The sequence below is a fragment of the Burkholderia sp. 4M9327F10 genome (assembly GCF_005503145.1).
GTDB lineage: Bacteria > Pseudomonadota > Gammaproteobacteria > Burkholderiales > Burkholderiaceae > Paraburkholderia.
In genome coordinates this window covers 1-56,830 of record NZ_SCNV01000039.1, presented here as the reverse complement: position 1 = coordinate 56,830, position 56,830 = coordinate 1, and the positions used below count along the sequence as shown (strand labels likewise).

General features: G+C 59.8%; 57 protein-coding genes and 5 pseudogenes (1 of these 62 cut by a window edge). 38 read left to right on the top strand and 24 right to left on the bottom strand.

Features of this window, described 5'->3' with window-relative positions; genetic code table 11:
- A protein-coding gene (locus tag FFS45_RS28065; RefSeq protein ID WP_137957889.1) for a zinc-dependent alcohol dehydrogenase family protein crosses the window boundary here: on the bottom strand, positions 1-105 show its 5' portion. Its footprint begins 891 nt before the window's first position; 105 of the gene's 996 nt are visible here — the first part of the coding sequence; its start codon is at positions 103-105; its stop codon lies off the left edge, out of view.
- A 215-nt stretch (positions 106-320) separates the two neighbouring features.
- Between FFS45_RS28065 and FFS45_RS28060 the strand changes: the two genes are divergently transcribed.
- Positions 321-1,352 (top strand): nitroreductase family protein, encoded by a 1,032-nt coding sequence (locus FFS45_RS28060; RefSeq protein WP_137957888.1) that lies wholly within the window; start codon positions 321-323, stop codon positions 1,350-1,352.
- A 26-nt stretch (positions 1,353-1,378) separates the two neighbouring features.
- On the opposite strand, the gene FFS45_RS28055 is transcribed toward FFS45_RS28060, so the two are convergent.
- Complete coding sequence (locus FFS45_RS28055) at positions 1,379-1,654, bottom strand: DUF1488 domain-containing protein (protein ID WP_137957887.1); 276 nt, start codon at positions 1,652-1,654, stop codon at positions 1,379-1,381.
- Positions 1,655-1,988: 334 nt separating this feature from the next.
- Here FFS45_RS28055 and FFS45_RS28050 point away from each other — a divergent pair, with 334 nt between their 5' ends.
- The 4 genes from FFS45_RS28050 (at position 1,989) to FFS45_RS28035 (ending at position 4,038) form a co-directional block, all read left to right on the top strand.
- Positions 1,989-2,657 carry a nitroreductase family protein gene (locus FFS45_RS28050; RefSeq protein ID WP_137957886.1) on the top strand — a complete coding sequence of 223 codons (669 nt, stop codon included), beginning with the start codon at positions 1,989-1,991 and terminating at the stop codon, positions 2,655-2,657.
- A 153-nt stretch (positions 2,658-2,810) separates the two neighbouring features.
- Entirely contained in the window at positions 2,811-3,107 is a 297-nt protein-coding gene (locus tag FFS45_RS28045) for a cytochrome C (RefSeq protein WP_137957918.1), read from the top strand.
- 46 nt (positions 3,108-3,153) lie between these two features.
- Positions 3,154-3,528 carry a DUF3564 domain-containing protein gene (locus tag FFS45_RS28040; protein WP_137957885.1) on the top strand — a complete coding sequence of 125 codons (375 nt, stop codon included), beginning with the start codon at positions 3,154-3,156 and terminating at the stop codon, positions 3,526-3,528.
- A 36-nt stretch (positions 3,529-3,564) separates the two neighbouring features.
- Complete coding sequence (locus FFS45_RS28035) at positions 3,565-4,038, top strand: hypothetical protein (RefSeq protein ID WP_137957884.1); 474 nt, start codon at positions 3,565-3,567, stop codon at positions 4,036-4,038.
- Between the two features lie 65 nt (positions 4,039-4,103).
- Here the strand turns inward: FFS45_RS28035 and FFS45_RS28030 are convergent.
- Both FFS45_RS28030 and FFS45_RS28025 read right to left on the bottom strand, forming a co-directional pair.
- Positions 4,104-4,306 (bottom strand): annotated as a pseudogene (locus FFS45_RS28030) (ABC transporter permease); the annotation flags it as partial.
- Positions 4,307-4,354: 48 nt separating this feature from the next.
- Positions 4,355-4,546, bottom strand: a complete 192-nt coding sequence (locus tag FFS45_RS28025) for a DUF2964 family protein (RefSeq protein ID WP_137957883.1) — start codon at positions 4,544-4,546, stop codon at positions 4,355-4,357.
- Between the two features lie 437 nt (positions 4,547-4,983).
- Here FFS45_RS28025 and acs point away from each other — a divergent pair, with 437 nt between their 5' ends.
- The 4 genes and pseudogenes from acs (at position 4,984) to FFS45_RS28005 (ending at position 8,335) form a co-directional block, all read left to right on the top strand.
- Positions 4,984-6,960, top strand: coding sequence for an acetate--CoA ligase (gene acs, locus FFS45_RS28020; RefSeq protein WP_137957882.1), 1,977 nt, complete (start codon positions 4,984-4,986; stop codon positions 6,958-6,960).
- Between the two features lie 99 nt (positions 6,961-7,059).
- Positions 7,060-7,665, top strand: a complete 606-nt coding sequence (locus tag FFS45_RS28015; RefSeq protein ID WP_137957881.1) for an acetate uptake transporter family protein — start codon at positions 7,060-7,062, stop codon at positions 7,663-7,665.
- 50 nt (positions 7,666-7,715) lie between these two features.
- Positions 7,716-8,126, top strand: a pseudogene (locus tag FFS45_RS42500) (YoaK family protein); the annotation flags it as partial.
- A gap of 5 nt (positions 8,127-8,131) precedes the next feature.
- Positions 8,132-8,335, top strand: coding sequence for a hypothetical protein (locus FFS45_RS28005; protein ID WP_212745767.1), 204 nt, complete (start codon positions 8,132-8,134; stop codon positions 8,333-8,335).
- A 208-nt stretch (positions 8,336-8,543) separates the two neighbouring features.
- On the opposite strand, the gene FFS45_RS28000 is transcribed toward FFS45_RS28005, so the two are convergent.
- A complete protein-coding gene (locus FFS45_RS28000; RefSeq protein ID WP_137957880.1) occupies positions 8,544-9,128 on the bottom strand; it encodes a hemerythrin domain-containing protein in 585 nt (194 codons plus the stop codon).
- 622 nt (positions 9,129-9,750) lie between these two features.
- Here FFS45_RS28000 and FFS45_RS27995 point away from each other — a divergent pair.
- From FFS45_RS27995 to FFS45_RS27970, 6 genes and pseudogenes are all read left to right on the top strand, one after another.
- Positions 9,751-10,032, top strand: a pseudogene (locus FFS45_RS27995) (c-type cytochrome); the annotation flags it as partial.
- 217 nt (positions 10,033-10,249) lie between these two features.
- A complete protein-coding gene (locus FFS45_RS27990) occupies positions 10,250-10,831 on the top strand; it encodes a hemerythrin domain-containing protein (protein WP_137957879.1) in 582 nt (193 codons plus the stop codon).
- A gap of 122 nt (positions 10,832-10,953) precedes the next feature.
- Positions 10,954-11,301 (top strand): hypothetical protein, encoded by a 348-nt coding sequence (locus tag FFS45_RS27985; RefSeq protein WP_137957878.1) that lies wholly within the window; start codon positions 10,954-10,956, stop codon positions 11,299-11,301.
- 621 nt (positions 11,302-11,922) lie between these two features.
- Entirely contained in the window at positions 11,923-12,498 is a 576-nt protein-coding gene (locus FFS45_RS27980) for a hemerythrin domain-containing protein (RefSeq protein WP_137957877.1), read from the top strand.
- Between the two features lie 204 nt (positions 12,499-12,702).
- Positions 12,703-13,083 carry a hypothetical protein gene (locus FFS45_RS27975; RefSeq protein ID WP_249362963.1) on the top strand — a complete coding sequence of 127 codons (381 nt, stop codon included), beginning with the start codon at positions 12,703-12,705 and terminating at the stop codon, positions 13,081-13,083.
- Between the two features lie 4 nt (positions 13,084-13,087).
- Positions 13,088-13,528, top strand: coding sequence for an ester cyclase (locus tag FFS45_RS27970; RefSeq protein WP_137957876.1), 441 nt, complete (start codon positions 13,088-13,090; stop codon positions 13,526-13,528).
- A 105-nt stretch (positions 13,529-13,633) separates the two neighbouring features.
- Here FFS45_RS27970 and FFS45_RS42495 read toward each other — a convergent pair.
- A pseudogene (locus tag FFS45_RS42495) lies at positions 13,634-13,747 on the bottom strand (copper chaperone); the annotation flags it as partial.
- Between the two features lie 378 nt (positions 13,748-14,125).
- Between FFS45_RS42495 and FFS45_RS27960 the strand changes: the two are divergent.
- From FFS45_RS27960 to FFS45_RS27915, 10 genes are all read left to right on the top strand, one after another.
- Positions 14,126-15,319, top strand: a complete 1,194-nt coding sequence (locus FFS45_RS27960) for an NnrS family protein (protein WP_171029783.1) — start codon at positions 14,126-14,128, stop codon at positions 15,317-15,319.
- A gap of 329 nt (positions 15,320-15,648) precedes the next feature.
- Complete coding sequence (locus FFS45_RS27955; protein ID WP_137957874.1) at positions 15,649-19,473, top strand: nitrate reductase subunit alpha; 3,825 nt, start codon at positions 15,649-15,651, stop codon at positions 19,471-19,473.
- Positions 19,470-21,011, top strand: coding sequence for a nitrate reductase subunit beta (narH, locus tag FFS45_RS27950; protein WP_137957873.1), 1,542 nt, complete (start codon positions 19,470-19,472; stop codon positions 21,009-21,011). Before FFS45_RS27955 ends, narH begins: the two co-directional genes overlap by 4 nt.
- A complete protein-coding gene (narJ, locus tag FFS45_RS27945; protein ID WP_137957872.1) occupies positions 21,012-21,701 on the top strand; it encodes a nitrate reductase molybdenum cofactor assembly chaperone in 690 nt (229 codons plus the stop codon).
- A 69-nt stretch (positions 21,702-21,770) separates the two neighbouring features.
- Positions 21,771-22,457: a respiratory nitrate reductase subunit gamma gene (gene narI, locus FFS45_RS27940; RefSeq protein ID WP_137957871.1), complete on the top strand. Its 687-nt coding sequence runs from the start codon at positions 21,771-21,773 to the stop codon at positions 22,455-22,457.
- A 15-nt stretch (positions 22,458-22,472) separates the two neighbouring features.
- On the top strand, positions 22,473-23,270 hold the full coding sequence (locus tag FFS45_RS27935) for a peptidylprolyl isomerase (protein ID WP_137957870.1): 798 nt from the start codon (positions 22,473-22,475) through the stop codon (positions 23,268-23,270).
- A 125-nt stretch (positions 23,271-23,395) separates the two neighbouring features.
- Positions 23,396-24,631 (top strand): nitrate/nitrite transporter, encoded by a 1,236-nt coding sequence (locus FFS45_RS27930; protein ID WP_137957869.1) that lies wholly within the window; start codon positions 23,396-23,398, stop codon positions 24,629-24,631.
- 59 nt (positions 24,632-24,690) lie between these two features.
- Positions 24,691-25,101 carry a ribonucleotide reductase subunit alpha gene (locus tag FFS45_RS27925; protein ID WP_137957916.1) on the top strand — a complete coding sequence of 137 codons (411 nt, stop codon included), beginning with the start codon at positions 24,691-24,693 and terminating at the stop codon, positions 25,099-25,101.
- 128 nt (positions 25,102-25,229) lie between these two features.
- On the top strand, positions 25,230-26,315 hold the full coding sequence (locus tag FFS45_RS27920; RefSeq protein ID WP_137957868.1) for an IS630 family transposase: 1,086 nt from the start codon (positions 25,230-25,232) through the stop codon (positions 26,313-26,315).
- Between the two features lie 21 nt (positions 26,316-26,336).
- Positions 26,337-26,723, top strand: coding sequence for a PAS domain S-box protein (locus FFS45_RS27915; RefSeq protein ID WP_137957867.1), 387 nt, complete (start codon positions 26,337-26,339; stop codon positions 26,721-26,723).
- Between the two features lie 36 nt (positions 26,724-26,759).
- Here the strand turns inward: FFS45_RS27915 and FFS45_RS27910 are convergent, their stop codons facing one another.
- The 13 genes and pseudogenes from FFS45_RS27910 to FFS45_RS27855 form a co-directional block, all read right to left on the bottom strand.
- Entirely contained in the window at positions 26,760-26,906 is a 147-nt protein-coding gene (locus FFS45_RS27910) for a helix-turn-helix domain-containing protein (RefSeq protein ID WP_137957866.1), read from the bottom strand.
- Positions 26,907-27,096: 190 nt separating this feature from the next.
- Positions 27,097-27,294, bottom strand: a complete 198-nt coding sequence (locus FFS45_RS27905) for a hypothetical protein (RefSeq protein WP_137957865.1) — start codon at positions 27,292-27,294, stop codon at positions 27,097-27,099.
- 584 nt (positions 27,295-27,878) lie between these two features.
- Positions 27,879-28,013, bottom strand: a pseudogene (locus FFS45_RS42490) (HAD-IB family hydrolase); the annotation flags it as partial.
- A 38-nt stretch (positions 28,014-28,051) separates the two neighbouring features.
- Complete coding sequence (locus tag FFS45_RS27900; protein WP_137957864.1) at positions 28,052-29,224, bottom strand: YncE family protein; 1,173 nt, start codon at positions 29,222-29,224, stop codon at positions 28,052-28,054.
- A 62-nt stretch (positions 29,225-29,286) separates the two neighbouring features.
- Entirely contained in the window at positions 29,287-30,102 is an 816-nt protein-coding gene (locus FFS45_RS27895; RefSeq protein ID WP_137957863.1) for a creatininase family protein, read from the bottom strand.
- Between the two features lie 31 nt (positions 30,103-30,133).
- Entirely contained in the window at positions 30,134-30,925 is a 792-nt protein-coding gene (locus FFS45_RS27890) for a c-type cytochrome (protein ID WP_137957862.1), read from the bottom strand.
- On the bottom strand, positions 30,925-32,547 hold the full coding sequence (locus tag FFS45_RS27885; protein WP_137957861.1) for a b(o/a)3-type cytochrome-c oxidase subunit 1: 1,623 nt from the start codon (positions 32,545-32,547) through the stop codon (positions 30,925-30,927). The genes FFS45_RS27890 and FFS45_RS27885 overlap by 1 nt, the downstream gene beginning before the upstream one ends.
- The gene (locus tag FFS45_RS27880) at positions 32,537-33,091 is read right to left on the bottom strand and encodes a cytochrome C oxidase subunit II (RefSeq protein WP_249362965.1); all 555 of its coding nucleotides are present in this window, start codon (positions 33,089-33,091) and stop codon (positions 32,537-32,539) included. The genes FFS45_RS27885 and FFS45_RS27880 overlap by 11 nt, the downstream gene beginning before the upstream one ends.
- Before the next feature lie 23 nt (positions 33,092-33,114).
- On the bottom strand, positions 33,115-33,294 hold the full coding sequence (locus FFS45_RS27875) for a hypothetical protein (protein WP_137957859.1): 180 nt from the start codon (positions 33,292-33,294) through the stop codon (positions 33,115-33,117).
- Positions 33,295-33,302: 8 nt separating this feature from the next.
- Positions 33,303-34,586 (bottom strand): cytochrome c, encoded by a 1,284-nt coding sequence (locus FFS45_RS27870; protein ID WP_137957858.1) that lies wholly within the window; start codon positions 34,584-34,586, stop codon positions 33,303-33,305.
- Positions 34,583-35,290 carry a c-type cytochrome gene (locus FFS45_RS27865; protein WP_137957915.1) on the bottom strand — a complete coding sequence of 236 codons (708 nt, stop codon included), beginning with the start codon at positions 35,288-35,290 and terminating at the stop codon, positions 34,583-34,585. Before FFS45_RS27865 ends, FFS45_RS27870 begins: the two co-directional genes overlap by 4 nt.
- A 258-nt stretch (positions 35,291-35,548) precedes the next feature.
- On the bottom strand, positions 35,549-36,007 hold the full coding sequence (locus tag FFS45_RS27860; RefSeq protein ID WP_137957857.1) for a universal stress protein: 459 nt from the start codon (positions 36,005-36,007) through the stop codon (positions 35,549-35,551).
- Positions 36,008-36,067: 60 nt separating this feature from the next.
- Positions 36,068-36,394 (bottom strand): HPF/RaiA family ribosome-associated protein, encoded by a 327-nt coding sequence (locus FFS45_RS27855; protein WP_137957856.1) that lies wholly within the window; start codon positions 36,392-36,394, stop codon positions 36,068-36,070.
- Positions 36,395-36,837: 443 nt separating this feature from the next.
- Here FFS45_RS27855 and FFS45_RS27850 point away from each other — a divergent pair, with 443 nt between their 5' ends.
- The 6 genes from FFS45_RS27850 to pqqE all read left to right on the top strand — a co-directional run bounded on the left by FFS45_RS27850 (position 36,838) and on the right by pqqE (position 42,301).
- On the top strand, positions 36,838-38,811 hold the full coding sequence (locus FFS45_RS27850; protein ID WP_137957855.1) for a sigma-54-dependent Fis family transcriptional regulator: 1,974 nt from the start codon (positions 36,838-36,840) through the stop codon (positions 38,809-38,811).
- Between the two features lie 272 nt (positions 38,812-39,083).
- Positions 39,084-39,158 (top strand): pyrroloquinoline quinone precursor peptide PqqA, encoded by a 75-nt coding sequence (gene pqqA, locus FFS45_RS27845; RefSeq protein ID WP_006410019.1) that lies wholly within the window; start codon positions 39,084-39,086, stop codon positions 39,156-39,158.
- Between the two features lie 69 nt (positions 39,159-39,227).
- Positions 39,228-40,151 carry a pyrroloquinoline quinone biosynthesis protein PqqB gene (gene pqqB, locus FFS45_RS27840; RefSeq protein ID WP_137957854.1) on the top strand — a complete coding sequence of 308 codons (924 nt, stop codon included), beginning with the start codon at positions 39,228-39,230 and terminating at the stop codon, positions 40,149-40,151.
- A gap of 2 nt (positions 40,152-40,153) precedes the next feature.
- Positions 40,154-40,873: a pyrroloquinoline-quinone synthase PqqC gene (gene pqqC, locus FFS45_RS27835; RefSeq protein ID WP_054037492.1), complete on the top strand. Its 720-nt coding sequence runs from the start codon at positions 40,154-40,156 to the stop codon at positions 40,871-40,873.
- Positions 40,870-41,151, top strand: a complete 282-nt coding sequence (gene pqqD / locus FFS45_RS27830) for a pyrroloquinoline quinone biosynthesis peptide chaperone PqqD (protein ID WP_120294184.1) — start codon at positions 40,870-40,872, stop codon at positions 41,149-41,151. Before pqqC ends, pqqD begins: the two co-directional genes overlap by 4 nt.
- A gap of 1 nt (position 41,152) precedes the next feature.
- Positions 41,153-42,301, top strand: coding sequence for a pyrroloquinoline quinone biosynthesis protein PqqE (gene pqqE, locus FFS45_RS27825; RefSeq protein WP_137957853.1), 1,149 nt, complete (start codon positions 41,153-41,155; stop codon positions 42,299-42,301).
- A 110-nt stretch (positions 42,302-42,411) separates the two neighbouring features.
- Here the strand turns inward: pqqE and FFS45_RS27820 are convergent, their stop codons facing one another.
- Positions 42,412-43,650 carry a c-type cytochrome gene (locus FFS45_RS27820; protein ID WP_137957852.1) on the bottom strand — a complete coding sequence of 413 codons (1,239 nt, stop codon included), beginning with the start codon at positions 43,648-43,650 and terminating at the stop codon, positions 42,412-42,414.
- 89 nt (positions 43,651-43,739) lie between these two features.
- Positions 43,740-45,467 carry a methanol/ethanol family PQQ-dependent dehydrogenase gene (locus tag FFS45_RS27815; protein WP_137957851.1) on the bottom strand — a complete coding sequence of 576 codons (1,728 nt, stop codon included), beginning with the start codon at positions 45,465-45,467 and terminating at the stop codon, positions 43,740-43,742.
- Between the two features lie 467 nt (positions 45,468-45,934).
- Here FFS45_RS27815 and adh point away from each other — a divergent pair, with 467 nt between their 5' ends.
- A complete protein-coding gene (gene adh, locus FFS45_RS27810) occupies positions 45,935-47,455 on the top strand; it encodes an aldehyde dehydrogenase (protein WP_137957850.1) in 1,521 nt (506 codons plus the stop codon).
- Positions 47,456-47,530: 75 nt separating this feature from the next.
- On the opposite strand, the gene FFS45_RS27805 is transcribed toward adh, so the two are convergent.
- Positions 47,531-49,816: a TonB-dependent receptor gene (locus tag FFS45_RS27805; RefSeq protein ID WP_137957849.1), complete on the bottom strand. Its 2,286-nt coding sequence runs from the start codon at positions 49,814-49,816 to the stop codon at positions 47,531-47,533.
- Between the two features lie 313 nt (positions 49,817-50,129).
- On the opposite strand from FFS45_RS27805, the gene FFS45_RS42485 reads away from it, so the two are divergent.
- From FFS45_RS42485 to FFS45_RS27790, 3 genes are read left to right on the top strand one after another with little or no spacing between them, the layout of a single operon-like run.
- Entirely contained in the window at positions 50,130-51,017 is an 888-nt protein-coding gene (locus tag FFS45_RS42485; protein ID WP_249362962.1) for an energy transducer TonB, read from the top strand.
- A 3-nt stretch (positions 51,018-51,020) separates the two neighbouring features.
- Positions 51,021-51,731 (top strand): MotA/TolQ/ExbB proton channel family protein, encoded by a 711-nt coding sequence (locus FFS45_RS27795; protein ID WP_249362961.1) that lies wholly within the window; start codon positions 51,021-51,023, stop codon positions 51,729-51,731.
- Positions 51,728-52,150 (top strand): biopolymer transporter ExbD, encoded by a 423-nt coding sequence (locus tag FFS45_RS27790; RefSeq protein ID WP_137957848.1) that lies wholly within the window; start codon positions 51,728-51,730, stop codon positions 52,148-52,150. Before FFS45_RS27795 ends, FFS45_RS27790 begins: the two co-directional genes overlap by 4 nt.
- 160 nt (positions 52,151-52,310) lie before the next feature.
- On the opposite strand, the gene FFS45_RS27785 is transcribed toward FFS45_RS27790, so the two are convergent.
- Positions 52,311-53,696, bottom strand: a complete 1,386-nt coding sequence (locus FFS45_RS27785) for a hypothetical protein (protein ID WP_137957847.1) — start codon at positions 53,694-53,696, stop codon at positions 52,311-52,313.
- Positions 53,697-53,760: 64 nt separating this feature from the next.
- On the opposite strand from FFS45_RS27785, the gene FFS45_RS27780 reads away from it, so the two are divergent.
- The 3 genes from FFS45_RS27780 to FFS45_RS27770 all read left to right on the top strand — a co-directional run bounded on the left by FFS45_RS27780 (position 53,761) and on the right by FFS45_RS27770 (position 56,336).
- Entirely contained in the window at positions 53,761-54,252 is a 492-nt protein-coding gene (locus FFS45_RS27780) for a transposase (RefSeq protein WP_137957846.1), read from the top strand.
- Complete coding sequence (gene tnpB, locus FFS45_RS27775; RefSeq protein WP_171029781.1) at positions 54,252-54,605, top strand: IS66 family insertion sequence element accessory protein TnpB; 354 nt, start codon at positions 54,252-54,254, stop codon at positions 54,603-54,605. Before FFS45_RS27780 ends, tnpB begins: the two co-directional genes overlap by 1 nt.
- 90 nt (positions 54,606-54,695) lie before the next feature.
- Positions 54,696-56,336: an IS66 family transposase gene (locus FFS45_RS27770; protein ID WP_137957844.1), complete on the top strand. Its 1,641-nt coding sequence runs from the start codon at positions 54,696-54,698 to the stop codon at positions 56,334-56,336.
- A 91-nt stretch (positions 56,337-56,427) separates the two neighbouring features.
- Here the strand turns inward: FFS45_RS27770 and FFS45_RS41895 are convergent.
- Positions 56,428-56,830 (bottom strand): hypothetical protein (locus FFS45_RS41895; protein ID WP_171029780.1); only part of this gene is annotated, 403 nt, incomplete at its 5' end.

The following is a 56,830-nucleotide window of genomic DNA, read 5'->3' as shown; positions in this document are numbered from 1 at the left end:
GCACGCGTGAATGTCGATCAATAACTCGCCGGCGGCGGGCATCGGTTCCGGAACCTGCATCTCGTTCAGCCGCGATTCGCTACCGTCGAACACCATTGCGCGCATTACGTTCTCCTCGATCGCGCCGCGAAACCGCGGCAGCGGGCCTGACGGGCGCCGCGTTAGCTCCGTCATTCATTTCACTGCAATACGACCACCAGCGCTTGATCTGAGTCAAGCCACGCATAAGGCCATCTGACACGATGGCTTGACGACGTGATCCGACAACCGGCAGCGTATGCACGGTTCGGCCGATCCGGAAAACGCGCAGGAGGCTCCGAATGAACGCACTTCCCCAGAACACGGCTTGGTCTATCGACGAACATCAACTCGCCCCGAATGCCGGCATCGAAGAAAAACTGCGGTTTGCACTGCGATATGCGGTGCTGGCGCCATCCAACCATAACACGCAGCCTTGGTACTTCATCGTCGACGGTGACTGCGTCACGCTGTGCGCAGACCGTTTGCGGGCGCTGCCGGTGGTCGATCCCTTTGACCGCGAGCTGATGATCAGCTGTGGCGCGGCGCTTTTCAATCTCCGCGTTGCGCTGAGCCGCTTCGGTCTTGCTTACGCAATTACCCTGTTTCCCTCGCCTGCCGACCTGGACGTGCTGGCGCATCTGCGGATCTTGCGCGATGGCCGTTGCGACGTCAGCCTTGCACCGCTATTCGACGCAATGCCGCGGCGCGTCACGACCCGTGAAACCTTCGCTGACAAGCTCATCCCGGTCGAACTCCAGTTGCGGCTCGAGGAAGCGGGCGCCGCCGAGGGCGCGGATATCGTCTGCGCCGGGAACACAGCCATCCGCGAGCGCCTGGCCACGCTGATCGCCGAAGCCGATAAGGTGCAACTCAAGGATCCGCGCTTCCGGCGCGAACTCGCGAGCTGGATCCATCCGAAACGCAGTCAGGACGGCATGCCTGCTTTGTCGCCGGGCATGCGCGCCCTGCTCGATCTCGCGGCACCCCTGGTAGGTTCGGTGATTCGCACGTTCGACCTGGGTGGCGGCATGGCGGCCGCCCATCACACGCTGGTCACCGGCTCGCCGTTACTGCTGTGTATCGCCACGGGAGCGGACGATGCCGAAGCGTGGCTGGCGGCAGGTCAAGCACTTGAGCGGGTGCTGCTTACCGCCGCGGACGAGGGCATCACGGCGTCCTATCTGAATCAGCCGATCGAAGTGGCTTCACTGCGCGACACATTGCGTGCCGCCCTGAACCTGGACGGCGTGCCGCAACTGCTGGTGCGTATCGGCCGCGGTCGGCAAGCTCCTCATTCGCCGCGGCGTCCGCTTGCCGAAGTCGTGTCGTAGGAACGAAACGGAACACCGAGGACGCTTCAGTCGCAAAAGCGGAAGTAGCCGCTGTGCAGCATGAGCGGCCTGGCGCCCACTTCGTCCAATAAACGCCGCGCGGCCTGTTCGATCGGATAACGGTGAGTATCGAACGCGGCGAGCAGGTCGTCTTCGCGTAACGACGCTGCGCCAAAGTGATCTTCGAGCGCCTCCGCGGTAATCGCGCACTGAACCCGCACGCCGTCGATCTCTGCCGGAAAGGTAATGACCAGATCGCGAGCGCAGTATTCCGGATGTTCCTGGGGAAAATGAATATTCATGACCGCAGCCTGAAGATGAGCGTGGCTCCTAAGGCGTCATCATGCGAGCGACCGCAACGCCCGCGCGGCAAAGCGAAGAGAGTGCCGCCACGCGTGGCACTCATCTGTGAACAGGACAGGCGCCATTTGCGCGTCGCGATGTTTTCGCCGGCGATCAGGCTTGACTCCGGTCAAGTGACCTCTTCGGCTGGGCGCCGGAAAGCGAACGTCTGCGCGCACGAGAAAGGCGATTGATTTGAGTCAATCACCGAATATGGCAGTAGCGCACGATGATTCTGTGCATTCGCCGTCCTGCTCGCATTACCTGATTTCGCCTGGCTCGTATGAGGCTGCCATGAAACATCTGTTCAGATTGGGCACCACGCCGTGCGGTTCAGCGCGCCCACGCCCGGTAACCGGTGTAGCGTCGCAGCGAATCGCACTGCCCGCCCCCCAACGCACCGGCGGCATGCCGATCATGGAAGCATTCGCGAGACGCCGAACGACGCGCCGGTTCGCTTCAACTGCGCTTGGCGACACGAAACTCAGTAATTTGCTGTGGGCAGCCGACGGCAATAACCGCGAGCCGGAAGACGGACGGACTGCACCTTCAGCGTTGGGCCTGCATGAAGTCGATATTTACACCGCGCTCGCATGCGGGCTCTATCGCTACGATCCGCACCAGCATTGCCTCGATCTGGTTGTCGCCAGCGATCTGCGGAGCCTGACTGGCTATCAGGACTTTGTGGGCGATGCACCGCTGGATCTCGTATACGTGGCCAATCTCGCGCGAATGCACGAAATCGCCGCATCGCAGCGCGAACCGTTTGCATCCGCCAGCGCTGGGGCGATCGTGCAAAACGTCTACCTTTTCTGCGCGGGCGTAGGGCTGGCGGTCGCGGGCCGCGGCTGGCTGAACCGCAGCGCGCTAGCCGTCGAAATGCGCTTGCCGCGTGACAGCGTCGCCATGCTCGCTCAGACGGTGGGTCATTTCGATGTCGCGAACCCCGAGGAAGGTAACTGACCGTGGTGGACGGTCGAACGCAACGCGCAAGGTTGGCTTGATATGAGTCAATCGCGCGGGCGGCACCGCCCCTACACTGAACTCCGAACCTGTCCTGGAGTGTGTCTCGTGAATGCCCCTCACCTGCACTATCTCACTGCAAGCACACTTGCGCTGTTGCTGGCAGCAAGCGGCGCAGCGCTTGCCCAGTCCGAACCGACGGCACTCGTCGATCAACAGCATTGCATGTTCTGCCATACGCGGGACGCGCCTTTTCTCGCACCGTCGTTTCAGCAGATTGCGGATCGTTATCGCGACGTGCCAAACGCCGGCGTGATGCTTGAGCACAAGTTGCGACTCGGCGGCAATACCCACTGGGGCGACATGGCAATGCCGCTTCCGGCGGATCGCGGCGGCCCGTTGACACCCGAAGACGCCCACACGTTGATCCAGTGGGTTTTGAGTCAATAGCCACCCAGTTCGTTTGCATATGTTCCTGAAATGTACGGAGAACCTCATGCGCCTCACTATCCATCTCGACACGTTCGATCGTGTCAATCCGATGGCATTCGCCATCCTGTGGCTCGACAATGAAACACGTCAATGGTCACGCGAGGGTCATATGGGGCTCGAACTGCCCGAATGGGGCGCCTTGCACGTCGATTGCGGCAACACGCTCATCTGCGGACCGCACGATTCGACGCCCTGCTGCGTACTCGAAGGGCTCGATCTGAACGCCACGTCCGGGCCATTCGAGGGCGAAACCGGACGCGCACAATGGTGCGCCGATGCGGGCAGATCGTTGATGGCAGGCCATTGGCACGTGCAATGTGTCGACAACGAGAACATGGAGCCGGAAGACGGCATCTTCGCCGCCGACGACAACCCGTGAGGCTTGTCGACACCGCCACCAGGATGAGGTGCTACTGTGGGAATGACTGTCAATCTTGACGGCGTGCGTCACGCATACGGACTCTGCTTCGTGCGCGCGCCCTGGGCCTATTTCACGCGTATGACGCTCGACCAGCAATGGGGCGATGGCTGGGAACGCGTGCCCTATGAACAGCACGCGGGCCCCCCTTATACCGACAGTCCCGAGCAGATCCTGACCGTCGCCTTCGATGGTCCGCTATCTACACCCGATCTCGGCTACGACGGCAAGGAGCGCAGCGTCAACGAAATCAATCGCGGCGAGATGCCCTGGCTGCGTACACAAAGTTTTGTCGGCAATGCACCGATTCACATCATGGCGGGCATCACGCTCGAGTCATTTGTGGAGCAGGTCGAACTCGCGGGCGGCCACGTGTTTGCGCCGCTCGGCTGGGGCGCTTTGCGGCTCGAACCGAGTGAGCGCGTGGCGTCATCAGATACGCCACCGGCGTGCGGCACGGTCAAATCCTGAAGCGCGAAACACGTACTAGCCGCGATCAATCGCGTCACCCCGACTCACTGCGCGGTATCCCATCTGGTTTGCCCCGCGGAGTCCATCACCCACACCTTCGCCCCCCGACACTGATGACCGTCGACGACGATTTGTTGAGAATGCCCGCAAACAGCGAAGTCATTTCGACCATCAGAAACACTGTGAAGGTAATGCCAACGAGCAGCGCCATGAATTTGGCGCTTTCGTTGACAAGCAGTTTGAAGGCTAGTCTGAGAGTGCCTTTCATGATTGGCAGGAGTTGGGACCGCGAAACCCGGCGCGCCTTTCGGCAGCGCTAGGAGTCGTCGACCGCTATAGGGTTCAACAGCAGAACGAAGCCGGCAACGCCGGCAACGAGCGCGGCCGCACCGTAGCGGACGAAGTCCGTGGTATCGAACAGCAGACCGCCGATCAGTCCCGCCAGACCTGCTAACGCGACAAAGACGGCAACCGTTGCACAGATGATTTTGGGTTCTGCCCGCACCATGATTTCCTCCCTGGCTCAAGGTGTCTCGTTTGAATCGACGCGGCAGTTCGCGAGCTGTCAATGAGGCATTTATCATCGACCCAGCCAGGGTATTGCGATTGATCTGCATCAAGGCCTGGTCGCTTCGCTTCACGCTCAAGCGGCCCTTGCAACGTTGACGGGTAATCCATAAGAAGAAAAGTGAACAGTTCGCCGCGCAGTCCATCTCTTGATGTAAATCAAGTGCATTGTCAGCCTGACCGTCATAGTCGCCATACACACCCACGCTGAATCATCGCAGGCACCCTTTCCGTTGTGTCTGTCTTGCAGCCGTCGCCGTTCTCGCGTCAGAGTCCCAGACGCATCGGCGTACGCACCATGGCCACCAAGAGCCACCCCACAAGCGACCACGCGCTCGACGCGTGCTCGCCGCCATGACCCATATGAGGAGACTATGCATGTCTACCGTCGAACTTAATCATCTCAGCTCCGCGGCGCCGCAGATCCCCGCACTCAAGCACGCAACCATCGACGGCATGGACGCTTACCATGCGCTCGTGGCCGAGGCCGAACGCGATCACGAAGTGTTCTGGGCGCGCCTTGCCAGAGAACATCTCGAGTGGCGTCGACCGTTCACGAAAGTGCTGAACGATACCAACGCGCCGTTCTATCAATGGTTCGAGGACGGCGAACTCAACGCTTCATACAACTGCCTGGATCGCAACCTCGCCAACGGACTCGCCGACAAGACAGCCATCGTGTTCGAAGCGGACGACGGCAAGGTCACTCGCGTCACATACCAGGAGCTCTATCACCGCGTGTGCAGACTCGCCAACGCGCTGCGCGCGCGCGGCGTGACGAAAGGCGACCGGGTGGTGATTTACATGCCGATGTCAGTAGAAGGTGTCGCCGCCATGCTGGCGTGTGCACGCATCGGCGCGCCGCACTCCGTCGTGTTCGGCGGCTTTTCAGCCAAATCTCTACATGAACGGATGGTCGATGTCGGTGCGGTGGCGGTGATGACGGCCGACGAACAGGTGCGCGGCGGCAAGACGCTGCCGCTCAAGACGATTGTCGACGAAGCCCTTGCGATGGGCGGCGCCGAAGCCGTCAAAACGGTCGTCATCTATCGGCGTACCGGCGGCCGGATCCCCTGGATCGCGGGACGCGACGCGTGGTTGCACGAGCTCGAACGAAACCAGCCTGATACCTGCGAGCCGGAATGGGTCGGCGCCGAACATCCGCTATTCGTGCTGTACACATCAGGGTCGACCGGCGCACCCAAGGGCGTTCAGCATAGCACCGGCGGTTATCTGCTGTGGGCCGCCTTGACGATGAAATGGACCTTCGACATCAAGCCGGCCGATGTCTTCTGGTGTACCGCAGACATCGGCTGGATCACAGGTCACACGTATATCTGCTACGGCCCTACCGCCGTCGGCGCAACCCAGGTAATCTTTGAAGGCGTGCCCACCTATCCGAATGCAGGCCGCTTCTGGGACATGATCCAGCGCCATCAGGTCAGCATCTTCTACACCGCACCGACCGCCATCCGGTCTCTCATCAAGAGCGCCGACGCTGACACCGCTGTGCATCCTCGCAGCTTCGACCTGAGCAGCTTGCGCATTCTCGGCACGGTCGGCGAACCGATCAATCCAAGCGCATGGAACTGGTACGCCGAACATGTCGGCGGCGGTCGCTGTCCGGTGCTGGACACGTTCTGGCAAACCGAGACAGGCGGCCACATGATCTCACCGCTGCCGGGCGCCACCCCACTCGTGCCGGGATCGTGCACGCTGCCGATGCCTGGCATCGATGCGGCGATCGTCGACGAAACCGGCCACGAAGTGGCCAACGGACAAGGCGGCGTGCTCGTTGTGCGCAAGCCGTGGCCGTCGATGATCCGCACGATCTGGGGCAATCCTGAGCGCTTTCGCAACGGCTATTACCCCGACGAACTCGGCGGCAAGCTGTACCTCGCCGGCGACGGCGCGATTCGCGACCGGGACACAGGCTACTTCACGATCACCGGTCGCATCGACGACGTGCTGAACGTGTCCGGCCACCGCATGGGCACGATGGAAATCGAGTCGGCGCTGGCGGCCAATCCGCTCGTCGCCGAGGCCGCAGTCGTCGGGCGTCCGGATGAAACGTTCGGAGAAGCCATCGTCGCCTTCATCGTTCTGAAGACAGCACGGCCCACCGGTGCGGAGGCCAAACGCGTAGCGGACGAGTTGCGCGCATGGGTCGGCAAGGAAATCGGTCCGATCGCCAAACCGAAAGACATCCGTTTCGGCGACGCCATGCCCAAGACGCGCTCCGGCAAGGTCGTGCGCCGGTTGTTGCGGTCAGTCGCGAAGGGCGAAGCGATTTCGCAGGACACGTCGACCGTCGAGAATCCCGCCGTGATTTCCCAGTTCGCCGATTCGATCTGAGTGGTCCGACTTTCGATTGCAATATGACCATTGCGCGGCGCCGGTCTTCACGACAGCCACGCAATCGACATCTATTTTCGTTTGCTTGAGGAATTCATCGTGAATATCAAAGCCCCTAATCCCGCTGCACTCGGCCTCGCCGGTTTTGCCTTGACGACCTGGCTGCTCAGCATGATCAACGCCGGTTGGTTCAGCGGCAATTCGATGGGCATGGTGCTCGCCGTCGCATTCGCTTATGGCGGCACCGCGCAGGCGCTCGCCGGACTCATGGAAATACCGCGTGGTAACACGTTCGGCGCAACGGCCTTTCTGAGCTACGGTTCGTTCTGGTGGTCGCTCGCCCTCTTCGTGCTGTTCCTGCACGGTACCGTGCCTGCGGCGTTCATCGGGTGGTATCTGTTCCTGTGGGGCGTGTTCACACTTTATATGTGGGTCGCGACATGGCGTGCGCCGCGCGCGCTGCAACTGGTGTTTCTGTCTTTGTGGATCACTTTCTTCGTGCTTGCAGCGAGCGAATGGACCGGCCTCGGGTGGTTGCACCACGCGGGGGGTTACCTCGGCCTGGTGACGGCGCTGCTGGCTTTCTACCTGTCGGCGGCGGAGATCATCAACGAAACACATGGGCGCACGGTGCTACCGGTGGGAATCATCATGCAGGAGGTCGACGTGACCGTGACGGTCGCCGATAGACTCCGCGGCGCTTGAAAGCAAGCGGCGGCCATCGCGCGGCGCGCGCAAACGGATAAAATGTCGGCATGCCGGTCAACTATTTCCGAGGATTCACGAAACCCGAGCGCAGCGACGCGGCGAATCTGCGCCTCGACGATCGCCAGCTTTCATCGCCGGTGCGGCCAACGCCGACGGATTTCTCGCTGTGGGGCAGTACACATCCCACATGTCCGGCATTGTGTCGTCGCTCGCCGACAACCGCGCGCTCGGCGAAATCAATACGATTGTTGCAGGATTGCGTTCCTTGCCTTTTCGGGGCCGCCACGTCCGCAATCCTGATTAACTGGGGGCGTCGTCGGCAGTTGCACAGCCTGTACGCAATGCCGTTGATGCTCGAGGATACGCTGCTCCTCTGCTTTGGCCTGCTTGGCTCAAATCTCGAGACCCGTCGCGTCCTTTTCGTGCCGACGACCGTCTGTCCTCGGTGTTATGTGATGGACTGTTGCGCCTGCGCAGCATCGGCCGCACGCTCGTCAACGGCGCCGGGCTGACGGTTGGCGCACGGGACGAGCCGTTCGTCGATCAGATCCCGGACGTAAACGATCATATTGAGCAAAACGTTGCCGATTTGCCGGCGATTCCCGATGTACTGCAACCGTTGGAGGCACTTCGTCCTGATGACACGGATTGCCTCGACGGCCACTGAGTTGCTCGCCAACGGGCACATCGCGGTCAGCTCTGGTCGTTCACCCAAACCCGTTTGCGGACATTCGAGCGCCGGTTACGTCCTGACAGCGGAACTGGCACTCTCCAAGTGAGTCGACGGCCTGCGGCAGAACATTATTCCAGGGACGGGTGAGCCTGTGTTGTTGCATCGCTGATGCGCGTGAACAGCACCCTGTAACCGGCGTCAATCAATGAGTGTCCGGTGGCAGACCCAAGTCCTTTGACACCTGCGCGTCTAGAGCGATCTGCCTGCGAAGTGCCTCGAAGCGCTCCAGTACATTGTCTCCGAAAAGCGGATCGGGGCTAGCCGGTATGGCCGCATCGACTGCAACCCAGTCCATTTCTGTCAGCACCTGCGCAGCGCGAGGCATCACGTCTCGCTCCTCAGTGGAGAGGTGGTGACGATAATACACAAGATAGGTCGCCGTAGCCGTCTCCAGAGCCGTGCGCGGAATTACAACATCTCCCGCGGCTTCATTGATGCGAATCAGGAGCTCATCGCCGGCCGTGGCGATCACGCGATGCTCCTGCAGAAGGCGGTTCACCACTATCTGCGTCCCGGGATCCCGTTCAGCAAGCCGCGCGTACGCAACATCCTCCCGCGGATGATGAACACGATCGGAAAAATTCCGCATGTAGTAAAGGATATCGCCCATGAGAGCGTAATTCGGGCTCTCGCCCCGGCGGAGCTCAGCAACCTGTTCTTCCAGAATGTTGAGTAGCCGGGCAAAATTAATATGCTCGGTATGCCATACGGCAAGTGGGTCGGCCATGGCGTGCTCCATTGAAATGGATCAAGTGCACGATAGACCGTCTGGACGAAAGGCAAAATGCATTCCTTGTAGCGCGGTCGACAGCGCCCAGCGCGATCAGTGCAATTGAAATACTACTGGTTGCAACCCGAAAAGGACTGACACAGGTCAATCCACTGCGGCATCAGTGCGCTGAGATCCTGCTGGACCAGACGGCTGGGGCGTGACTTGCGTGCCATATGCACTTCGACCGAGTACATGACAGACGGATGGCGGCTGTCCCATGGCAGCGGTCGGCGTGCTGGCGCGGTCGGGTATGGCCGGAGAGGGTCGTGTTCTGTCCGACGGAACCTATCCTACGCTGCAACATTCCGCCGCGGTTGCATCAGGCCGTGTTCGGCCACGAAGTCGTAGTCGGCGCCGCCGCTTCGAATTACCGTACCTCCGCCCATTTCGGTCATTCGGTTACCAGCCCGGCGGCAACCATCGGATGGCATCTTATCTGCTCAATCGTTGCAAGGTAGTTTGATCGTCAATGATCCCCTGTCCCACCGCTGCATATTCCTGACTCTCTGGCTCGCACACGCCGAGCCAAAGTAAAAGATCTATCCGTCGACGGTTCAGGCCCGACCCTGTTTATACAGGCGCAGCCGGCGATGCCGCCGTGTTGGCGAGTGGACAGGAAATCTTCGAACATGGCGTGCCGGACAAGCGGGTGCCGGCCCGCGCTTCATGCCACGGAGCGCAGGCCCAGGGGGCCGGCACCTTCCCGCGCCTCGCGGGGCAGCATCAGGAGTATCTGCTGCGTCAGATCGAGGTTTTCGAAAACGGTACCGGCAGCAACGCACCCGTGATGACCACCGTCGCGCATACGTTGAGCGCCTGCCAGGCCAAGGCGGTTGCGGCCTTTCTGCAATCCAGATAAGCGGTTGCCAATTTATGCGGTCGACGGGCGCTGACCCCATGGGCCACCATGTCCGCACAGTCGTTGATCTCCATCAAAGCTGTGGCGTTAGTGCGCTTTGATGTCAACCGGAGGATGACTAGCATTAAAGTATCGGCGCAGCTTCCTGCTCATGCCGCAGGTGTGAAGCAGCAAATCGATTCGCCAATGCCTTTCATGTACTGCTGCGGAGTTTGATATGCAGTCTCCGAGACCGCGTTCTGCCATAACCGTCATCCTTCATGAACACGAGCAGATGTCGACCGTGGTAGAGGGCATGCGGCGCTTTGTGGGCCTGCTGGCAGCAGGTACGCCGGCTCCGGGCCTCATGGTGCTTCGGGCGATGCTTTACTACATCCGCGAGTACCCTCAGCAGGTGCACCATCCTAAAGAGGATCGTTACCTGTTCACGCCGCTGCGGGATCGGACGGATGAATTTGACCACGTCCTTATGGAACTGGAGTCCCAGCACGCTCGAGGTGACGTGAGGTTGAGGGATATCGAGCACGCGCTGACCCGGTATGAATTGAAGGGCGCTCCCGCACTTCGGGAGTTGCGAGCCCTGGTGGATGCGTATGCCGAGTTCTATGCAGACCACCGGTGTATGGAAGAAACGTTGATTTTGCCGGCGGCCAGACGTCTGCTGACAAACGAAGACTGGGTAGAGATCGACGCCGCTTTTGGAGCAAATCGCGATCCGTTCGACGGGGTAAAACTTGAAGACGATCTTGGCAGACTATTCTCGATGATCGTCAAAACGATCCCCGAGGCGGAAAGTTAGCAGTTCGGTTGCGCGTTGCGACGGGCGGCCGGTCACGTGGTGCAAATGCGGATTAGCGGGAGCCGTGCCGCGTCATTGAACAAAGAGTTTTTTGAGCGCCAGAAGCCGACGCGGGAGGGGATATGCAAGCTGCTCGCCACTTTCACCTGGAACTTCGGCACGCAAGCGTGCCGACCTATGTTGTCAGTTACGTCTTTCCGATTCTGCTGCTGATGTATGAGATGCATCGGGTGGGCAGGTGGATTTTCGATTACGGGATGAACTTCGCGAACTTCAGGTTCATGGGTTACGAATTTCTGCTGATGCTTGTGTTCCTTGCGCTCCAGGTCGTCTTTGAAGGCATTTTCCTGATTGTGGCGTGGATGAGCCGGGATCACGATTTCGAACATCGGGTCGCGAATCTCCTCGCAGGACTCGGCTGTTCACTGGTCGTCATCGGTTTCGACCTGGCTTTGCAGTACGCGCTGTAGCGCAAGTTCTGCGGGGCTAGCTAGCCGCCGGGCGAAATCGCGAGCGTCACCATCCGGATATTACGAGGTGAGAGCGCCTCTCTCTTGCGTAACCTCTTCAAGAGCGCGCTTCGGCAACCATGCTCCGTCGACAGGGCGCGCAGGCTGTTCGACGTCATGGCTACTGTAGGCATCTTTTTTGGCTGTCACCCGGCGAGGAACGCTTCCCGATTCGATCCGATCGCGGCATTGCGCTATGAGTAGGCCGCCGATAGCTTTCGTTCGCGCCGGCCGAATGCGAAGGTACGCGGTCTTGCCGATCGTGCTGGCGAACCTGACGAGTTGCGTAGCCGGGCCGGATTTTTCGCGCCCCGCGCCGTCGCCCAATGCGGGTTACACGCACTCGCCGGTTATGCTGTCTGTCTGCCCAAGGAGACTCAACGGCATTTTTTAGCCGGCGCGGTCATGCGGGGCAACATCTGCTATTGCCAGAAGCATCCTCACACCGCTTTGAGGCCGAGAGTTGACCTGAATCCTTGATGCAGGTCATAGGGTTACCCGTTGTGCCCTCCATACTTTTGATACACGGGACTCAGGCGATCGCAGGCTGAACACGCCGTGTCGACGGGTAAGGGGTTCGATATGCAAACGCCGGTAGCGAGAAAAGCCGTACGGGTCATCATTAGGGAACACCAGCAGCTATCGATGGTCGTCACCGGCATGCAACGTTTTGTCAAACTGCTCGGTGCCGGCGCAGACGTGCCCAGACCGATGATGTTTCGGTCCATGCTGTTTTACATTAGCGAATATCCGGAGCAGCTACATCATCCCAAAGAAGAGCGCTATCTGTTCGCGCGCTTGCGCCACCATGCCGACGACCTCGACAAAACCATCGACGAGTTAGAGGAACAGCACGCTCAGGGCAAGGCTCGAATACGAAACATCGAACATGCGTTGACCCGATACCAGCTGGTTGGCGAGTCCGCGCTCCCGGTGTTGCGTGAGATGGTCGAAGAATACGCCGCGTTCTCCGCAAATCACAGACGCCAGGAAGAAGAGGTCATTCTGCCTGCCGCGCGTCAGTGGCTGACGGAGGAAGACTGGAACGAGCTGGACGAGGCGTTTGGCACAAACCGCGATCCGTTCGCCGGCGTCATGGTCGAGGCAGATCTCGGCCGCCTCTTTGCAATGATCGTCAAGGCCATCCGGGAACCTTAGGAAATGCAAATGTTGATCTGCGTCAATGCGGCAGCGTTGTTGCGTGCTCATGCTAGACGGTAAGTGCCCTTCATCCGGTGATCGTCAGTTCAGCCCGGCACGAGCGCATTCTGCGAGCGACATTCAGGGAATGTTTGACCGCCCGTCAGATCGTTCCGGGTGTGACAGGTTGTGAGGACGCCTGCCGCCGAGAAGGGAGGCGATATGCAAACCATGCACCACTTTCGTCTGGAACTGCGGCACGCAACGATACCGACGTATGTTGCCAGTTATCTGTTCCCGTTTCTTTTATTCGCCTATGAAACCCATCGTGTCGGCAGGTGGGTTTTCGACTATGGGATGAATTTCTCAAACTACAAGTTTATGGGCTATGAGTATCTGCTCATGCTCGTGTTCGTCGCACTCCAGATCATTGTCGAAGTGGCTTTCCTCCTGGGAGCCTGGTTGGGGCGGCATCACGATCTCGATCATCGAATTACAAATGTCCTGGCTGGGGTGGGCGTTCCCTTGGCATCCTCGTCTTCGATTTTGCCTTGCCGCACGCCCTCTAGACCGGGCGTGTCGTCTCCTGTCGGTGAGAGGTGATGCCATGGTCCAAGCGAACGAAGTAACCCGCGATCTTGCGCAGCGGATCATTGGCCGCTTTTACCACGCGCACGCTCAAAAAGACGTCGCGCTTCTGCGGACGGTTGTTACGCCCGACTGGCAATACGTGCCCGCGTCTTTCGGGCCGGCGGGGGGGCCAGACCAGATGATTCCAGTATTTGTTGACTTAGCTTCTGCGCTGCCGGACATGGACATTCAGATCCTGGATGTATTGATCCACGGGAACATGGTTGGCGTGCGGGCAAAAGTCAGGGGAACGCAGTCTGGGTCTCTGATGGGCATCGCAGCGACATCCAAGCCAATCGAGTTTGCGATTCACTCCTTTCACGAGTTCCGCGACGAACGTATAGCGAAAACCTGGCATCTCGAGGACTGGCTAAGTGTCTTCCATCAACTCGGAACGCTGCCGCCCAGCCTCCATTGAACAAGCATTCTCTATTTGCGAACGGTTGCAATCGACTAAATCGAAGGTCCGTTGTCTGGGCGGAGAAGTCGCTCGAATGTCCGACCAACGATGCTTAACGTCGTTTCCGGCGCAAACGAACGCCACCAGAAACTCTTCGGCAAACAGCCATGAGTCAACTTTTACGGCTCTCGCATCGACGTCGACGTCGATCTTTGCATCCGGTTCGACCGTGCGCATCGCCCGGGTAAGGACAGCCGCATCGTCGCCAGCCTTCCGACAGAGAACACCCGTACCCAGAGCGAATGCAAATGCCAAGGAAATCTCTCCTGCGCTCGCAGACTTCCAATGATCTGTTGCTATTTGTTGTATATCATAACGTGATCTATCATTAAATGCGCGTATATTTCAGATGGATTTCGTTGCAATCCAGATCGAGCGGGCGCGTTAACTGAGTCATTGATCTGCGTCAATTGGACCATGCCATTTATGGCTTCTCATACTACGATGGGTTGGGAGGATGGCGCAGGTTGCACGATTCAACCTCGGAACTGTCTGCCACTTGTGAAGGCACGTTGCGGTTCCTCAGAGGTGCATATTTTGGAGACCATGTTGAGGATTACAGAACCTGTCGCGGAACCGCGACCAACAGCAGAACGGGGTCTTCCCGTTCTGCGCTTGGGCTTCCGGCCGTTCTATCTGGGGGGTGCACTTTTTGGCGTTATTGCAATAGCGCTCTGGCTGATCGTGCTGCGTGGCCACCCGGTCGCAGGCTCCTCGCCTGCCATGAATGGTGTGCTCTGGCACGCCCACGAAATGATCTTCGGCTTCGTCGCCGCGATCGTGGTGGGGTTTCTGCTCACTGCCGTGCGCGCCTGGACGACGCTCGAAACGCCACGAGGCGCACCGCTCGCGGGACTATGGCTTCTGTGGCTGGCGGGACGCGTGCTGGTCTGGTCCGGCCCAGAACCCATCGCAGCTATTGTCGATTGCGCCTTCCTTCCGGTTGTCGCCATTGTGCTCTTGCGGGTGCTGATCGCGGCACGCAATCGCCACAACATTTTCCTTCCCGTCGCACTCGGAATATTTGGTGCGTTGAATATCTGTTTTCATTGGTGGGCATGGCAGGAGCGTCCCGACCTTTCAATACGGACGTCTTACGCAGCGATCGGGCTTGTGGTGATGTTCGTCACCGTCATTTCGGGCCGCGTGGTGCCGATGTTTACCACAAACGCTATTCCCGGATTTCGGATGACACGCTGGAAAGTAATCGAGAGGCTCGCGGTGCCGACCGTCATATTGGCATTTTTTGCGGATGCAACCGATGCCGCGCCGTGGTTCATCGTGGCATGCGCCTGCGCCGCCGCGACCGTCCATGGGATCAGAATCGCTGGATGGCATTCGTGGCGAGTAGGGCCCCGGCCGATTCTCTGGATTCTGCATGTCGCCTATGCGTGGATTCCGATCGGCTTTGCGTTGCTTGCCCTGGCGGCCGCAGGCGCCGTCCCGCATTCGCTCGCGATTCACGCCCTGACGATCGGAGCGATAGGGTGCGCCATTATCGCGATGATTACCCGCACCGCGCTTGGACACACCGGGCGCCCGCTCGTTGCAGGACGATCCGAGATAGCGAGTTACTGCCTGATGATCGTCGCGGCAATCGTACGCGTTTTCGGCCCCTGGTTTGCCAGCGGCACCACAGTAGTCTGGGTCGACATAGCAGGCATGTGTTGGTCTGCCGCATTGATTGCTTACCTCATCAAATACGCGCCCTATCTGACGATGTCCCGTATCGATGGTAAAGCGGGCTGACGGGTTCATGACGTTCGACCACGAGGCAGATATGGTACCTACGGAATTGCCAACCAACAGTTTCATAGCGGGGACTCAGCGCTAGCGTTGAGCTTGCTCCGGCATCGTGGCTCCGCGAATACGGCTGTCTATGTTTATGCGAAGCGCGTGAAGATCGCGCCTGCGAGCGTCCGCAAGAACTGTAATTACCCGCGCCAGAAACCATCAGGCTCTGGTCGCCGGTTTTCCGGAATGGAATTTACCGGCAGCGTCATGGAGAAACTCAAAATGCCCACAATATTGGACGACACGCGTAGACTTCGAGCACCGAGTGCCATGGAGTCGATCAGATGAGCCACTTTATCGATCGCCTGAAATACTTCTCCACATCGAGGCCAACGTTCTCCGAAGGCCATGGGATGACAACCCATGAAGACCGTGGATGGGAGGACGCCTACCGGCAACGGTGGCAGCATGACAAGATCGCGCGCTCGACCCACGGCGTCAACTGCACAGGTTCCTGTTCGTGGAAGATCTATGTCAAAAGCGGCATCGTCACCTGGGAAACCCAGCAGACCGATTACCCTCGCACCCGTCCGGATATGCCGAATCACGAACCGCGTGGCTGTGCTCGCGGAGCGTCCTATTCCTGGTATCTCTACAGCGCAAATCGCCTTAAATATCCGCTGATTCGCAGTGCACTGCTCAGACAGTGGCGCGAAAAGCGCCTGACGCTCGCGCCGGTGGAAGCGTGGAGCGCGATCGTAAATGATCAGGAAGCCCGCGCCTCGTATACGCGTCGCCGCGGACTAGGTGGCTTCGTTCGCTCAAGCTGGAATGAGGTAAACGAGATGATTGCGGCCGCAAACATTCATACCATCAAACGACATGGCCCGGACCGGATCATCGGGTTCTCACCCATACCCGCCATGTCGATGGTGTCCTATGCGGCAGGCAGTCGCTATCTGTCATTGATCGGGGGCGTCAGTCTGAGCTTTTATGACTGGTACTGCGATCTGCCGCCAGCCTCGCCGCAGACGTGGGGCGAACAGACCGACGTTCCGGAATCGGCCGACTGGTACAACTCCACTTTCATTATGTTGTGGGGGTCCAACGTGCCGCAAACGCGCACCCCGGATGCGCACTTCATGACCGAGGTACGTTATCGCGGCGCCAAGGTCGTATCAATCTTTCCCGATTATGCCGAGGGGGCGAAGTTCGGCGACATCTGGCTGCACCCCAAGCAGGGCACGGATGCGGCGCTCGGTCTCGCGATGGGTCACGTCGTGCTGAAGGAGTTTCACGTCGCCGGCAAGAGCGCGTATTTCTCCGACTACTGCCGGCGTTATACCGACATGCCGCTGCTCGTGCGTATCGTCAAACAGGGCGAACACTATGTGCCCGAACGACTCCTGAGAGCGGACGAGCTCGATGATGTGTCCGGCCAGGGGAACAACGCCGCCTGGAAAACGGTGGCGTTCGACGAATTGAGCGGCAAGCTTGTCACGCCAATCGGATCGATCGGCTTTCGCTGGGGACAAAAGCAAGGTGGCGACGCCGGCAAATGGAATCTGAAAGAAGAGGATGTCCACGGCAATCCGATCCGACCGGCCATGTCGTTCGTGGAGAAGCACGACGAGACGATCGACGTCGCCTTCCCCTATTTCGGCAACGTCGAACATACTCACTTCACGCATACCGGTCATGCCAGCGTATTGCCGCGGCGCATCGGCGTACGCAAGATCGCCACCCGCTCCGGTGAAATTCTGGTTGCCACAGTCTACGATCTGTTCGTTGCCAACTATGGCGTGGATCAGGGACTCGGCGGCCCGAACGTCGCGGCCAGTTTCGACGATGACGTACCGTACACGCCCGCGTGGCAGGAGAAGATTACCGGCGTCAAACGGCATGAAGTCATCGCTGTTGCACGCGAATTCGCCGATAACGCCCAGAAGACCGAAGGCAAGTCGATGGTGATCGTCGGCGCGGGCTTGAACCATTGGTTCAATATGGACATGAGCTATCGCTCAATCATCAATCTGCTCGTCATGTGCGGTTGCGTCGGCAAATCAGGCGGCGGCTGGTCTCACTATGTCGGCCAGGAAAAGCTCCGGCCGCAAACTGGCTGGCTGCCGCTGGCATTCGCGACTGATTGGTACAGGCCGGCGCGCGTCATGAACGGCACGTCGTTTTTCTATGCGCATACCGATCAATGGCGCTACGAAACGATGAAAGTCACCGAACTGCTATCGCCGCTCGTCGATGGCAGCGGGTTCGCCGACAGCCCGATCGACTACAACGTCCGTGCCGAACGGATGGGCTGGTTGCCGTCCGCGCCACAGTTCAGGACCAATCCGCTCGAACTCGGCCGGGCATCAGTCGGCGCCGACCCGGCCGCGTATGTTGCGAAGGGTCTGAAGGATGGCTCGCTTGAGATGTCGTGCGGAGATCCCGACGCAGCGGAAAATTTTCCGAGAAACCTGTTTGTCTGGCGCTCGAACCTGCTCGGGTCGTCGGGCAAGGGACATGAATACTTCCTCAAACATCTGCTCGGCGCCGAGCATGGCGTGCAGGGAAAAGATCTGGGTGCGAGCGCCGGCATCCTGCCCAAAGAGGTGAAGTGGCACGAGAAAGCGCCCGACGGTAAGCTCGATCTCGTCGTCACGCTCGACTTCAGAATGTCCACCACCTGCCTGTATTCGGACATCGTGCTGCCGACCGCCACCTGGTATGAGAAGGACGATATGAACACGTCCGACATGCACCCGTTCATCCACCCGCTGTCGGCGGCCGTCGACCCAGCGTGGCAATCCAGAAGCGACTGGGAAATCTATAAAGGCATCGCGCAAAAGTTCTCTGAACTGGCCGAAGGCCATCTCGGCGTGGAGCGCGACATCGTGATGTCACCGCTCCAACACGACAGCGCCGGCGAAATCGCCCAGACCGACGGCATTGCCGACTGGGGCCACGACGAATGCGATCCGGCTCCCGGAAAAACGATGGGAAGCATTGCGGTCGTCGAACGGGACTATCCCAATACCTGGCGCAAGTTTACCTCGCTCGGACCGCTGCTCGACTCGCTCGGCAACGGCGGCAAAGGCATTACCTGGCAAACCGGCGAGGAAATCGAACAGCTTCGAGAATTGAATTATCCGGTTGCTGACGCGGGCGTTTCGCACGGGCGACCACAGATTCTTTCGGCGATCAACGCAGCCGAAGTGATCCTGTCGCTGGCCCCGGAAACCAACGGTACCGTCGCGCTTAAAGCATGGCAAGCGTTGTCGGCGCTCACGGGTACCGATCATACGCATCTCTCGCGCGCTCGCGAGGACGAAAAAATCCGGTTCCGGGATATTCAGGCGCAGCCGCGCAAGATCATTTCGTCGCCGACCTGGAGCGGGATCGAATCCGAACATGTGTCCTATAGCGCAAGCTACACGAATGTTCATGAGCTGATTCCCTGGCGCACCCTGTCCGGGCGCCAACAGCTGTATCAGGATCACGCGTGGATGCGCGACTTTGGCGAGTCGCTCTGTGTCTATAAGCCGCCGATCGACACGCGCAGCACCACCGGCATGGCCGGCAGCCACTCAAACGGAAACGCGGAGATCGCGCTGAATTTCCTGACCCCTCATCAGAAGTGGGGCATTCATAGCACCTACACCGACAACCTGTTGATGCTGACGCTGTCGCGCGGCGGGCCGATCGTCTGGATCTCCGAGATCGATGCCAGGAAGATTGGCGTGGTCGATAACGACTGGATCGAGGCGTTCAATCTGAACGGTGCGCTGACCGCGCGCGCCGTGGTCAGCCAGCGCATTCCGGTAGGTGCCGTGATGATGTATCACGCGCAGGAAAAGATCATCAATACACCGGGCTCAGAAGTCTCCGGGGTCCGTGGGATTCACAATTCGGTCACGCGCGTCATGCCGAAACCAACCCACATGATCGGTGGCTATGCGCAGCTCTCCTACGGTTTTAACTATTACGGCACCGTCGGCTCCAATCGCGACGAATTTGTGATCGTCCGCAAAATGAAAACAATCGACTGGAAGGATGAGTCGACGCCGGCGTCAGTGCTGTCGGCGGCTGAAGCCGCGCGTCATCAGCACACACTGGCCCATGGCGCGCCGACACTTGCGATGGCCGATGATGAGACTGGAGAGAAACCATGAAAATCCGCGCGCAGATCGGTATGGTGATGAATCTGGACAAATGCATCGGTTGCCATACCTGCTCCGTCACCTGCAAGAACGTCTGGACCTCGCGCGAGGGAATGGAGTACGCGTGGTTCAACAATGTCGAAACGAAACCAGGCGTCGGGTATCCGAAGGACTGGGAAAACCAGGATCGCTGGAACGGCGGCTGGAAACGCAAGTCGAATGGGAAGATCGAGCTTCGTGCGGGTAGCAAGTGGCGGGTGCTCGCCAATATTTTCGGCAACCCGAACCTGCCGGAGATCGACGACTACTACGAGCCGTTCACGTTTGATTATGCGCATCTGCACGATGCACCCGACGTCAAGGTCGGGCCGGTCGCTCGACCGCGTTCGCTGATTACCGGCGAACGTCTGGAGAAAATCCAGTGGGGCCCGAACTGGGAAGAAATTCTCGGCGGAGAGTTCGAAAAGCGTAAGCTGGACTACAACTTCGATCAGGTGCAGACCGACATCTATGGGGAATTCGAGAACACCTTCATGATGTACCTGCCGCGACTCTGCGAGCACTGCCTGAATCCCGCGTGCGTGGCCTCCTGCCCCTCCGGCGCGATCTACAAACGGGAGGAAGACGGCATCGTTCTGATCGACCAGGACAAGTGCCGCGGCTGGCGGATGTGCGTGTCCGGGTGTCCTTACAAGAAGATCTATTACAACTGGCAAAGTGGCAAGTCGGAGAAGTGCATTTTCTGCTATCCGCGTATTGAGGCGGGCCAGCCGACGGTGTGCTCGGAAACCTGCGTCGGCCGGATACGCTATCTCGGCGTTCTACTGTACGACGCCGACCGGATCGAGGAAGCCGCATCGGTCAAGGACCCACAGGATCTGTACGAAGCGCAACTGTCGATCTTCCTGGATCCGAAGGACCCGGCCGTGCGTGAACAGGCGGCTCGCGACGGCGTACCGGAGAACTGGCTCGAAGCGGCGCGCCATTCACCGGTGTACAAGATGGCGATGGAGTGGAAGATCGCTTTCCCGCTTCACCCCGAATACCGCACCTTGCCGATGGTCTGGTACGTCCCGCCGCTGTCGCCCATCAACTCGGCCACCAACGACGGTCGGCTTGGCATGAAGGGCTTGCTGCCCGACGTCGATTCGCTGCGCATCCCGCTGCGCTATCTGGCCAATCTGCTCACAGCCGGCCGCGAAGCGCCGGTTCGGCTTGCCCTCATGCGAATGCTGGCGATGCGGGCGTTCATGCGCGAGCGTCATGTCGAACGTCGCGAGAGCCCCGAATTGCTCAGCGAAGTCGATCTCACCAGCGCGCAAGTCGACGAGATGTATCGGTATCTGGCGATTGCCAATTACGAAGATCGATTCGTGATCCCGACCGCTCACCGCGAATATGCCGAAGATGCCTTCGACCTGCGCGCATCGTGCGGCTTCTCGTTCGGCAACGGCTGTTCCGACGGCACCACGGAAACCAGCCTGTTCGGTGGACGCAAGGGCATCAACAAGGCACGCAAAACAATCCCCATTCGCGCGGCGGGTGAATAAATGGAAGACAACCGTCTGATTTTCAGCATGTTGGGCGAGCTGCTGGACTATCCCGATCAAACTCTTATCGCAGCACTCGATGAGATCCGCGCCGCGCTGGCCGGGCATGCAGGCTTACCACCGGACACACGCGCAGCCTTGCTCGATCTGGTCGACCGACTGTCGGCGCGGCCGCTGCTGGATCTGCAGGAACACTACGTCGAAATCTTCGACCGCGGCCGGGCCACTTCGCTCTATCTGTTTGAACATGTTCACGGCGAGTCGCGCGAACGTGGGCAGGCAATGGTGGATTTGCTCGCCATGTACGAAGCGAAGGGCCTGTTTCTCGGCGCCGGCGAATTACCCGACTACCTGCCGGTTTTCCTCGAGTTTCTGTCCCACGAAACGCCCGCTCAAGCGCACGCGCTGCTTGGCGAAATTGCCGATATCAGCCGGCAGATTGCGACCAGACTGGCCGAGCGCGGAACACTGTACTTCGCAGCCGTTGCTGCATTGTTGCCACTCGCCGGTGAGGCCCCGCTGGCGAACGCGAATGCGACCGTGTGCGGCGCCGCCACGACGCGCGAGGTCGATGGCGAAGCGCTCGATCGCGAGTGGCAGGAGGAGCCGGTGAGCTTCCTGGGTGCGCAAGCGCCTTTATCCACGGCGCCTCAGCCAATCCAGTTTTACGACAAAAGACCGTCACGTTAACCAGAAACGGCGGACTTCCATGCTCACATTTCGCGCATTAGAGAACCGGATCCTGGCTGGAGAAACCTCATGAGTCAGCACTTCGTCAACGCACTGCTGTTTGGCATCTATCCGTACGTGTGTCTCGCGATCTGGTTGCTCGGCAGCCTGATCCGTTTCGATCGCGAGCAGTACACCTGGAAGAGCGATTCGTCGCAACTGCTCAGACGCCGTCAACTGCGCCTTGGAAGCAATCTGTTCCACGTCGGCGTATTGATCGTGATCGGCGGCCACTTCGCAGGGTTCCTCGCGCCTCACTGGATGGTGTCGCCATTCCTGAACGCCTCCCAGCATCAATGGCTCGCGGTGATGGCGGGCGGCATCGCGGGCATTGTCGCGATCGCCGGACTGTCGATCCTGCTATACCGACGCCTGTCCGATCCGCGCATTCGCATCAATAGCGCTCATGCGGACATCCTGGTGCTGGCGATACTCTGGTTACAACTGGCACTCGGGCTCGCCACCATCCCACTGTCGTTGGCGCATATGGACGGCGCGATGTTCGAGACCCTGAGTGACTATGTAAAGGGCGTCGTCACGTTTCAACCGGGCACTGCGGATCTCATCATCCAGGCACCGCTCGTCTACAAAATCCATATCGCGCTCGGCTTCACGATTTTTCTCATTTCCCCGTTCACCCGCCTCGTCCACATCTGGAGCGGCATGGCCACATTGGGTTTCCTGGTTCGGCCCCACCAGATCGTGCGTAAGCGCTAACTCGAGACATCTTTCATGTCCACAAACCACGATATCTCATCGGCGCCCGCCACCATTGACATACTTAGCGTCAACGGCGCCGTAATCGAAGCCGCCGCCATTGCAGCGGAATCCGCGTTGCACGCAGACGAGCCCGATCCCGACCACGCTGCACGCCTGACGCTGGTCGTGCGTGAACTACTGGCCCAGCGCGCCGTTGCAACAGGTCTGTTGGCTAACGGCGCCGATCTCGACGATGAGACCATTGACCGTTTGCTGGAATTGGAATGTACGACGCCGGTCGCATCCGCCGAAGAATGCGGGCGCTACTACGCAGCGAACATGCAGAAATTCCGCAGTCCGGACCTGGTTTTTGCGCGCCACATCCTCTTTGCGTTGACCGAAAAGGCAGCGATGACACGGATCCGCGCCCGCGCTGAAGAAGCGCACCGCGAGCTCGCGCAGCATCACGACCGGTTCGATGCGCTCGCCCGAACGTTATCCAATTGTCCGTCCGGGCAGGTCGGCGGGAATCTGGGGCAGTTGACCCGTGGCGAGAGCGTGCCGGAATTCGAGGCGGCAATTTTCGGCAGCCAGCACATCGGCCTGTTACCGGGGCTCGTCAATACGCGTTATGGCTTTCATATTGTCTGGGTGGAGCGTCGCATCGCGGGTGAATCCCTCCCGTTTGAAGCGGTGCAAGCGACCATCGAACGCTATCTCTCTGAACATGTCCGGCACAAGTCGATCCAGCAATATTTGAACCTGCTGGCATCCAGCGCCGAACTGCGCGGCATCGCTCTGGATGTGCGCCCGGGCCTGTTGGTGCAATAGTGATTTGCCGTGTCGATTGCAGCGTGTCTACGCTGGGCACCTGCATCCGGCACGTGCCCATCACCCCCACATTGATCGATGACGTCCGCGTGTAACCGTCAGCCTTGTCCTGCCATGGAGCTGTTATGAGTTCACAAAGAAGTCCCATATTGGTTCTATGTGTCACGACTTTGGCATTTCTGGTCTGCTTCGTCGTCTGGATGATGTTCGGCGTACTCGGCATCGAGCTACGAACGGAGCTTGCGCTGAACGGCACAGAGTTCGGGCTGCTGACGGCCACGCCGGTTCTGAGCGGCGCACTATTGCGGGTGCCTCTGGGGATCTGGACGGATCGTTTTGGGGGTCGCGTGGTGATGACGCTATTGCTGGTCCTCTGCGCCATCCCCGTGTTCCTGATCGCATACGCGACGGCGTTCTGGCAGTTCCTCGTTATCGGCCTGTGTCTCGGCGCGGTAGGCGCATCGTTCGCAGTGGGGACGCCATATGTCGCACGGTTCTTCCCGCCCGAAAAACGTGGCTTTGCGATGGGGTTCTTTGGGGCCGGCACCGTCGGCGCTGCGGTGAATCTGTTCATCACGCCTTCGTTGCAGGCGGCATGGGGCTGGCGCGCCGTCCCGAAGATCTATGCGCTCGCGCTCCTCGTCACTGCGTTGATCTTCTGGTTGGGCTCCGCTACCGACTCGGGCGCGGGTAAAACGTCTGGGCCATGGTACAGGCAGTTCCTGGTTCTGAAAAACCCCAAGATATGGAAGTACTGCCAGTACTACTCGATCTGCTTCGGTGGCTTCACCGCGTTATCACTGTGGATCCCACAATATCTTAAGGGTGAATTCGGCTTTTCGGTCGTCACCGCCGCGGCGTTAGCCGCCGGCTTTTCGCTGCCCGGATCGGTATTGCGCGCGCTGGGTGGCACCCTGTCCGACCGCTTCGGTGCGCATAAGGTAACGTGGTGGGGGTTGTGGGTCGCGTGGGTATGTCTGTTCCTGCTTTCGTACCCGGATACCTCTTTCGTGATAAGCACGATCGGCGGTCCGCGCAGCTTTCATGTCCATCTGGGTGTCCCGGTCTTCATCGGACTTCTATTCATTCTTGGCGTGGTGTTCGCGCTCGGTATGGCGTCGACATTCAAGTACGTCGCCGACGACTTTCCGGAGCAAATGGGCGTCGTCACCGGCATCGTTGGACTGGCTGGCGGACTGGGTGGCTTCCTCCTACCGATCCTTTTCGGTGTGATTCTTGACTGGCTTGGCGTTCGTTCGAGTTGCTTCATGTTTCTGTATGGCATCGTCTGGGTGTCGCTGATTCTGCTGTATCAATCCAGCGTGCGGCGGGTCCGGATCGACGGCACAGCTCCGCAGTGACTGAATGAACAGCCGACGTACTATGCCCTCCCGACACAACATCACATGGACGATCAATGATGAGTATTTCGAGCTTTGATGAGCTGATTCGGGTCGCGCGGCAACAACCCGAGCCTCAGCGTCTGTTATTCGTATTTACCACGGTAGCGTTGCCCGATGACTGTACGCCCGAACAGCGGGCCCGCTTCCAGGCTGGTCAGGGTGGCGCGTTGACGCCACTCATGTGCGTGGACAAAACGCCAGAAGAGATCGGTACGTTTGGCGATCTGCTCGAAGAATCGCGACAGGTTCTCCTGGAATGGGCAATCGTCTTCGTCGCAGCACTCTCGGGCAAAAACGGGTGTGTGCCGCGAACTGAAGACGCTGAAGCGCCGTTGAACAGGATGGTGGAATCGATCAAGGCTGGGTCCATCGGTATGTTCATTCCATTCGATGCACACGGTCGGCCCGTGCTATTCGGTCCGTCCTGAGTATCATTACACCTCTTGACGCCTTCAGGAGTGGCATCGTGGAAGAAACACCCCCGCTAGTGTTGTGCGTCATAAATAATGCAACTTAATTGCGATTTGCGAGTCTCCTTTACTTGGAGGGAGAACTCATGAGAATCGCGGCGAAAGTTGAGCTGAGTGAAGCACAGCGCGAACAGTTAGAGACATGGGCTAAAGGTCGGAGGGTCCCGGTTCGACTGGCCGAGCGTGCCAAGATGATTTTGCTCGCGGCGCAGGGCAAGACGGACAAAGAGATCGGTGCGGACCTTGCTATCTGGCGAGGCACGGTGGCACGCTGGCGCGCTCGCTTTATAGCTGACGGTGTGACCGGAATCGAGGGGGATGAGACGCGACCCGGGCGCAAGCCGAAGATCTCCGCCCGCAAGGTCAAGAGCATCGTGACGCTGACGACGCAGCAGCGTCCGGATAACGCGACGCATTGGAGTACGCGCAGCATGGCGGCGGTGGCCGGCGTCAGTGCCGCGAGCGTGCGGCGCATCTGGCAAGCGCACGGCCTCAAGCCGCATCGGGTAGAGAGCTTCAAGGTATCGAACGACAAGCACTTCGTCGAGAAACTCGAGGACATCGTTGGGCTGTATCTCGATCCCCCGGAGCACGCATTGGTCTTGTGCTGCGATGAGAAGAGCCAGATCCAGGCGCTTGACCGGACCCAGCCGGGATTGCCGCTCAAGCGTGGTCGCTGTCAAACGATGACACACGATTACAAGCGCCATGGTGTGACGACGCTGTTTGCCGCGATGAACACGCTCGACGGGAGTGTCATTGGCCAGTGCCAGACAAAACATCGTCACCAGGAGTGGCTGAGCTTCTTGCGCAAGATCGATCGCAACACGCCCAAGGGCAAGGAACTGCATTTGATCGCTGACAACTATGCAACTCATAAGCATCCCGAGGTAAAGGCGTGGCTTGCCAAGCATCCGCGATTCCACATGCATTTCACGCCCACCAGTGCCTCCTGGCTCAACATGGTCGAGCGCTTCTTTCGTGACTTGTCAGAGAACCAGTTGCGACGTGCGGTCTTCCGCTCGGTACCTGAATTGATCTCCACCATCGAACAGTACGTGGAGAAGCACAATCATCATCCGAAACCGTTCATCTGGACGGCAAAGGCTTCCGACATCCTGGCCAAAGTCACGCGTGCCAGGTCCAAGCTGAATAAGATGCAATCCGTTTGACGCAGACCACTAGCGGAATGGATCATCGAACAAACGGCTGACGCCGTCATCTATGCCGACCGGTCCGGCGCAATCGTGCGCTGGAACCGTGCTGCCGCGGTGCTGTTCGGCTACAGTCCCGAAGAGGCCTTGGGCCGTAACCTCGATATGGTCATCCCGGAACATCTGCGCGCCGCACACTGGCGCGGCTTCGAAGCGGCGATGACAAGTGGTCACACAAGGCTGCACGGCCGCGCGACCTTGACCCGTGCGATCAACAAGACAGGCGACAAGCTGTATGTCGAAATGACGTTCGCGATGGTGAACAATCAGCAAGGTGAAGTGGTTGGATCGGTTGCAATAGCCCGCGACGTCACTGCGCGGGTCGAACATGAGAGATCGGTCGCTCGCCATGGCGGCGAGACGTAGTGGTACACCCTTCATCGCACGTCGGCTCTGAAAGGTTCAGATGCGTTCGAGTCGGCTGCGCTCGACAATGCGTATCTGCTTACCGCGCACTTCGATGAATCCGGCCTTCTGGAACTTTGAGAGCGCGCGTCTGACTGACCGGACGTGCCAGATATTCTTCTGGGGCAGCCACGTGTTCGTCATGGCATCGTGTTCGTTAAGGTCCCACATCCCTCGCCAGATTTTGACGGCAGACCTCCATTTGACTGGAGATGGACATCAGAACACTTCCGCCAGGAGTTTTCAATTTTCGTTGTGAATCACAATGCTACGTTCGATTCACGAAAACCCCATGCGAAAGAACGTCGCCCCGTCGATCAAGCCAAGGATAAATTCAGTTCTGACCGGTCGCCGCTCTAAGGAAGAAATTTCCCTGATCCGTGAGGTTGAGGCACCTACATCCAGACGTCGGCTTCTCGAACGCAACGAGCCGATACTCCAACAGCGCATCCAGGTCGGCGGGGTTCAGGTCGTCTCGATCCGGGGTTTCCTTCACAAGCATCAAGGTTGCGAACTCATGCGGACTGAGCATTTTCGTCTCCTCAGCGATTGAGCGTTCTCGCTCATGCGGTAAGTAGTCAACGGCCCAATCGTCGCAATTAGGTTCGAAAGCAATCGGGCACCCAGTGACGAGGGAACGCCAAAGCGTGTTCCGTTTGCCTCACTGATGTATAGAGCATAGATGGTTCCAATGCGCCGTCGACGCGCATTTTGTCGCAGGTGCCGGTTCCACGTGCTCTTCAACGGACAGGCGTTGAGCGAGACGCTCGCAATGTCATCAAACGACGTAGTGAACCGGTTATCCCGCCCCTTCGACCCGTGACACAGATAAGGAGAACGCGACCGTTTCGTTACGCCATTCGATCCAAGTTCTCACAAGTCACGGATCAGGCCATCATGCCATAACGATAAGGAGAGTTGAACGAAGCCACTGACGCGATATGATGGCTGGTCGACGTCCCTGCCCTGGCCGGCGCCGCAGGCAAGCTCCGGCAATCTTTGAGATGCGTATCGCAGTGCCGTGCCCTCCAGTTCACACCGGGGCACGGCACCGATCGTCGCCGCCAAAAAACGCTTTCGCAGTGCCCGTGTCGCACGTGCCGATCAGCGTGCCACCCATGGTGCCGCACACATCGCACCATAGATCAACCTTGGACTACCGACTGCATAACGCACAAAATCAGGCAGGCTGTCCGAGGCGGTGATGGTACCGTCGAAATCGAAGGCGGCAACAACCCGATCGCGCCACATCGTTCGATAGGTGGCGCAGCCCGGTTGCCAGTCACCGGTCAACGCATATTCCCGGTGTGGCCAAGTGAATAACGCCCGGGCTGCGGCCAGACAGTGAGCCCGTGCGGTTCCGCGCCCACCGGAATGGATTTGACGGAGCCGGTCGTCGTATCGATCGCGTAGACAACGTCATCGAAGCGGCCGGACAGCCACAGCATCTTGCCGTCAGCGCTGACATTACCCATGTCGGGACTGCCGCCGCCCGGAATCGGCCAGTTCGCGACGACCGTGCGCGTGGCGAAGTCGAGCACCGACACGCTGCCCTTGCCATGTTTCAGTCCGTGCACGAGATTGGAGCCGCGATTGGACACATAGAGCCGGGTGCCGTCGCGGCTCGGGTACAGGCCGTGCGTACCGACGCCGGTCTTGATGAAGCCGATCTTCGTGAAGCTGTCGCCGTCGACCACGTGGACGCCGTCGGCCATCATGTCGGCGACATAGAACACCTTGCCGTCCGGCGAGATGCGGATGTCCTGTGGCATGCCCTTCCTGTCGAGTTCGAGGTAGCCCACGACCTTGCGGTTGACGAGATCGATCTTGGCCAGCTTGCCACCGAACTCGCAGGTGAAGAGCGCGTACTTGCCGTCGATCGAGAAATCGGCGTGATTGATGCCTTTGCACTGCGGCGCGTCGAGACTCGATTTCAGCGCCATCGTGTGCGCATCGCGAAAGTCCAGTCGCGCGTGCGCTTCGGCCACCACGATCGCCTCTTTGCCGTCGGGCGCGAAGTACATGTTGTAGGGATCGTCGACCATGATCTGCTTGCCGGGCTTGCCCGTCTTCGGATCGATCGGGGTCAGGCTGCCGTCAGGGCGGCCTTCGGCGTTGTTGGCCACCCACAGCGTCTGCAGATCCCACGCAGGGACGACGTGCTGTGGACTGAAGCCGACGTGAAACCTGTCAACCACCTTCAGCGTGACCGGATCGATCACGTAGACGTCGTTCGAACGCAGGTTCGGCACATAGACGCGCGGCAACGCGCTGGCGACCGCAGCGTTCATATGGCCGGCACCCGCTTCGCTGTACAGGTTATCGGGGTTCACCACGGGCGGCATGCCCGCCACCGTGGTGACAGCCAAGGCAGCCGATGCAGCGGCCGCGGCGCAGAAACCGGCCAGCGCGATGGCGACGCCCGTTGCAACGCGCGAAAAGCAGGGAGAACACAATTGCATGGTGAATTCCGTTATCGAGTGAATGGGGGATCAAGAACGGAAGCAGAAGTCTGCCGAATGCTTCAACGGCTTGCGGTCTCTTTCTTGATGGCATCGATCGTCCGCGACACAATCGCGTCAATGCCCAGTTGACCGAGTTCGACGCTCGAGTGCCGCGGGTCGCCGCCATACACGCCGTCGGCCGGCCCCAGTTTCGGACCGCTTCGCAGATGCCCGAGCCGCACCATCTGCGGTGCGACCGCCAGCAGCAGCGAGGTATCCGCGAGTCCCGCATGCGTGCCGATCTCGGCATCGCTGACCCCGTGCTGCCGCAGGATCTGCGCGTAGCCGTCCGAGCTGGTGCCGTAGTACTCCGGCGGCACGAATGCGCGGGCGCCCGACCCGGCCCAGCTCCTGTTGAGCTGGGCTACAACGTGCCTGACATCGTTCTGGTAGCCGCCATGGTCACCGAGAAAAACAACGTTGGTGAAGCCGTGAACCTTGAAGCTGTTCGCGGCGGATTCCAGCGTCTTTTCGAACACGTCGTCCGGCACGGTGATCGTGCCGGGAAAGCGCATGTGCGAGGTCGGCGGAGCGTAGCCGCCCTCCGGCACATAGGCGATGACCGGCGCGACGATCGCGCTCCCGAGGCCCTCGGCGATCCGCTGCGACAGTACCTTGACGCGTGCATTGTGTTTGCCGAGTGCGACGTCGGGGCCGCTTTGCTCGGTTCCGCCGATCGGGATGATGATGGTGGTCTTGCCCGCCTGAATCTGGTCACGCAGTTCGGTCCAGGTCAGGTCCTCAAGGAAGACGGTCTTCGGGGTTTGGGCAAAAACAGTCTGCGTGGCGATGAGCAAAATGACGGATGCGAAAGCTCGTCTTGGTGGAAAGCGCATGGAGGGGTCCTCGTGGGAAGTGCGTACCTCGTTAACGACTATCCGAATAGTACCGAGCTGCCGCTTCGATCTCGGACGGCGTCATCCCGCGCGCAACATTGCGCATCTGCTCGCTGATGTCGTTGCGACGAGTCCCCGACGCGAAGGCCTGCAGTTGCGTCCGGATGTAGACGGCAGACTGCCCCTCCAGCCATGGACTGCCGACCTTGCTGGCAACACCACCGTGACAGGACGCACAGGGGGCGATATTGCGCATGGGTGCACCACTAACGACGATCGTCGGAGGCGGTTCGTCGTTGCCAGCATGAGATGCAGGTAAACGCGGCAGATACGAATAATATGCTGCGAGATCCTTCATATCCTGATCACTCAGATCAACGACCATCGGCGCCATGATCGCGTTGCTCCTCGCACCGCTCCTGAAGTCCTGCAGCTGCTTATAGACGACTGCTGCGGACTGCCCAGCGAGATTGGGTGAGTTCGCCTCGCTCAGCCCGCGCATGCCGTGACACATGGTACAGCGCATTGCTAGCGTTGCACCACGCCCGATGGAAGTTGTGCTCGGGTGCTCAAGCATTTGGGGCGTCACCACGACCGTGCTTGTGCCCACTACGGATTCATTGCGTGCCCCGCTGTACCAGGTGCGGGGTACGCCGGCAGCACTGCAGATCGCATTCCACAATCCGTGAAATTGCGCATCCTGTTGCGCCGAGGGTAGCCACACGAAGCCGACGAGCACCGAGAACAGGAATAGTACAAGGGTTGCCCCGATGCTCGCTACGAACCACGGGTTGCGCATCGAAACCAGCCGTTCGTTGCTCATCACTGTGCTCCCACGTGTACCGCTGGAACAGACGTTTCCGGTAGCGTCATGAGTTGGGCAATCGGGTAACCGTAATTCACCACGGTCAACCCGATCATCAGGCCGACCCACAGACCAAAACTGTTCAGAGCTATCGGCAGGGATTTAACTTCGTGAATCGGCGAACTGAACCGGTATTCGGCCGGCGAGACCTCTGCGCTCAGGTGGCCGCGGATCAGGACAATAAAAAACAGCGCGGCAGACAGTACCAGCATCGCACCGCCGATCACGGAAAGGATGACGGACAGAGCCTCAGGCGCAATCGCGGGATTGGTGTAGTCGTAAAAGGCCATCCGACGAGGCATGCCCAGTATCCCGACATAATGCCAGGGGAATGTTGTTACAATCATTCCAACGAACCAAAGCCACAATTGCACCCTCATCAGGCGTACGCTGGTGAGCACCCGCCCGGTCAAGTGAGGCCAGAGATCATAGGCAATCGCAAAATACATGATGACGATTGCCCCAGCAAAGATAAGATGGAAATGCCCCGTGATCCACTGCGTGTTGTGAATTGTCGAATCCAGCTGATAACTCATGTTGATGATGCCGCCTGCGCCTCCGAACCCTAGCATTACGAACGAAAACGCCAGCGCCAGCATCATCGGATTGTCCCAAGGCAGCGCCTTGACCCATCCAAAGGCCCCCTTCCCGCCTCGCAAACGTCCGGCGATTTCAGCCGACGCGCAGATCGTGAAGACCGTCAGCAAGGTAGGAACGGAGACCAAAGCCGTGAACACGGAATGGACGAACTTGAAGCCGGACCCGACCTGCGGATCGGCAAACAGGTGGTGAATGCCGATCGGCATCGCTGCCACCAGGAACAGGATGAACGAGATGCGCGCCATCGAATCGCTGTAGAGTCGACCACCGATCGCGCGCGGAATGATCGTGTAGTAGGCAATATACGCGGGCATCAGCCAGAAGTAGACAATCGCGTGCAGCGTCCACGAGAAGAACACTCGGGCGAGACCGGCGTCAATGGTCGATCTGAAGCCGAGCGCCACAGGCAAAATCTGGAACAGCAACTCGATCGCGGCGCCAACGGCCGTCCAGCCCCACAAGTACGAGCCGGCTACGTTTGCGAACATCGCAAGCGGCACGGGACGACCTGGATTTTCACGCTTCCAGACGTGCAGATTGACGGACATCAACGCAACCCAGATCCACGAGCCAACAACCACCAGCACCACACCAATGTAGTAGAACGGATTGCCGATCATGGGGGGGTAAAAAGTATACAGAACGGATGCCAGCCCCATCGATACCGGCACCATTGCAGTGACCGCGCCTACCGCCACGAGCCAGAACCCCGCCCACGCCCAGGCACGGCCGATAAGCGGCTTCTTCAACGCCAGTTCCGTGATTGCATAGCCAAATCCCATTGCGATGAGCGTCGGAAAGACGTAACCCATTGCCGAGCCGTGTGCGGTTACCGATCGGTAGTAGATGTCCGGATTTTGCAACCAGGCGTGCAACGGGCTGCGGATATACATCTGCCATTCGCCGAGTAGCAGCGCCAGCCCGAATACCGCGAACGCAAGCCAGAAATGGGCCAGAACCAGTCGTTTGCTATTGAACACAGCTGAGCCTCCGCGTTGTCGACGCCATCTTCAGGAAGGTCGCTTTGTCGATCACTTTCACATTCGCCCACATTCCCTCGTGCCCCACTCCACAGTACTCGTGGCAAGGCATCGGGTGGTCACCCACTTTGTCGAAGGTGGTCCTGAAGGTCGAGACGTAGCCTGGTTCCAGCATCGAATTAACGTTCGTGTTGGTGATCAGGAATCCGTGCACGACGTCAGCACTAGTGGCTCGAAACAGGATTGGCGTGTTGGCTGGGACAAGGATGCATTGGGGTGTAAACGAGTACTGCTGACCGACCACGCGGACGATGACCGAGCCGTCGGCCTCAACGCCACTACCGAGGTTGCTTTCGATGAATTCACCCGAAACATGCAACGTCGTCGGGTTGATGGTTTCGACTCGGGACGGCGGCATCATGGCCCAGTGCAGGCCGGTGAAGATGACCATTGCGACGAGCACGGCGATGATGCCAACCACAAAAATCGCCCAGCGCCACTCGGCGCGTGCAGCGACATCTGCGCCGTCATGATGGCCCGGAATCGGTGAAAGGGACATGAGTAGTCTCAATGGATTACGCCGCGAGGCAGAAACACGAAGAAGTAAAACGCGAACCAGAGGGCTACTACAATCGCAGTGGCTGTCCCCGCGACAGCTATGGCACCGCGCGGTCCGCCGCGCACTATACGTTCGACGTGGTCGTCTTCCGATGCGCGGTCAGAGTCTTGTGAGGTTGATTCGCTCATGAGTATCCTTAGTCGAGAGGCGCGGAGCGCAAATCGTTGACATCCTTGACCGTGATAGCTGTCCCGTGGTTACCCCATGCGGTCCGGATGAACGTCACGACTGCCGCGATCTCTTCGTCGGAGAGTGACTGCGCAAACGGCGGCATGCCATACGGCTGTGAATTTCTGGTCGTTCCTGGAGGATATCCGCCATTCAGAACCATTCTGATTGGGTTGACGGACGACTCCATCTGAATGGACTGGTTATTCGCGAGCGGCGGAAACTGCGGTAGCTTGCCGCGGCCCTTTGCACCGTGGCATGTTGCACATTGTGCGTCATAGATCTTGCTGCCGAGCGGATATAGCCGGTCCTTGTCTTCGACCGACGTTATGGATGGCGGCGTCGCTTCGTCGCCATGCGGCGGCAGGCTCTTCAGATACACGGACATTGCGCGAATGTCGTCATCGGAGAGGTACTGCAAACTGTCGTACACGACTTCTGCCATGGGCCCGTAGACTGCACCACGATCGGAAACGCCGGTTCTCAATAGATTGGCGATGTCCTCAAGGCTCCAATCGCCGAGGCCCGCCTCCTTGTTTGAGGTAAGGGACGGCGCATACCACGCCTGCATAGGAATCAGCCCTCCTTCGAATGCCTTGGACTCCGAACTTCCTCCCAGCGCGTTTATCGCGGTGTGACACATCGAACAATGGCCAGGTCCCTGGACCAGATAGGCGCCGCGATTCCATTCGACTGACTGAGCGGGGTCGGGTTTGAACTCGCCCTCGCGAAAGTACAGCGTGCGCCAACCGAGCAGCAACGACCGGTTGTTGTACGGAAAGCGCATGTCGTGCGGACGATTGGCAAGCTTCACCGCCGGCACAGATTTCAGGTAGGAAAAGATCGCATCGGAATCCTTCCGCGTCATCTTCGTATATGCGGCGAACGGCATGGCGGGATACAGCAGACTGCCGTCGGGCGAGTGGCCAGTGTGCATCATCGAGTAAAACTGGCTGGCCGTCCATCTGCCGATCCCCGTCTCCTTGTCCGGCGAGATATTCGGTGAATACAATGTGCCGAACGGCGTAGCCATCGGTCGTCGTCCAGCAAACAGTTTTCCAGCAGGCGTCGTATGGCACGCGATGCAGTCCCCGGCCCGAGCGAGGTACTCGCCGCGTGCAACGATGTTTGAATCACTCCCATCGGCTGCCTGACAGGTCACCGCTGTTGTGCTCAAAACCGCACTCACGCACAGCGAGGTAAACGCTCGGCACCAGGCAGTCTGAAAGATTCGCACCCTAACCTCGCTCATTTCGTTTCACTACCGCACGCAAGCGGCATTTTCAATGTGCCGCGTGGCACGGGGGCCGGCTCGGCAGGTGCCGGCCGCGACGACAGCCATGCGGCAATTGCGGTGACATCGCTTTCGGTCAAACGCACCGCCACCTGTTGCATGCAGTCGGGACTAGCTGCCGTGCGCGTGCCGTAACGCCACGCACCAAGCTGGGCGCTGATGTAGTCAGCATGAAGACCGAGCAAACCGGGGATCGCGGGCTCCATGCCCGTAAGAGACGAAGCATGACAACTCGCACACGCGGGAATGCGGCGATCCGGAGCGCCTTTATTGACGAGCGTCTCGCCGCGCGATAGCACATCGGCACTGACAGGTGAAGAGACCAGCACGGGAAACGGCGGCCTCTGCGCGGCGAAGTAGTCAGCGATCTGGTGCAGGTACGAATCGGGAAGGTACGCCAACAAATAATTCATCGGCGGATACTTGCGCCGCCCGTCCCGGAACGCGACTAGCTGGTTGTACAGGTAATCCGACGGTTTGCCCGCGAGGCGCGGGAAATAATCGTTATCCGTCCCCTGCCCCAGTTGACCGTGACATGCTGCACAGGCCATCACGCGAGCTTGCATGGTGTTCGGCGCTCGCTCGTCTTTCTGGTCCTGAGCGAAGACGCGACCTGCGACGATAATTAGCGAGACCAATAGCCATTTGAAGCGATATCGCATTCGGGTCTCCCGTGAGGTTTCTAATGTTGTTCTTCGCACCGGCGAGGCAGTCGCCTCATGCACACACGCGTCGCTTGCCGACTTACGGAATCCTTCCGGGTGTTACACAATGAACGTTGAACGTCGGCCCGACCCGTAGTGTCGGAGCAAGACTGGGGCATTGCTTTGATCCATATCAATTCTCCACAATCCTGGGTCCGGCTAATGCACACACTCCACCAGAATTGACACGCCTACGTTGCGGCAACTCCACGTCGTTCAGGTTGCAACAATCGCGTCGCGAACCAGCAGCACCGGGCGGGTCGAAAACCGAAGAAATCGCTCGGCGACGCTACCTATCCTCATGCGCTGCATCCCGCGGCGTCCGTGGGTACCCATCACGACAAGGTCCACGTCGTGCCCCTGTACGTAACGCTGCAAGCAGCTAGCGACGTCTTCGCTGATGTTGTCTGTCTCGGCGGCATCGACCTTGCACGCAACGTTGCTCTCAGTCGCCTCCTTATGTGCATCCGCCAGTATTCGATCGCCTTCAGCTCGTAGTGCCTCGACCATCGCAAACTGGTTGTAATTGGCCGAATAGGCAAACATCGCGAAACGGTCGAGCACGTACACCGCCGTCAGCGTTCCGTCAGCCAGCTTCGTCATCCGGATTGCTTCCTTTAGCGCACCCGTCGACGCGCTGCTGCCGTCCAGTGCCACCAGGATATCTTTGTACATGGCCACCCTCTCTGGTGAGTCGATTACGAATTCGTTCCGCACGGCAGGTCTCATGGCGGATCAACTGCGCTGTCGGCGCAACGTCTGTTCGAGCCGACGCTCTGCCGCGTCGAATGCCGCCTGGAGCGCTATGCCTGGGTCCTCATTGAGGCCGTGCTCAACCATAATCAGGTCATTTGTACGGGTGATCAGATCGAGGCGCGCATCATAGAGAAGACCAGCTGGCTGGCCATGGAACAGACCGTTGCGTACCGCCTCGACGATCAGGTGGCAACCGGAAAGGTATTCCCTGAACCGTTCAAGCCGCACTAACCGCATGCCAGCCTCGGCTTCGATGGGCGCAGATCCAGCAAAACCGAGATACGTAATCTGCATGCCGACTCCCATCGGTCACCTCCGTAAGAATGCCGGGCGTCAAGCGACGACTCCGACCTCGTTGGGAACTACGCGAAAACCGCCGGCCGAGGCTGACGGCAGTCGCAAATTCATCATCTGCGCTTTCCTCGCGCATGAATTGACCTGTATCAATGGTGTACACGCGCTCTGACGCACGTGGCCGCGAACCCGACGTTTCGCGGATGCGGCAGCGCATTTCACTCGCATTGATTCAAATCAAGTTACTTAGGCGTATCGGGACGAATATGCGTAATCTCGCATCGCCTGAGCGGCTGCGGCTAACTGGCTAGATCGACCGCCCCGCCACAGCGCAACCACAAAGACTATGATGCTCTGCCGGCTCGCGATTACCGTCGAGCTGGCGCAGGATTTGCTTATTGTTGTACCCGCACGACCCCGGCGAAGCGACCGGGGCTGACCAGCAGGAGGAGACAATGCGCGATGATGTCGGTCACGCCGTAACGCCAATGGCGACTCGTGAGGCCGGCTGGCTCACGCCGTCGATTCAGAAATCCCACGAGCGCTCCGAAACGTTCGGCTTGAGCGCCGCGATGCGGCCGGACTATGACGTGCTGCCGGCGGCCGAACTCACATTGAAACTCGAGCAAAGCCGCGTCCTGTGTGCGCATGCCACGCCCGTGATGGAAACGCTGCACGAGCAGATCGTCAACACGCAGAGCATGATTGTGCTGACCGACGCCGAAGGGCTGATTCTTCACTCGATCGGCGACGACGATTTTCTCCGGCGAGCCGAGAAAGTCGCGCTGCGTCCGGGCGCGAACTGGGCGGAAGACCGGCAAGGCACCAACGCAATCGGCACAGCGCTCGCCGAGCGCTGTCCGACAGTCGTGCATGGCGAACAGCACTATCTGGCTGCCAATCGCTTTCTCACCTGTTCCAGCGTGCCGATCCTGGATCCGTACGGCGATCTGATCGGCGTGCTCGACGTCACCGGCGACCACCGCAGCTATCACCAGCACACCCTGGCGCTGGCAAAGATGTCCGTCCAGATGATTGAGAATCATCTGTTTACCAATACCTTTCGCGAGACACTGCAAATTGCCTTTCACGGCCGGCCCGAATTTCTCGGCACCTTGATGGAAGGCATCGTCGCGTTTACCTGCGATGGCCGTTTCCTGTCGGCCAATCGTAGTGCGCAATTTCAACTGGGATTGCCGCTCACCAGCTTGCGCGCGCATACCCTGTCCTCGCTATTCGGCCTCACCAGCGCGCAACTGATCGACCGTCTGCGCGTCAGCCGGGACCAGCATCTGTCGCTGAACCTGAGCAACGGCGCAGTGGTATGCGCCCACGTCGAATTCCGGCGTGCCACGCGCACCAATGATGCCTGGCCGCCGGAGGAGCATCGTGAGTCACGACCCTCACAACGCGTGGCGTCCCCTCCCCCCGCCGCGAGCGTGCTTTCGAGACTCAGCTATCTGGACACCGGGGACCCGCAGATCGCGGCGGTCATCGCCAAAGTCCGCAAGGTAATCGGCAAGGACATCCCGATCCTGATCACCGGTGAGACCGGTACCGGCAAGGAACTGCTGGCCCAGGCGATCCACAACGACTCGCCGCGCCGCTCGGGGGCCTTCGTTGCGGTTAACTGCGCGTCGATACCGGAAACGCTGATCGAATCCGAGTTGTTCGGCTATGAAGAAGGCGCCTTCACCGGTGCGCGGCGCAAAGGCGCCGTCGGCAAATTGCTTCAGGCCAACGGCGGCACGCTATTTCTCGACGAAATCGGCGACATGCCCTATCCGCTGCAAGTGCGCTTGCTGCGCGTGCTGCAGGAGCGCCTCATCAATCCGCTGGGTTCCTCGAAGTCCATACCGGTCGATATCGCCATCATTTGCGCAACTCACCGCGACCTGCGCGACATGATCGTGCAGAACCGGTTTCGTGAGGACCTGTATTACCGCCTGAACGGACTGGTGGTGAAATTGCCGCCGCTGCGCGAGCGCACGGATCTGTCCGCCGTGATCCAGAAGATGCTGCAATCCGCATCATCCGAAAGCGCGGATGGGCAGCGATTGAGCGTCGCCGACGAGGTGAGGGCGCTGTTCGAGCAATGCGCGTGGCCCGGCAATTTTCGCCAGCTCAGCAATCTTCTGCGAACCGCCGCCGCCATGGTCGATGCCGACGGTCAGCTCCGGCGCGAGCATTTGCCCGACGATTTTTTCGACGACGTCCGCGGCACTACCGCCGCGCCTGCGAGCACCACGGAAACCTTACCGCTATCAAGCGGGCGGCTGGAGGACGTCGCCGCCAACGCCATCGCCAAGGCGGTTGCGCAGCATGGCGGCAATGTATCGGCTGCCGCCCGCGCACTCGGCGTCTCGCGCAATACGATCTACCGAAAACTGCCGCCGCAGGGTGTGGACAGCGCCGACGACGCCGTCTGACCGCCTGCGGCACAGGTGCTCCAATTTGCAACAGCGGTGTCCTCGAACTGAACAGCGCGCTGTTTCAGGCGCCGGACTAGTTAGTCAGTTTCCCTCAGCAAAACGTGAGTCGGTGTCCAACGACGCTTTCGTTCAGGACGCAAAACGCTAATCGTGCGCCGGCTGTACCGATCGCAGCACGTGACAAGCCCGGCATAGACCTTGCATTTGATCAATATGACCGCTTCCTCAATGCGGTTTCTCAATCACATGTCGTATCCCAGGAGACAACCATGCAATGGACCACCCCCGCCTATACCGATCTGCGCTTCGGTTTTGAAATCACGATGTACATCGCCAATCGCTGAAGCAACGATGAAGCGCCGCCCGCCCATCGCAGTATGTCGGTGTGCGCGGCGGCGCCCGGAGCATGGCTCATGAAGATCAAAATTCTAGGTTCGGGTGCAGGCGGCGGACTGCCGCAATGGAACTGCAACTGTATGAACTGTAACCGGGCCCGTTACCAGACTGGCGACGTGGTGCCGCGCACCCAATCGTCGATTGCGGTGAGCGAGAACGGCGTCGACTGGATTCTGATCAATGCCTCGCCGGATCTGCTCGCACAGTTGCGCGCGAATCCGGAACTGCAACCCGCCCGCTCGATTCGTGACAGTGGCATTGCCGCGGTCGTGCTGATTGACGCGCAGATCGATCACGTCACCGGTCTGCTGATGCTGCGCGAACGCACTACGCCCCTGCCGCTGTATGCCTGCGCACCGGTGTTCGCCGATCTCTCCACGGGTTTGCCGCTGGTTCCGCTGCTCGACCATTACTGCGGCGTCGAGCGTCACGAGATCGTGCTCGATCAACCATTCACGGTCGCGCCGGTTGAGGGCATCCGCTTCACCGCGTTGCCGATCGAGAGCAAGGCACCGCCCTACTCGCCGCGCCGCGCCCAGGCCGCGCCTGGCGACAATATCGCACTGCTGATCGAGAACCTTGCTACCGGTGCACGCGTTTTCTATGCACCGGGGCTCGCGAACGCGCCGGAACCTGTGCTCGCCGCGATGCGTTCTGCGCAACTCGTTCTGGTCGACGGCACGTTCTGGTCCGCGACCGAGATGATCGACCTGGGCCTGTCGACCCACCTCGCGGCCGATATGGGCCATCTGCCACAGTGCGGCCATCGCGGCTTGTCAGGGATGGTTCAGTTGCTGGACGCGCTGCCCAGTGCGACGCGCAAGGTGCTGATTCACATCAACAACACCAATCCGATTCTCGACCCGCATTCCCCCGAACATGCCGTGATACGCGCACGCGGTATCGAAGTGGCACGCGACGGAATGCAATTCCAGGTATAGCCATGAACGCCCCGCTGCCTACCGCTGTTACCCACGCCGCCCCCTGGTCGCCGGACGAATTCGAAGCGCGTCTACGCGCGCTCGGCGCGCACTATCATATTCATCATCCGTTCAATCTACGGATGAATAGTGGCCAGTGTTCGCCTGAGCAGATTCGTGGCTGGGTTGCCAACCGCTTCTACTACCAGATCAACATCCCCCTGAAAGATGCCGCGATCCTGTCCAATTGCGAGGACCGGCAAACGCGCCGCCTCTGGATCGAGCGGCTGCACGACCACGACGGCTACGGCGACAATCCCGGCGGCATTGAAGCATGGGCGCATCTCGCCGACGCGGTCGGCATCGAGCGCAAGGCATTGTGGTCGCTTGAGCACGTGCAGCCCGGCGTGCGCTTCGCAGTGGACGCCTATGTCAATTTCGCCCGCCGGGCGCCGTGGCAGGAGGCGGTCTGCTCTTCGCTCACGGAGATGTTCGCGCCGCAAATTCATCGTGACCGTCTGGCCGGCTGGCCCGACCTGTATCCATGGATCGACGCGCAGGGATTGCAGTACTTCCGCAGCCGTATTCCGCTTGCCCAGCGCGATGTCGAGCATGGTCTCGAGGTCACGCTCAGTCACTTCAAGACCCCCGACGCCCAACAGCGTGCCCTCAACATTCTGCGCTTCAAGCTAGACATTCTCTGGTCGATGCTCGATGCCATCGAAAAGGCGTACCCGGTATGAACGCCCCGCACCCCGATCACTACGTCAACCTGCGCCCGCATCTGCGCGCGATGTTTCGTCTGCAATGGGAAGACGCGCAGGATGCCTACGTATTGCTGTATCCGGAAGGCATGGTCAAACTCAATCCGAGTGCAGGCGAAATTCTCGCGCGCTGCGACGGAACCCGGGAACTGGACGACATCATTGACGAACTGGAAGACCTGTTCAGCGTGTCGAATCTTGCCGCCGATGTATACCGCTTTATCGACCATGCGCGGCAACGCGGCTGGCTGGATTGACATGGATACGACGATCGACTTTCCAGGCACTCGCCCTTCCCCGCCATTGTGGTTGCTGGCGGAACTCACGTACCGCTGCCCGTTGCACTGTGCGTTCTGCTACAACCCCGTCGACTTCGCCAGTCATGGCGCGGAGCTCGACACGGAAACCTGGCGCGACGTGATCACGCAGGCACGCCGCATGGGGGCCGCTCAAATTGGCTTCTCGGGCGGAGAGCCGCTGGTGCGCGACGACCTCGAAACGCTGGTCGCTCACGCTCGTGGACTCGGCTTCTACACGAATCTGATTACCTCGGGGGTCGGACTCAATGAGCAGCGCATCGCTGCTCTGAAAGAGGCAGGTCTCGATCATATCCAGCTCTCGTTTCAGGACTCGACACGTGAGCTGAACGATTTCGTCTCCAGCACGAAGACCTTCGAATTGAAGCAACGCGTTGCGCGTCTGATCAAGGCGCACGGCTACCCGATGGTGCTCAATTGCGTGCTGCATCGCTATAACCTGCCGCATGTCGGGCAGATTATCGACATGGCGCTGGAGATGGGTGCTGACTACCTCGAACTGGCGAACACGCAGTACTACGGCTGGGCGATGCTCAACCGTGAGCAACTGATGCCGACCTCCGAACAATTGCAGGAAGCCGAGGCCACCGTCAATCAATACAGGGAACGCATCGGCGATCGCTGCCGCATCCTGTTCGTGGTTCCCGACTACTTCGAAGCACGCCCCAAGGCCTGCATGAACGGCTGGGGCTCGGTATTTCTCGGCATCGCACCGGACGGCACTGCACTGCCATGCCACGCGGCACGCTCGTTGCCGGGTCTGGACCTGCCCCGCGTGCAGGACGCTTCGTTGGCGGATATCTGGTACCACAGCCATGCGTTCAATGCGTTTCGCGGCGACGGCTGGATGCGCGAGCCTTGCCGGAGTTGTGACGAGCGCGAGACCGATCACGGAGGCTGCCGCTGTCAGGCGTACCTGTTGACTGGAGACACCGCTGCCGCCGACCCGGTCTGCGCAAAGTCCCCGCATCACGGACAGATCGAGCAGGTCGTGACGCTGGCGCGGCGGCCGACGCGTGACACTGAAACCCAACCTGAAACCCAACCTTTGGTTTTCCGCAGCAGGGATAATTCGTTGCGTTTGGGGTGATTCTGGATGAGATGGTCGCTTCCAGAAAGAAAGCCCGGTGATCCTCGTGAATAACGGAGAATCATCGGGCTTTTTTTGGGCGTCAATCAAGGCCCTTAAAGCGATCGAAACTATTGCGACGTGCCCGCGTTAAGCGGCGTCTTCGACGCCTTCGCGTTGTCATCCGTCAACTTGGTGGCGCCGGCGCTATAGCCGTTCGAATTCAGCAGGAACGCCATGATGTCAGCATATTCCTGCGGTTTCATCTTGCCGGGGCGGTCTGCCGGCATATTGTTGGCCATGTATCCGTACACGCCGCCGATGGTCAGCTTCGCATTTGCCGCCGGCGCGAAGGCCGGACCGCGTAACGCGGGCGCATTCAATCCTTGCAGGTTGGGTCCGTGGCATTTCGCGCACGCACTCGAGTACAGGGCTTTGCCGTGCGCCACCTGTGCGCGGTCGAAGCCGGGGACATCGCCTGCCGCGCTCGCATCGACCTTGATGAAGCGTCCCTGCTGCGAGCCGTGATCGGCCACCGACATCAAGCGCCACGCCGCATCGTTACGGCCGGGGCCATCACGATAGGCAAACGTGGCCGCGGATGGTCCGGTGGCCTGAGCTGCCTCGGGGAGCATCCATTTGCGGGTCAAGGCCGCCAGCCGGCCGTCGGAGGCCATTTTCGCCAGCGCGGCGTCGATGCGCGGCTGCAATGCCGCGCCAGTCTTCCCGAACGCGAACACCAGTTGCCAGTCGGCATACGGCGAGACAGTACTCGCAATCCGGAAGTGCTGCTCGGGGTGCGTGATCCCATACGCCACGACCGCCGGGTACCAGACGATCGCGCGTTGCGCATGCCCGCTCGCCACGGCGTCGACCGTGAGTGCCGCCGTGTTCTCCAGGTCGAGCCTGACGTTGGGTTGTTGCACAGCGATCAATTGCGCCGGGCTCGCATACGTTGCCGCAACGACCTCGGCGCCGCCTGACTGCGTGGACGATTCACGCGTGGTAACGCTGACGTAGCCGGAGTGCAGATAGCCGCGCGAGAAGGTCAGCTTGCTGCCTGAACCATCGGCGACAGTCGAACGCGGAAAGCCGGCGATCACGTCGCATTTGCGCGCGAGCGCCTTATTGAGTTCCTTCAGCGAAACGCCGTCGTCGTCGCTGCCGTCGAATCCTCCGGGGGCAAGCGACAGCTTGATTCCCGCAGTGCGAAGCGCTTCGCGGGCCACCGCCTCGTCGAGCGCGATCGATGGGCTGCCAGGAAACGTGCAAACGCGCACGCCCGCACCCGCGCTGGCGAGTCCCGGTGTGAGAGAGCCAGTGGCCAACAGAACACCGGCAAAAGCGAACCAGTTAAGTCGAGTCTTCATGATCTTGCTTCCGGAAAGGGCCTGGCCGCCACGGCTGGATGGCCGCGCCGTGTCGGCCCGGCCAAAGTGTCGCGGCAGCCACGTGAACATCAGCCGTGGTTGAGCGCAAACACGTACAGCGTGCCGCCGCGTGGAACCTTCTCTGCGGCTTTCGCCATCGGCCCACCCCAGATCGGGTTCGCGCCGCCGTAACCGGCGAGAATGGCAACGTACTCCTGACCGTTGACCTCGAACACCGACGGTTGAGCGACGATCCCGCTCGCGAGTTTCGGGCTTTGCCACAGCACCTTGCCCGTTGTCACATCGAACGCATACAGGTGACCGTCGAGCGAGCCGCTAAAGGCGAGCCCCCCTGCGGTGGTCGCGACGCCGCCATTCCACGGCAGCTTGCTCCAGTGACTCCAGATTTTCTTGCCGGTATTGACATCGATCGCCTGCAGTTCGCCATAACCCTTGCTGCCCGGTTCCGGTTTGATTTCGAACCCTTCGCCAAGATACGGCAACCCTTCCATATAGTTCACCGACTTGCCGGACAGCGACATGCACGCATGCAAAGCCGGCACGACAGCGATGTGTTTGTCCGGGTCGTACGAGACCGACCACCAGTTCTTGCCGCCAAGGAAACTCGGGCAGGTTTCGATCGTCGTGCCGGCCTTCGGATATTTCGACGCGTCCTGGATCGGCGAGCCATCCGCCGTATAGCCGGTGACCGACGATGCAGTGACAAAGGGTTTCGCGTAGATCAGCTTGCCAGTCGTGCGATCGATCGCGTGGAAAAAGCCGTTACGGTCCGCATGGATAATGGCGTCGTAATCCTTGTTCTCATACTTGATCGTGGCAAGCACCGGTGTATTGACGCCGTCGTAGTCCCATGTGTCATGTTTCGTGTACTGGTAATGCCATTTCATGTTGCCGGTCTTGGGGTCGAGTGCCAGCAGCGAATCGGAATACAAATTGTCACCCGGCCGCAGATCGGCGAGCCAGGGGCCCGGGTTGCCGACACCCCAGTAAAGCGTTTTCGATGCGGCGTCATAGGTGCCTGTCAGCCAGGCCGGTGCGCCGCCGTGATCCTGCATGCCGTTCGGCCATGTATCACCGTCCTTCTCACCGGCCGCCGGTATCGTGAAGCGCTTCCACAGCACGTTGCCATCATCGGGATTCAACGCCGCAATAAAACCGCGTGCGCCATATTCGCCACCTGCGCTGCCCACCACTACTGCGCCGTCGAGTGCGAGTGGCGCCAGCGAGAACGCATAACCCAGTCCCGGCTCGAACATCTGCTTGCGCCAGACAAGCGCGCCGGTCTGCGCGTCCAGCGCAACAACGTCGCCGCTCAGCATTGCGACATAGACGTTCTTGCCATACAACGCCACACCGCGGTTGATCACGTCGCAACACGCAGTCTTGAACGATTCGGCACCTAGCTTCGGCTCGAACTTCCACAGTTGCTTGCCGGTGACAGCATCAAATGCATAGACATTGTCCTTCGGCGTGGTCACGTACAGGTAGCGGCCATTGACGATCGGCGTGGCTTCGAAACCCTGCTGCAGATCCGCCGGAAACTTGTAGCTCCAGACCTGTTTGAGATTCTTGACGTTGGTGGTGTCGAGTTGCTTGAGCGGTGAATGCGCCTGGCCGTTATAGGTGCGGTAATACGTGAGCCAGCCGGGATCGCTTTGCGCGGCTGTCAAACGCTCATAGGTGACGGCTGGATAGTCGTCGGCCGCTGCGGCCGACGCGAATACCAGACTGACGGCCGCGGCCACGCTCATTGCAAGCGCCGTGGACCGCTTCGCCGAAGCTAAACGTGCTTTCATCCTTGTCTCCTGTTGAATTGTCGACGCGAGGCCATGCGGCGGCGCCATCGTCCGGTGATCGCAGACTGCCTGCGAACCATTCAAGGCAAGTCGCGTGCCATTCGCCGCAGTGCGGCTGCGAGCGACGATGGCTCACGAAGAGCGCACGCGACTTTGCAGGGAAGCGGCCGTCACGGCACAACATGGGTGTTGCACGTTGGCGCAGTCACCCGGCAATGTGTTGCTAAAAATGACAGTTGCCATGCCGGTGGATCGAACGACGCAGAGGGACACTCCATGCATCGTCACGTACACGCCGTGCCCAGCACCCCGGTGCCCGCATGCCTATCGCGAGGGAGATGAGAGTCAATGGCACGCTTCTCGCTGGATGCTCCCCACGATGAAGAGCGTCAGCACGGCGGACACGTCGAGCCAACGCAGGCCTTCTCCATCGACACCAGCCACACAATCAATTGGAGGAGTCAGGTATGAATCACGCAGATATGCAGTTTCTCGATGTCGAATTTCCGTACGCGCGGCAGTACGCCAATTTCATCGGCGGCCAATGGATTCCGCCGGTACGCGGCGAGTACTTCGACAACGTATCGCCCATCACCGGCGAACCCTTCACATCGATCCCGCGCTCAACGGAAGAAGATATCGAGCTCGCCCTCGATGCTGCCCACCGCGCCCGCAAAGCCTGGGCCGATACTTCGCCGGCCGTACGTGCGACGATCCTGAACCGCATTGCGGATCGCATGGAGCAGAACCTCTCGCGCATCGCGTTTGCCGAATCGATCGACAATGGCAAGCCGATCCGCGAAACGCTCGCCGCTGACATCCCGCTCGCGATCGACCACTTCCGCTATTTCGCCGGTTGCATTCGCGCACAGGAAGGGACGCTCTCCGAGATCGATGCCGATACCGTCGCTTATCATTTCCACGAACCGCTCGGTGTGGTCGGTCAGATCATTCCGTGGAATTTCCCGATCCTGATGGCGGTGTGGAAGATCGCGCCAGCGCTGGCCGCAGGAAACTGCATCGTGCTCAAACCAGCCGAGCAAACACCTGCTTCCATCCTGGTGCTGATGGAACTGATTCAGGACCTGCTGCCGCCGGGTGTGCTGAACGTGGTCAACGGTTTTGGTCTCGAAGCGGGCAAGCCGCTCGCCACGAGCAAGCGGATCGCGAAGATTGCCTTCACGGGTGAGACCTCCACGGGCCGCCTGATCATGCAGTACGCGAGCCAGAACATCATTCCCGTGACACTCGAACTCGGTGGCAAGAGCCCGAACATTTTCTTCGCCGACGTAATGGATCGCGACGACGGCTACTTCGACAAGGCGCTCGAAGGTTTCGCGATGTTCGCGCTGAATCAGGGCGAAGTCTGCACGTGCCCGTCGCGCGTACTGATCGATGAGAAAATCTACGACCGCTTCATGCAGCGCGCCCTGAAGCGCGTCGCCGCAATCAAGCAGGGGCATCCGCTCGACACGAAGACAATGATCGGCGCCCAGGCCTCGGAGGAACAACTCGAAAAAATCCTCTCATACGTCGATCTCGGCAAGCAGGAAGGCGCCGAGTGTCTGATCGGCGGTGAACGCAATACGCTCGGCGGCGAACTGAGCAAAGGCTATTACGTGAAGCCGACCGTTTTCCGCGGCCACAACAAAATGCGCATCTTCCAGGAAGAAATCTTCGGACCGGTCGTTTCCGTGACGACGTTCAAGAATGAAGACGAAGCGCTCGAAATCGCCAACGATACGCTGTACGGCCTCGGCGCAGGTGTATGGACTCGCGACGGTACGCGTGCCTATCGCTTCGGCCGGGAAATCCAGGCCGGCCGCGTGTGGACGAATTGCTATCACGCCTATCCGGCGCATGCGGCATTCGGCGGCTACAAACAGTCCGGCATTGGCCGCGAGACTCACAAGATGATGCTCGACCACTATCAGCAGACCAAGAATCTGCTCGTGAGCTATAGCGAGCAGCCGCTGGGTTTCTTCTAACCCACTACGTACGGATCTGGAGCGGTGTGAGGCCCGCTCCAGTCGCATGATTTTTCCCCTCCCACCGCCCCCGCTTTACTTCCACGCATAACGCAAACCAACCCACACGCCACGCGGCGCGCCCACACCGAGAAACTGTTCGTTGGTCACGGCATCGGGCGAGAACGAATGGCCGGTGCCATTGAAAAAATTGTGCCCGAGGATGCCAAAGTCGGCGTAGCGTTTGTCGAACAGATTATTCACGTGCGCGAACAGCTGCAGTTGCTTCGTGACCTGATAGGTCGTGTCGAGATCGACGATCGCATAGCCCGCGATACGCCCGTTGCTGTCCTGATTATTCTCGTCGCCACGGGCGAATATCGAACTGCGATAGAGTATGTTTGCTCCCACACTCCATTTCGCGGTCGCCGAATAATCCAGACGCAACTTCAGCGTGTTTTCCGGAATACCGGGGATACGGTCGCCCGGGTGCACCGTGATGTTGCCCTGGGCGGTGGCGCTCGAGTTACTCGCGCTTTGCTCGACAAAGCTGCTTTGATAGGTTGCGCGCAGATAGGTATAGCCTGCGTTCACAGTAAGCGGGCCTGTCTGCGTACGTGCGTTGATTTCGAATCCTTGTCGTCGTGTAGTGCCGACGTTCTGGAAGTATCCGGTCGAGGTCGCGGCCCCATTACTGCTGACAAACGCAATGTCATCGTGAAGATCGGTGCGGAACAATGCCGCGCTCCAGTGAATTGCCGACGATAGCGTTCCCCGCGCGCCCGCCTCGAAGGTCCGCGATATGACCGGCTTTAACGCGGGGTCGGCAATGAAATCGTTCGGCAGCGAACAGGGCGCAGCCGGGTCGGCACAGGCCAGCTCGATAGCGGTCGGCGTACGTGTGCCCTCGCTGTAGTTGGCATAAGCCGTCAACCAGGACGCCGGGTTATAGGTGATGCCCAGCGCAGGATTGATCCGCGAAAAACTGTGCGAACCATTCAACAGGGGCTGCATGCCGCTGCGATCCTCGATGTCGACGCTAGCGTGGTTGTAGCGCGCGGAGGCCGTCAGCGCAATCGTGCTGGTCAACGAAAGCGTATCGGTCACGAATACACCGAGATTGCTGTTACGCGTCGATGCATCGGTTTCCAGACTGAAGCCGCTGGTCCCGACGGTCTGGCGATCCGAGGCGAATTGGGCATTCTGCGTGTACTGCGTGAAGCCAGTGTTGGCAAAATCGCCGCTGACACCTGCCGTCAACTGGTTGTCCATCCCCGCGACTTTGCCGGTGACGCTCAATTGCAGTGCGAATCCATAACTGTCCTGCGAGATCACGGAGTGCGAGTTTTGCGCAGGGACCGTGTCGATCGCGCCCGTCGCCGGATCGATAGAGCCGTAGTCTCCATTGACGTTGCTACTCAGATTGTCGTTGTTGTAGTGCCGGTAGTACGCATCGCCGGAGAGCTGCAACGCATCGCTGAAGTCATGCTTGCCTGACAAAGTCAGCATGATCGCGCGATTCTGGTTCTCATCTGGATACGTGTAGGCCTGGCGTGGATTGTCGAGAAACGAGCGCGGAATGGTCTGGGTACCCTGCAACTGATTGTCCGCCGCGGTGAGGCTCAGTTCGACGGTGGTGCGCGCGTCCGTATAGCCCATCTTGCCGAACAGTTGCTTCACGCGGCTGGGATTGTGGTCGGCCCAACCCTGATCGGCTTCGTCGTTGGCGGTGACGAAATAGTCGAAGTGTCCCAATTGGCCGCCTTGCGTGAGGACCACACTCCTGCGTCCGAACGAGCCGCCCTCCACTTCAACGCTGCCACCGGGGTTGTCGCGGCCATTTTTTGTGGTGATTGCGATCGCGCCGCCGAGTGTGTTCAAACCGAATAGTGGATTGGACCCGGGCATCACCTCGATGCGCTCGATCGCTGATTGTGCGAGCAGGTCCCAGTTGACCACGTCGCCGAACGGCTCGTTGATCCTTACGCCGTCCTGGAACACCGACAGGCCTTGGGGTGTGCCGAGGAGCGGCGAAGCGGTGAAGCCGCGATAGTTGACGTCCGGTTGATAGGGGTTCCCCTGACTTGAATTGAGCGTCACGCTGGTGACGTTCTGCTCCAGGTAGGCCGTGATGGTATTCGGGTGCTGCGCCTCGATGTCCTTCGCGCTGACGATCTGCACCGCAGCAGGCACCTCGGTGAGTGGCATGCCGAGTCCGGTCAGCGGCGCGGTGCCGACCACGGTCACGACCGGCATCACCTGCGAAGGCGACGATGCGGGTTCATCTTGCGCCACTGCACAAGTACCCTGGGCCATGGCGAGTATGCCCGCTATGGCGGTGGCGATGCGCGTACGCCGCCAGTCGTCGCGATGCGACTTCATGTGTCTCCTCCGGGGCGCGCATCGACTTCATGGTCTTGCGCGGTATGTTCTTTGATTGCGGTTTTCGCTGTACCTACTTCCAAGCAACATCGATGCCGGATACCGACGCTATGCGACACGATGTCGAAGGCTGTAACGCGTTTGCCTTCGCTCATGTGACACCTGTGTCGAATTGGTACAGCGGTGTTGCGAACGGGAACACTGAACGCACAGCTTCGGTCCTCGCCTGATCGAAACAAGGCCGCACAGGCGTCTTCACGACCGGCACACATGTTGCGATCCGAATGGCAATCAGAATTCGGGGGTGGCGTGCATGATCACTTCAACGCTGAAAAGTGCAAACGCGGCGCGACGCAGAGTGCGTGGCCTGCAGTACGCCGTTGCGGCGAACCCGCCGGTGCGCATCGCAGCGAGCCGACTCCCGCCGCACACCACCCGCGCTTTCGGCGACCTTCGGGGAGCACGCGCGCATGCCATTGCGTTAGTCGTGCTTGTCATCCATTGCACGGTCGCGCTCAAGGCATGGCGGATGTCCGTGGAAAACCCGGAATACACGGCGCCGCACGCACTGGATCTGCAATTCGACGTAGGGGCTGCCATACCGCCGCCGGCCGCGATTTCAACGCGATCTGCAGACCGCAGCGCCGACCTGACGCCGCCTATGGCGTCTCCCGCGCCACCGCCTTCGATCCCGCCGCGCCGTACAAAAGATATGACCACACCGAGAAACGCAGCTCAGGCTTCGCCATCGAAACCGCTCGCGAAGACCGCGCCGAACAATGAATCGAAGTGGCAGCCTGCGCGCTCGACTGCGGCTCCGAGCGCGACGCCACAACCGGTGTCCGCAGGTACCGATCGCGAACCACGAAATGCATCGGCAGCAAAATCACCGGACTCCCAGCCGGCGCAGGAACCGCTCACCGAACCCAGCTTCGGCGCTGCTTACCTGCGCAATCCCCCGCCGACCTATCCCGGCGTGGCCCAACAGCGTGGCTGGCAAGGCACCGTGCTGCTCAAGGTCCACGTGCTGGCGAGCGGCCGGCCGGACCATGTCGGACTCGCGTCGTCGAGCGGACACGAGTCGCTCGACGACGCCGCACTCGACGCCGTGACCAACTGGCGATTTGCGCCGGCCCGGCGTGGCGATCAGGCAATCGACGGATGGGTCCAGGTACCCATCGAATTCAAACTTGGAACCTAAGCCATGAATATGTCTGACTTCGCAACACAACTCATTGTCGACACTTCGCTTTGCATGCTCGCGGCCTGTTCGTTGCTGACGTGGTGGCTGATTCTGTACAAAGGCTGCGCGTACTGGCGTCTTGCTTCTGAGAACCGGCGCTTTACGGCGCTTTTCTGGAGCGCCGCCGAGCGTGATCCGTCGGGCATGCCCAGTAGCCCGTCACACGCGTCCGAGTGTCCGAAGGCACGCGTGGCGCGCGCCGGTTTCGCAGCGTGGTCGGGAGCCGCGCCGGTTGAGACGACGGCGGCCAATGCGGAATTCGTGGCCTGGGACCGCCACGAACTGCTCGATCGCTTCCTGAATCAGCAGATCCAACGAGAAAGGCGTGCACTTGAACGCGGCTTGACGCTGCTCGCATCGATTGCCAGTACCGCGCCGTTTGTCGGACTGTTCGGCACCGTGTTCGGCATCATTCATGCGCTGCACGCCGTCGCTGTAGGCAGCGCGAGCGGCATCGAAGGGGTTGCCGGGCCAGTCGGGCAAGCGCTGACTGCAACAGGGATCGGGATCGCCGTCGCCATCCCCGCGGCGCTGGCCTACAACCTCTTCGTGCGCCGCGTTCACGTCTCGATTGCCGATCTCGAAGACTACGCCGCAGATCTCGTCAACGTTGCACAGCGCAATGGTTTTCGCGCGGTGGCCAGCGCTCATCGGGCGGAGGTACTCACGTGATTTCCCGTTCCAATACAAAAGACACGGACGAGCCGCTCGCTGAAATCAACATCACGCCGCTGGTCGACGTCATGCTGGTACTCGTCGTGATTCTTCTGGTCATGGCGCCGATGTTGACCAGAACGCTGCATATCGATCTGCCGAAGGTTTCAGCCAGCGCGCCCGAAGCGCGCGATCACGTGGTGACAGTCAGCCTCGATGCGCACGGCAAGCTGGCGATCGACGGCCACGACATTGCCCCGGATCAACTTGAACCGACGCTCCGGCGTATCGCGGCACGAGGTGACAGGACGGTAGTGAACCTGCGTTCGGACCAAAGCCAACAATTCAGCTCTGTTGCGAATCTGCTCGGCAAAATCGGCCATGCGGGCATCGCGCACGTCGCAGTCGTAACGGAGAACGGGGAGCCACGGAATTGATGTAGCCCAGTCCTGAACTTCATAGCCTTTTCGTCCCGTTGACTAATTCGATTCTTGCTGTCAAATGACATAAAGTCGTCCGGACCCAAAGACCAGTTTATAACGCACAGCAGGCAGCGCTGGACAACTTTACGTCCCTTGGGGTCAGGGGACGTCCGTTCTAATTTTTTGAGAGCATCCGCGTGTCCCTCTTCTTCGCTTCAATCGCCTTCGCTTGCTTCAGGGAAATTCCTAGTGACTTGCACAAACTCTGCTTATGCGCAGCATCGGTATGAAAGAGGTACAGGTGGTGCACGCCGAGTGACTGCAAGATTCCAAAAGCGTAATGATTGTTTTCCAGTTCCTTCGCCATCTTCGAGATCTCGTCGAGTGGGAGCTGCCCCGGCCTTAACAGGCGCGTCGCCAGCCCAATCAGGCGATAGGCTACAGTCGGATTTTGCGTCACCTGCGCGCCGATGTCCTCGCGCAGCTTGTCTGATGCGACGAATTGAGCTGCCGACGCTATCGTCTGGGTTCCTAACCAACCCAGAATCTGGAAGGTAGTCTTGTGGGCGGCTTGCTTCTGCTCATCCGCGTTGAGCCCCGGAGCGGAGTCCGCAATGAGATGACGTACATCCGCGACGAGCCCGTCCATGTCTCGCGCAACCTCCTCGAGAAAAATGCGTAAAGCACGTAACGGCCCGTCGAACACCTCTCCGATCAGTTCGGCCTTGAACGGCTTCTCTAGCGATCCATAGTAGTTTTTCAAAATCTGACCAAGTATTTGCGCCGTCTTCATCAAGAGATTCCAGCGCGCCAGAAATGCAAGGTCCGCATTCGGATCGTCGGGGTGCAGCTCGGGCTCCTCGGCGCGAAGGGCGACCGAATCCGAGAAGGCTCTGCTTTCCTCCTGGTTTCGTACGACGTTGGGCGCCTCAAGCACCAGTTCGGACGTTTTCGTTACAAGGGCATTGATGGAATCCGTGTCTCCGTTAAGCTCCATCGGCACCTTGTCGCCAAAGCATCGGCGCATTACCTCCGCGATCTGCGTGATCACCCACGGGTTGTTGTCGTGATGCGTCAGAAAGAGCACGGCGTTAGCTTTGTCGCGGATGTAGAGTTTTTGGCAAGCATCCAGGACCCAATTCTTGATCTCCTGATCGGTATGAACCTTGGACGCCAGATACCGGCCGATGAAGAAGAAATAGACGTAGGGGTAAGCAAAACTGTAGAAGTCACCCCTCCGGGTAAGGATGCGTGCCTCAGTGAGCAGATGAAGCCGACGATCGAAGTCGACAGACGTAAAGATCTGCGAGAACCCGTCATTAAAGCGGCGAAATTCATCGAGATCGATCTCCTTCGCATCGCGATCCTGAAGGTACCACGCAAGGTGACTCAGATAATTCTGGTACTCGTCCAACTCCTGTGTCTTCACGTTGACCTGGTACAGGCTTCTCGTTATCAGGTACTGGTAATAGTGGCTGAAACTGCTGTTCTGGAGCTCGCCAGCCTGGTTCTGGTCAGCACTTTGAAGAAGGATCAAGAGTAAGCGGTAATTTCGGCTCATCTGGAACCTGCGGGTGAGAGGGAACAAGATTGCGTCCGCAGCTTACACATTGCGGACGCAACTTATGACTGACCTACAAACTGACTTTGACTTCCTGCCCCTGCGGGTGATCGGCAAATCGGCCGACGGCAAGAACCGGTACGACCGTGAGGGCAAGCGCAAGCTGATCGAGGCGTGCCAGAAGCCTGGAGCCTCCGTGGCCGGGCTGGCGCTGAAGGCTGGCGTGAACGCCAACCAGCTTCGCAAATGGATTAGCCTGGCGCGCCAAAAGACACGTCCCCGACGTGCACGGCAGTCGGCGCCAGCCATGGCCCCGGCATTCGTTCCTGTTCTGGAAGTGGTTGGTGCTGAGCCGGTGCACTTGCCATCCAGGCCGGTGCTGCCCGACGCTGAGCCAGTTGCGGCACGGCGTGAGCCGATGCGGGCCTCGCAACGCCCGCCGTTGCCTTCACGGCTGGTGGCGCAATTGCCAAACGGGGTAAGTCTTGAACTTGAATGTGCGCAACAGGACACGGCGCTGCTCAGGGCGATGATCGACGCGTTGAGGAGTCGCTGATGCTGCGCTTCGCCGATGACCTGCACGTCTACCTGTACCGCGAGCCGATCGATTTCCGTTGCGGCATCAACACCCTTGCCGCCCTGGTTGAGGAATCGATGCAGCTGGACCCGCTCGCCCGTGCCGTCTATGCATTCCACAATCGCAAATGCGATCGCATCAAGCTTCTGCTGTACGAGCGCACCGGTTTCTGGCTGCTGCTGCGTCGGCTCGAGGAAGACCGTTTCGTGTGGCCCCGGCGGAATCAGGAGGTGATCGAACTGACAACGCATCAGCTTCACTGGTTGCTCGACGGCATCGACATCGACGCGCTTCGCCGTCATCCCGTGCGCCATTACCAGCACGTCAGCTAGCCCGATGCGTTGCACGTAAACAACGGCAGGCGCGCCATTTACGAATTGACGTAAACCCACGGCGCACCGCGTTTCGCTATCCTGGAGTGCATGAAGAATGCACCCGACCTCAAACGCGTACCCAGGGCCGTCCAGGGCTATATCCACGCTCTCCAGGCACGTGTAGCCGGCGACGCGAAACATATCGGCGAACTGAACCAGCGCGTCGAGCAACTCGAGGAGCAGCTCCGCCTGCTGCAGGCCGAGCGTTTCGCACCGAAAAGCGAAAAACGCAAGGATCGCGTGTTCGACGAAGCCGAGCAGATTGCACGGACCGAACCGGGCGACGAAGACGATGACGGTGTCCAGCCTGAGCTGCCCGACACCGGATTGCCACCGGCCAGCCAGCCTGAACGACGCAAGGCCGGACGCAAGCCATTGCCGGCGTACCTGACGCGTGAACCAGTCGAATACGACCTGCCGGAGGACCAGCGCGGCTGCCTTTGTTGCGGCAATCAGCTGCATCGCATCGGCGAGGACGTCAGTGAACAGTTGCACGTCGAGGTCAAGTGGACAGTCCGCAAGAACGTGCGTTCCAAGTGGGCGTGCCGGCACTGCGAGCGGCACGCCGAACATACCCCGGTCGTGCTTGCGCCGATGCCGGTTCAGCCGATCCCGGGCAGCCATGCGGACGCATCGGTGATCGCGACGGTCGCGACCGCGAAGTACGTCGACGGCATGCCGTTGTACCGGATGCAGGAGGCACTCGCGCGCTGGCAGATCCCGGTGAGTCGCGGCACGCTCGCCCACTGGATCATTCGCCCCAGCGAACTGCACTACAGCCGCCTGTACGATGCGCTGCATAAAACGTTGCTGTTGCAGCCGCTGATCCACGGCGATGAAACGACGGTTCAGGTACTCAAGGAATCCGGCAGATCCGCGCAGAGCAAGAGTTACATGTGGTGCTACCGCAGCGCCCAGGACTGCGCCGAGCCCGTGGTGCTGTTCGAGTACCAGCCGGGGCGTGGCCAGGAGCATCCGAAGAAGTTCCTCGGCGACTACAGCGGCATGCTGATGAGCGACGGCTACAGCGCCTGGCGCACCTTGAAAAAGGCAAAGCACTTCGGCTGTATGGCTCACGCCCGCAGGCTGTTCGTCAAGGCGGACAAGGCCGCCGCGAAAAAGACGGACTCCGGCAAGCAGAAGATGCCGAACGCTCGCGTGGCGAAAGCGCTTGAGTACTTCCAGGCCCTGTACCGTGTCGAGGCGCTGGCCAAAGGCGATCTGCCTGCTGGCCTGACGCGAGCCGACTACACGTACGACCTGCGGCAAAAGCACAGTGCGCCGCTGCTTGAGTCCTTCAAGGCATGGCTCGATGAACTGGCGCCGAAGGTGGCGCCCCAGAGCCTGCTCGGCAAGGCGATTGCCTACACGCGCAACCAATGGGAATATCTCAGCCGCTACGTCACTGACGGTTGCGCCGCAATCGATAACAACGTGATCGAGCGCGATATCAGGCCGTTTGCTACTTCGAGAAAATCGTGGCTGTTCAGCGACACGGTTGATGGCGCAAAGGCCAGCGCCACGATCTACAGCCTGGTCCTCACATGCCGGGCCTGCGGCGTCGAGCCGTACGACTATCTGCTGCATGTACTCACGGAGCTGCCGCAGCGTGCGCCGGATGCAGACGTGACCGACCTGCTGCCGTTCAATTATGCGCGGCAACAACAGGCCAAGGCACAGACCGGCTGACGCACCGAACGCGCGTCGGTCATCGTGACTGCGCGCGCTCCCATCACCCCGATGCAGACATCGCCGGTTGATCTTAACCGCCGCGGTGCGGCTACGCTCGGCCGTCACTTGCAAATGATTCTCCATTCGGTGTGCTAAATTCACCGCTTACGATCAAGAGATATATGGGCTGTTCCGGAACGAGATTCTTGCCTATTACTGTATTGACAAGTGATTCGGCGGCGTCGACTTTCAGGTCCAACTCCTGCAAGGAGCCGAGGGGCCCGAGGCTGCACCACTTCTTGATCAGCCTGTGGCGCAGCTTTTTTCCAAATCGGAGGATCTGGAATTTTTTGTATGCACCGAGTTGCGAGGCGGCTTCTGTGGACGCAAGTGACGCAATTTCAAACGAAGGATTTGCAGTGAGAACGGCGGAGGAGAAATTACGCTCGGCATGTTCCAGAACATACTGGATTGCACCTAGTCCGGACTTCAGGCGGTCAATGTCGTCGATG

Coding starts and splice junctions, on each gene's coding strand:
- FFS45_RS28060 (WP_137957888.1), top strand. CDS start 321: ATGAACGCACTTCCCCAGAACACGGCTTGGTCTATCGACGAACATCAA.
- FFS45_RS28055 (WP_137957887.1), bottom strand. CDS start 1,654: ATGAATATTCATTTTCCCCAGGAACATCCGGAATACTGCGCTCGCGAT.
- FFS45_RS28050 (WP_137957886.1), top strand. CDS start 1,989: ATGAAACATCTGTTCAGATTGGGCACCACGCCGTGCGGTTCAGCGCGC.
- FFS45_RS28040 (WP_137957885.1), top strand. CDS start 3,154: ATGCGCCTCACTATCCATCTCGACACGTTCGATCGTGTCAATCCGATG.
- FFS45_RS28025 (WP_137957883.1), bottom strand. CDS start 4,546: ATGGTGCGGGCAGAACCCAAAATCATCTGTGCAACGGTTGCCGTCTTT.
- acs (WP_137957882.1), top strand. CDS start 4,984: ATGTCTACCGTCGAACTTAATCATCTCAGCTCCGCGGCGCCGCAGATC.
- FFS45_RS28000 (WP_137957880.1), bottom strand. CDS start 9,128: ATGGCCGACCCACTTGCCGTATGGCATACCGAGCATATTAATTTTGCC.
- FFS45_RS27990 (WP_137957879.1), top strand. CDS start 10,250: ATGCAGTCTCCGAGACCGCGTTCTGCCATAACCGTCATCCTTCATGAA.
- FFS45_RS27985 (WP_137957878.1), top strand. CDS start 10,954: ATGCAAGCTGCTCGCCACTTTCACCTGGAACTTCGGCACGCAAGCGTG.
- FFS45_RS27980 (WP_137957877.1), top strand. CDS start 11,923: ATGCAAACGCCGGTAGCGAGAAAAGCCGTACGGGTCATCATTAGGGAA.
- FFS45_RS27975 (WP_249362963.1), top strand. CDS start 12,703: ATGCAAACCATGCACCACTTTCGTCTGGAACTGCGGCACGCAACGATA.
- FFS45_RS27970 (WP_137957876.1), top strand. CDS start 13,088: ATGGTCCAAGCGAACGAAGTAACCCGCGATCTTGCGCAGCGGATCATT.
- FFS45_RS27955 (WP_137957874.1), top strand. CDS start 15,649: ATGAGCCACTTTATCGATCGCCTGAAATACTTCTCCACATCGAGGCCA.
- narH (WP_137957873.1), top strand. CDS start 19,470: ATGAAAATCCGCGCGCAGATCGGTATGGTGATGAATCTGGACAAATGC.
- narJ (WP_137957872.1), top strand. CDS start 21,012: ATGGAAGACAACCGTCTGATTTTCAGCATGTTGGGCGAGCTGCTGGAC.
- narI (WP_137957871.1), top strand. CDS start 21,771: ATGAGTCAGCACTTCGTCAACGCACTGCTGTTTGGCATCTATCCGTAC.
- FFS45_RS27935 (WP_137957870.1), top strand. CDS start 22,473: ATGTCCACAAACCACGATATCTCATCGGCGCCCGCCACCATTGACATA.
- FFS45_RS27930 (WP_137957869.1), top strand. CDS start 23,396: ATGAGTTCACAAAGAAGTCCCATATTGGTTCTATGTGTCACGACTTTG.
- FFS45_RS27925 (WP_137957916.1), top strand. CDS start 24,691: ATGAGTATTTCGAGCTTTGATGAGCTGATTCGGGTCGCGCGGCAACAA.
- FFS45_RS27920 (WP_137957868.1), top strand. CDS start 25,230: ATGAGAATCGCGGCGAAAGTTGAGCTGAGTGAAGCACAGCGCGAACAG.
- FFS45_RS27910 (WP_137957866.1), bottom strand. CDS start 26,906: ATGACGAACACGTGGCTGCCCCAGAAGAATATCTGGCACGTCCGGTCA.
- FFS45_RS27905 (WP_137957865.1), bottom strand. CDS start 27,294: ATGCTCAGTCCGCATGAGTTCGCAACCTTGATGCTTGTGAAGGAAACC.
- FFS45_RS27900 (WP_137957864.1), bottom strand. CDS start 29,224: ATGCAATTGTGTTCTCCCTGCTTTTCGCGCGTTGCAACGGGCGTCGCC.
- FFS45_RS27895 (WP_137957863.1), bottom strand. CDS start 30,102: ATGCGCTTTCCACCAAGACGAGCTTTCGCATCCGTCATTTTGCTCATC.
- FFS45_RS27890 (WP_137957862.1), bottom strand. CDS start 30,925: ATGAGCAACGAACGGCTGGTTTCGATGCGCAACCCGTGGTTCGTAGCG.
- FFS45_RS27875 (WP_137957859.1), bottom strand. CDS start 33,294: ATGAGCGAATCAACCTCACAAGACTCTGACCGCGCATCGGAAGACGAC.
- FFS45_RS27870 (WP_137957858.1), bottom strand. CDS start 34,586: ATGAGCGAGGTTAGGGTGCGAATCTTTCAGACTGCCTGGTGCCGAGCG.
- FFS45_RS27865 (WP_137957915.1), bottom strand. CDS start 35,290: ATGCGATATCGCTTCAAATGGCTATTGGTCTCGCTAATTATCGTCGCA.
- FFS45_RS27860 (WP_137957857.1), bottom strand. CDS start 36,007: ATGTACAAAGATATCCTGGTGGCACTGGACGGCAGCAGCGCGTCGACG.
- FFS45_RS27855 (WP_137957856.1), bottom strand. CDS start 36,394: ATGGGAGTCGGCATGCAGATTACGTATCTCGGTTTTGCTGGATCTGCG.
- FFS45_RS27850 (WP_137957855.1), top strand. CDS start 36,838: ATGCGCGATGATGTCGGTCACGCCGTAACGCCAATGGCGACTCGTGAG.
- pqqB (WP_137957854.1), top strand. CDS start 39,228: ATGAAGATCAAAATTCTAGGTTCGGGTGCAGGCGGCGGACTGCCGCAA.
- pqqC (WP_054037492.1), top strand. CDS start 40,154: ATGAACGCCCCGCTGCCTACCGCTGTTACCCACGCCGCCCCCTGGTCG.
- pqqD (WP_120294184.1), top strand. CDS start 40,870: ATGAACGCCCCGCACCCCGATCACTACGTCAACCTGCGCCCGCATCTG.
- pqqE (WP_137957853.1), top strand. CDS start 41,153: ATGGATACGACGATCGACTTTCCAGGCACTCGCCCTTCCCCGCCATTG.
- FFS45_RS27820 (WP_137957852.1), bottom strand. CDS start 43,650: ATGAAGACTCGACTTAACTGGTTCGCTTTTGCCGGTGTTCTGTTGGCC.
- FFS45_RS27815 (WP_137957851.1), bottom strand. CDS start 45,467: ATGAAAGCACGTTTAGCTTCGGCGAAGCGGTCCACGGCGCTTGCAATG.
- adh (WP_137957850.1), top strand. CDS start 45,935: ATGAATCACGCAGATATGCAGTTTCTCGATGTCGAATTTCCGTACGCG.
- FFS45_RS27805 (WP_137957849.1), bottom strand. CDS start 49,816: ATGAAGTCGCATCGCGACGACTGGCGGCGTACGCGCATCGCCACCGCC.
- FFS45_RS42485 (WP_249362962.1), top strand. CDS start 50,130: ATGATCACTTCAACGCTGAAAAGTGCAAACGCGGCGCGACGCAGAGTG.
- FFS45_RS27795 (WP_249362961.1), top strand. CDS start 51,021: ATGAATATGTCTGACTTCGCAACACAACTCATTGTCGACACTTCGCTT.
- FFS45_RS27785 (WP_137957847.1), bottom strand. CDS start 53,696: ATGAGCCGAAATTACCGCTTACTCTTGATCCTTCTTCAAAGTGCTGAC.
- FFS45_RS27780 (WP_137957846.1), top strand. CDS start 53,761: ATGACTGACCTACAAACTGACTTTGACTTCCTGCCCCTGCGGGTGATC.
- tnpB (WP_171029781.1), top strand. CDS start 54,252: ATGCTGCGCTTCGCCGATGACCTGCACGTCTACCTGTACCGCGAGCCG.
- FFS45_RS27770 (WP_137957844.1), top strand. CDS start 54,696: ATGAAGAATGCACCCGACCTCAAACGCGTACCCAGGGCCGTCCAGGGC.